Genomic DNA, 57,671 nt, shown 5'->3' with positions numbered 1-57,671 from the left:
TTATCAAGCGCTTTGACAAACTCTTCATAGTCAGCGATATAGTACCGTTCGCCGTCTGACATTCCCCTGCCAGGAAAGTCAATCCCGTATACGTCATAATGCTGGGCAGTTAGCTGTTCGGCTGGCCATTGGAAATAGCCGCTGTGCGAATTGAATCCATGAGCAAACACCATCACCGCTTTGGGCGTATCGGCTGCTTTCCAATGTTTATAGGCGACATTCAATCCTTGTTCCGAAATGAACGTATTTGTCTGTACTGGGTTAGGGGCCTGCATACGCTTCGCGGGTTTGGGTGGCTAAAAACTAATGATTCACTTGGTACTTTATCCATATAAAGCAACCATCGTGCGTAAACTAACCGATTCATTTACATCCGAAAAACAGTAACCGGGTGTAAATGAATTGGTTAATTCTATCCAGGTTTAAACTCACCTACCCAGCTTAATTAACAGCCTGGCTGGCCGCTTCCAAAATCACCTCCAGAACCTGGTTGGGTTTAGACAACATGGCTACGTGGCATGATTTCAGGATAGTTGTTTTGGCCTTTGCCCGTTGAGCCATTAAGCGTTCCAGATCGGGGTTGATGGTCTTGTCTTCCGAAGCCACAATATACCAGGAGGGTTTCTGTTTCCAGGCCACTTTACTTGCCACTCCTTTAAATACGTCTGGGGAAGTCGGCTGTTGTACCGCAAAAACCAACTCCTGTTCCTGAGCCGAAAGATCATTGGCAAAGACGTTCGATATGCCCTCTTTGGTAAGACTAATGAACCCACCTTCTGCCTGAAAAAAGGAGGCAAGCTGGGTTGGTGCCGCTTTTGCACTTAATGAGGGAACCGTTTCATCCTTTTCGGGGGCGTAGGCCGCCACATAAACCAAGGCTTTTACTTTTGGATGATCGCCGGCTTCCGTGATCACAAAGCCTCCCCAGGAGTGACCAACCAAAACGACATCACCACCGGCAATAGCGATAGCCCGTTGGGTAGCAGCAATATCATTCTCGAGTGTGGTGGTCGGGTTCTGCACAGAAATGACCTTATAGCCTCGGGCAACCAGGAGCGGGATAACTTTGCTCCATGACGATCCATCGGCCCATAAGCCATGTACAAAGATAATAGTGGGTTTTGTTGCTTCCATTTTTTTTGTCTGAGCGTTTGAAGTGGAAATAGATAAGATTACTGCCGATAATAGAAGTAGGGCTAAGCTTTTCATAAGATGCTGGTTATTAAGTGGAAGAAATAGTCTAAGCACGATCACGAACAGTTTACCAGTTGCCAAACGGTCGTTCGAACGCAGTTATCATAAGCCGACCTGATCAGACTCGTTGGTTGAGCCAACGTATGATGTCCCTGATGATTATGGCGTTATACTTATCGTTGAGCAGATCATGATAATTTCCTTCATATAGGTTGAGTTGCTTGTCCGTCGAAGAAGCATGATCCATAAAGTATTGGCTACCACTAGGCGTCGTGACTTTATCGGCGGTACCGTGAAGGATTAGCAGCGGAAGTTTAATGGATGGCATTTCCGTTTTTAAATAAGCGGCTGCTAATAAGAGTTGCTGCATTGTCCGTGCTGGCTGCTTTTCGTTTTTCAGCAGCAGGTCATTGTTCATTTTGTCCACAATAGCTTTGTCACGGGAAAAATGACCATTTTTCAACCTGATCAGCCGCGTATTCGGAATGATAGTACCCAGGAACTTTATCAGGGCCAGCGCAAAACCAGGCGCAGAAATCTGAAAGGCGAAGCTTTCTGAAATCAGCCCATTTAGCTTGGCTTGGTTACCGACCGTATAAACGGATGCAAACACCCCGCCCGCACTATGGCCTAATAAAAAAATAGCAAGGGTTGGATATACCGATCGTACAATGTCTACTAACAAATCTATATCACCGACAATATCATGATAATCAGCAATGTAGTACCGTTCACCCTCCGACATTCCCCGGCCACGAAGATCCATGGCGTAGACTTCATATCCGTTTTCAGTGAGTTGTACCGCAAATTTTTCATAATAGCCGCTGTGGGAATTCAAGCCGTGAACGATCAGGACTATACCGTTCGGTTCGTTCCTTGTAGTCCAGTTTCTGTAAAAAACAGCCTGCCCTTCGCTGTTGCGGAAAACGGATGTCGTTTGGGCTTTTCCTGAATCCATGAAACGTATTGTCAACAGCTTGAACTATCCTTTCATTGATAAAAGGACTGTAGACAATTTCGTACCATTAAATCATCAAGAGAAGAAAAAATCAGATATAAGTCTGATTGTCAGGAGATTTAATCATTTCACTAACGGAATAAAATCGGTAACAGACCTTTTACGCTCCACTATTTTTGGAGGCAATACGATCCGACTCCTAAACTTTTGGAGGTGATATTGTTGAGCAAAGCCACCCCGGCTCTATCAGTTGCGTAAATCCTCCCGCTGAATACCCAACTTAGCTAGTCTAGCTTCCAGGGTTGTCGGCTTGATGTTCAATAATTCGGCGGCCCCATTGGCACCGCGGATAAGTCCTTTCGTTTTTTTGAGAACAGAGATAAGGTATTCCCTTTCTGTCTCCCGCTGTATGCGCCTGACATCCCCGAGCGTTTCAATCTCGGCCTTGCCGGATGCTTTGTCAGCTGTCCCCAAAAGGCTATGCTTTAATTCCAGCTCAGATCGCCCGTCATTGAGGATCACCGACCGCTCCAGCACATTCTCGAGTTCACGAATGTTTCCCGGCCAGCTATACGCCTGCAATTCGGCTATCATGGCGGCCGATATACCGTTGAAATTCTTGTTGAACTCGTTGCAGAACCGGTTGGCAAAATAAACGGCCAGGGCCTGTATATCGCTTTTACGTTCACGCAGGGGCGGTAAGGTTATCGGAAACACATTAAGCCGATAATAAAGATCAAGCCGGAACCGGCCTTCGGCAACTTCACGTTCCAGATTTCGGTTCGTAGCGGCAACAATGCGCACATCGACTTTCCGGGGGGACTTGCTCCCGACCGGATCAATTTCTTTTTCCTGTAAAACCCGCAGCAACTGCACCTGCATGTCCAGCGGCATCTCTCCGATCTCGTCTAAAAATAGCGTCCCTTGATGAGCTTGTTCAAACTTTCCTTTCCTCTTTTCGATAGCGCCGGTAAATGCCCCTTTCTCATGACCAAATAGCTCGGACTCGATCAGGGAAGAAGGAATGGCCGCACAATTCACTTTGATGAAGGGACCATCTCGGCGTGCAGAGAGCGAGTGAATGGCCTGCGCGATGCTTTCTTTTCCAGTACCGCTTTCGCCAAGCAGTAACACCGACGTTTTGTACGGTGCCACCTGCGTCACCAGATCTAAGGCGGCCAGTAAAAGCGGATGATTCCCAATAATGCTTTTAAATTCAGAAACAGTGCCCTGGTAATTCCCGGCTTTCGCCTGCTGCCTATCGGCCGACAGCCGTATCGTGGATGTGGAGGATAGGTCAGACCGGACTAATTTTTCCGTAACGGTGGTCAAACTGCTTCCGAAAAGCGTCAACGCGGCCAGGTGGCTTTGCGTATACATGGCACGCCGACGGCTATAAAACGAATAGTGAACCCAGGAGCCAGTGCTTAGAGCGACCGGAAATATCAGATAGGATTCTAAACTGAACGTGTTTAACCAAATCATTTGCAGCGGGGTAACCGGGACAGCATCGGTCGTTGCTCCATTGTAATACCTAGCTACATGGGTATCTGTATTACTGTTTGCAACGATTGTGGATAAGGCGTCACTTTTTAAACCGGAGATTGTTCGTAGCTCATCTTTACCGATGAACTGATAGTCATCAAATCCGACGCGTAAATAGCCGTAATCGTCAAACCGGGAAGCCGTAAGCGGTCTGGTTCCGCATACGATGAGATCAAACGGAATAAACGGTTGTAGGGCTCGGGCCATCGTCAAAAACGTCTGCTTACCGTCCGAGTCTTCCTGGCTAATGTCCAACAGTTGTCTTTCCAGAAGTGCTTCCTGCCGTAATTTTGATTCGAGCTTATTCTTGTGGAGATACAAGGCAATATCCAATGCCACCAGCAGATCTTTCTCCCTGAATGGCTTGACGAGAAAGCCATAGGGTTCTGTTTTTTTCGCTTCTTCCAGTACCTTTTGACTTGAGTTAGCGGATAAATAAACAAAGGCGATGTTTTCAGCTTTTAGTTTTCGGGCCAGATCAATGCCCGATTCGCTTCCATTCAACCGGATGTCCAGCAGCACAAGGTCGTGTTTATCCCTTAGCAAAATGGCATAAGCTTCCTCAGCCGAAGTGGCGATTCCACTCACGGTGTAGCCGGCCTGCCTTAAGAGTAGTCGCAGCGAATTGGCTACCACAAACTCATCTTCAACAATCAGAATCTTGGTGCTCATAGCCGTTGGTTACGAAATGTTTTCGGGCAGGTTTGTCGGCGAGTAATGCCTGCTTAAGGGAATAAACCGGACGGTCACAAGCACCCCGGTATTGCTTTCAATCGTGAAGGACCCGTTCAATTGCTTCGCAAGCCCCTGCATCAGCTCAAGGCCAAGGGAGTTTGACTCCTTTGTGTCAAGACCTGCGGGCAGACCAATGCCATTATCCGATATAGTTAGTACTAAAAAATCGAGGCTGTCCTGTAGAAGCTCTATGCTCACAACCCCTTTTTGCCCACTCAGAAAAGCATGCTTTATGGTGTTGACAATACTTTCGGTGACGATCAGCCCCAGCGGAATTGCCTGAGCTACATCCAGAGATAGTGGCTCGATCGTCTGTTTAAAGGTTATCTGGCCTCCCTCATCGAAACTTTCCTGCAAGTAGCCTATCAGTTCATTGATGTATTCGGGCATGGACAGGCTGGACGTATTTTCATCCTGGTAAAGCTTTTGATGAATCAAGGCCATAGCCTGCATCCGACGAAGGCTGTCCTTTACGGCCAGTTTGGCCCTTTCATCCTGCAAATACATCGATTGTGAATAGAGTAGGCTGGTTACCATCTGAAGATTGTTTTTAACCCGATGGTGAACTTCCTTCAACAACCATTCTTTTTCTTTGAGGAGTTTTTCCTGTTCGGTAGTCAGTGTTTCCAGGAAATTATTTTTCTGATCCAGCTCCCGCTGATTCGCGACAAGTTGGCGGTTCGTTCGTTGTTTAATCAGATACCGGTTGAACAACAGCGCGATAATAATGAGCAGGAGCACCAAACCAGCCAACATTATATTTCTGGTCCGGTGTGCCTGCTCCGTCCGCAAACGCTCCAGCTGATTCTGGCTGTTCAGTAACTGAATGTTTTTATCCTTTTTCTCAGCCTCGTATTTCACCAGTAACTCTTCGGTTCGTTTCCGCTGGTCCTGACTAAACACCGAGTCGGTAAACTCGTAACTATGCCTAAGGTGTCGGATCGCATCCAGATGACGCCCCTCCATCGAATCAATTTTGAACAGATTATAATAATAATTGTCCTTGGCTACTATATCGAATGCAGATGTGTAGTCTTTTCCGCGCTCTAGATAGGCCCGGGCCTGCCTGGTTTTGCCAATTGTTCGGTAAAAGGTAGAAATTTCGAAATAGGCCGCCGGGAATTCGTCATGGATGTATTCCACCGGAAATTTTTCCGACATGGTCAGAAAGACCTGGTAGTTGCTTTCCGCGAGACTGATCTTCTTTAAATTGCTATACGTCTTTCCCAGTAGAAAGGCAAAGTGCATCCTGTCAAAATAAGAGTTGGGCGGATACTTCCGTTTTGCTTCTTCAAGAAGAGACAAGGCCTCCTTTGCTCGACCAATCTCATTCAGCGTTAGCACTTTGCCGATCATGGCTCTGTACCAAAATAACCTCGTTCCGAGCGTCCTATTTTCCAGCCCTTTATCATACCAGGTAAGGGCTTCATCCAGTTTATGCAGTCGTTCATAGACAAGTCCCCTTCGCGTATAGAAATAACTGATAAATGTAGAATCAGCTTTGGAGGCCAGGCTTGCCAGACTTTTGTTCGAATAGGCTAACGCATCGGTCAGTTCCCCTTTTCGATAAGCCAGCCAGGATAATGCATCGTAAGGGTATTGCTGATGTCGAAAGTTTAGTTGGGCCTGAAGTTTGACAATCGTGCGCAAATAGTTTTCGGCTATATTATACTTTTTGGCGACAAAATATTCAATATTTATCAGAGACAAGGTTTCAATTTCCTTCTCTTTTGCATTTGTTTTTTTAAAAATAGACAGGGCTTTTTCAAATTTCCTGAGCCTTTCCGGGTCTCCGTAAGGCAATAGTTCTCCGGCACGCAGCAATAGCCTCGCAGAAACCGGTTCGTTTCCCGACCGATCGCATAAGGTCACTAGTTCATTAAATACGTTCTGTCCCTCAGCGGCAAATCCGGATTGATCAAGCCAATGAGCCCGAAGAGCCATACTCTCCACTTGCCATTTGATAGGCGCTTTCTTACTTAGCTGTAAAGCTTCGTTGATGTATGCTGATGCCTGATCAAGATCCGCCTTCTCGTTGCCCGGCTTAAAAACGAAGTAACTGCCTGATTCCAGCAATAACCGAAGCCGTGCTTGCTGACGCTGCTTGCTAAGCAATGCTTTGGCTTCCGCTATCCTTCCGGCATCCAGCAACCTGGTTCCCATTGACGGTTTTCCATCTCCGTCACTAAATCCCTCATTGTAAGCAAGCAGAGGACTTAACTGATATACGTTGCAGGGAATACGGATGGCACTATCCATATCGATCTGTCCCTGACTAATGGTATGGATGTATTGCGCCGTAATCCGGATTAATAAACGTTGTCTGGCTACGTCGCTATACACTGAGCTATCAGGCTGCGCATTGGCAACATATCCGGGTATGGCAATGATGGCCACTAAACCTGATATAAGCTGCTCAAGACGTGTAAGACTAAACTTACATCCCATAATAAGCGTATGATTATGTCAAGGCAATCAAAAGTATCTCAATATCAATCCCTTAGTTTCAGTATCATTATAAAGTTAATGACTAAATAGATAACTAGTAATTTGCCTATTCTCAGTTTTTCAAAGCTTCTTTTCATTCAATTGTGATCGATACGACCACACAGAACAACTTGCTTCAGTAAACTTTTCACAGTTCGCCGTTTCTTCATTCGCCTATTTTAAACGACAGTAGCATTTTGGCGACTTCTGAGCTAAACCTTGGTGTACCTTACAGATCAACAGGTTCTTCTTTCTCGTCGTAAAACAGGTAATTCAGCAAATCGCAGTAGGGTTTAAGGATCAGACAGCCCCGCACAATCTCATCGGCGAAGGTTGGCTTTAAGACTTCTTTGTCGGTATAGCGGTGCATAAAAAACAACTCCTTCCGCCGGAGTAGCTCAATCTCCGGATGATCGGCCGGATATCCCTTTGGCGTCGTCTTCATCAATTCGCCGGACGCTTCCGGAAAATACGCTTTAAATTCGTCGGCTTCGATGATGGTTTTGAGCTCGTCGACGTTATAATCGACTTCCTGACGGAACTTCGCCAGATTGGCTGGGGTCGGCTGCCACATTCCCGCCCCAAGAAACGACTGATTGCCGGGCTGGATATGCACGTAATAATCGATCCGGCCGGAATGCCGCCCGCCAGGCCCGATGGCAAACGCCAGGTTCGATTTGTAAGGCGCTTTATCTTTCGAGAAGCGAATGTCGCGGTTGATCCGGAAGATACAGTCTTTCACCGAAGTATTGGCCAGCGGTTCGTACGGACTCAATCCCGTCAGGACCCGTTCGGTTACGCCACACAGTTCGGCTTTGGCCGCATCGTATCGGGATCGGTTGGCCTGGAACCACTCTCGGTTGTTATTTTGCACGAGTTCGCGCATGAAGGCCAGCGTCGGCGCGGTGAAGGCAGCTTTAGAGGCAGGTTTCGTTGTCAAAGTAATATCGCTAATCAAGCGCTGTTAAACATATAAAAGGCCCAATGGCCAACGGCCACGTGCACCCATTCAGTTCGTAAATATCCTACTTTTCGGGTTAGCAGCCGACAGAAATAGTCAGGCATTTTATCCACAGACTCCTTATGGACTCCATATTGTAGCACGGGCCTCAAAACTTACACGGTCGCTGGAAACTACTCAGCAACGGGCTTTATAGTGCCTGCCGCGACGGCTGTTTTCTTCACACCGCTAAAGCGTCGGTGACCCCTCCCCCGTCAATACATAGCGCATATTCATACTCGGAAACTTGCGTGCAATCTCCGCCAGCGACTCACTACTGAGGTAGGTCTTGTTGTTTACATGCCGATAAAACTTCTCCCGACTGTAGCCCAGTTCTTTCGCTAATCGGTACACCGTAACCTCCTGTTTGGCCAGGGCTTCCTTAAGCCACTTGCCCTCAACTTCCCGTTTTTTCTGCTTGCGTCCGGCCATAGACAAAACTAGACAAATCGCGAAAAAAGTCAAAAAAATATACGTATTTTTTGTTGTATATAAGTATTATTAGTAGTATATTTAATACATAATAAACGACCAGAAAATGACCAAAAAAGCCCTTGATTTAGGCCAGATTATCGACCAAACCAGCCCATTTTTGAGCACACCCTGCATCTATTTTCTGCTGGATTCTGAAGACAATGTGATTTACGTGGGCCAAACTAAAAATCTTAATAATCAACTAAATAAGCACAGACTGGACGGAAAAAAATTTACCCATTTCCGTTACTTTCCCTGCCAGGAATGGGACCTCGACCGCCGGGAGCAGGAGGCTATTGCCCAGCACAAACCCGTACTTAACCAGGCTCCGGTAAACCTGTCGAATTCGAATTATCTAAGCAAGTCTCTGATCTGTCTAAAGTACAATATTACGCCAGTTGCTTTCGAGCGATTACGCACTGAGTTTGGGCTGGAGCCCGTGCGTTCATTTGGTCCAACGAAGTATTACCGGCCAGCCGATGTAGATGCCTGGCTGAACCGGTTCAAAGGCCTGGTGGTTCGGGGGCGACACGTATTGCAGACCACCCCCCATTACCTGGCCGTGGGTGTCAGCGCCCGCACCAAACAGTTGCAGCTGTTTAAGGAAAGGTAAGTGAGAGCAGTAGAAGACAGGCCTAGCCTCCCCAATCAGCCTATGGCTTGCAGGTGCGCCAGAGCGGATAGCCAAATAATGCCGGTTTCTTCATCAGACGACAGACCGTCGTCTGATGAAGAAACTGATCGTTGGAACGAGGTCAATTCAGACCGAAGAGTTGCCGCTTAAATTCACGGGGGCCTATGTGTTCGATTGCCCGGAAAGCATTGCTGAAGTGCGTCAGGCTGTTGAAACCCGATTCGTAACACGCGTCCGTCACACTTTTGGCGGGGTTACTGAGTATTGCCTTCGCCCGGCGGATTCGTTCGGTCAGAATGAACTGGGCGGGCGATATCCCCAGCTCCGTTTTAAACAGTCGAAAAAAGTGCGATTTAGAAAGGCAGGCTTTGTCACTTAGCTCTTCGATGGACAAAGCGCGGGTCAGATTTTCCCGAATATACGCGACTACGTAAGCCAGGCGATTGGAGTTCAGGTGCTGGCTCGTTTGCAGGAGAAGCCCCGTGCGGGCCTGGGTTTGCGAAAGCCTGACGATCAATTCCCGAAGGGTATTCTTGATAAAAAACGGCTTGAAGGCATTATTCTCCCGAAACAGCCGAATCAGTTTGTCGATCAGCGAGCTGATTTCCGGATCATTTTGCAGCAGATAATTTTCCGTATCCAGTTGCCACTGGTCGGTAGTTTCGACCCGCGGAACCTGCTCATTGAGTTCGGCAACGGTTTCGCGGATGAAATCATCGGAAATTGTTAGCGCCAGGCAGCGCGTGGGTTCATTGATCGTGGCGTCGGGAAAATCGATTTTCATGAGCCGGTCCGATGGCAGCAGCAGCGATTCGCCCGGCTGGTAATTAAACGGCTCCATCTCCCGCAGGTGCATCACCTTTCGGCCACTCAGCATGCTGGTCATCACGGGGGCATTGAAGCGCAGCTGGATCAGGTGTGCTTGCTGAAATGTCTCATACAGATGCATCTCTGCTTCGTCGTGACTTAGCGTCAACTTGTTCTCGACCAGCGTGTCCAGCTGAGCGCCCCAGGCGCTAATCGCTTCATTTGCAATTACTTTCTTTACTTTTCCCATACGACTCAGGATGAGACGATTCTACAAGTATTTAAGAGTATAACGCAACTTTTCTTGTACAATTTTGGCAAATTTTGTAAAAAAACCTATCACCCTCACTTAAACTTATTCTAGCGATGCAAACAGCAGAAGCACCAAGCAAAATTTTGCCCCGGCCCATGTTCAAAACCCAGTATGAAAATTACATTGGTGGCAAATGGGTAGCCCCGGTCGACGGTGAGTATTTCGCGAACCACTCCCCAGTAGACGACAGCCTGATTGCCAGAGTGCCCCGTTCTAAAGCTGCCGACATTGAGCTGGCGCTGGATGCTGCGCATAAGGCCTTCACGGCCTGGTCGCGGACGTCGGCAACGGAGCGCAGCAACATGCTCCTGAAAATTGCCGAGGTTATCGAACAGAATCTGGAATTTCTGGCCCGGGTCGAAACGGTGGAAAATGGGAAAGCCGTCCGTGAAACCCTGGCGGCCGACTTGCCGCTGGTGGTCGACCACTTCCGTTATTTTGCGGGGGTCATCCGGGCCGAAGAAGGGAGTCTGGCCGAGCTGGACGCTGATACGGTATCGCTGATTGTAAAAGAACCCATCGGGGTAGTCGGGCAGATCATTCCCTGGAATTTTCCGTTGCTGATGGCGACCTGGAAACTGGCCCCGGCGCTGGCTGCGGGCTGCTGCGTGGTCATGAAACCCGCCGAACAGACACCGACATCTATTCTGGTATTGATGGAGTTGCTGGAAGGACTGATTCCGCCGGGCGTGGTCAATATCGTTAATGGGTTCGGTCCCGAAGCGGGGAAACCACTGGCGCAATCGAAACGAATTGCGAAGGTCGCCTTCACGGGCGAAACCACCACGGGCCGCCTAATTATGCAGTATGCATCCGAAAACCTGATTCCAGTTACGATGGAGTTGGGCGGTAAGTCCCCGAACGTTTTCATGGAATCGATCGCGGATGCCGACGACGAGTTCTTTGACAAGTGCGTGGAAGGGGCGGTCATGTTTGCGCTGAACCAGGGCGAAATCTGTACCTGTCCATCGCGGTTGCTGATCCACGAAAAAGCGTACGACCGGTTCATCGAACGGGTCATCGAACGCACAAAAGCCATCAAAGTTGGTCACCCGCTCGATCCGGAAACGATGATGGGCGCTCAGGCCAGCAACGATCAGTTCGAGAAAATTCTGTCGTATATCGACATTGGTAAGAAAGAAGGGGCCGAAGTACTGACCGGTGGTGGCCCGGCAAAACTGAACAGCGGGCTGGAAAATGGGTATTACATTCAGCCGACCATCTTCAAAGGCAACAACAGGATGCGCATCTTCCAGGAGGAAATCTTCGGTCCGGTGGTTTCGGTAGCGACCTTCAAAGATGCCGATGAAGCCGTTTCGATGGCTAACGACACGCTTTACGGGCTGGGCGCTGGCCTTTGGACGCGCGACGCACACGAACTGTACCAGATTCCGCGGCAGATACAGGCGGGTCGGGTTTGGGTCAACTGCTACCACAACTATCCGGCGCATGCTCCGTTCGGTGGGTATAAGAAGTCGGGCTTTGGCCGCGAGAATCACCACATGATGCTCAACCATTACCGGCAGAGCAAAAACATTCTGATTTCATACAGCAAGAAAAAACTCGGCTTCTTTTAATCAATTTTGAATGCCTGAATGATAGAATGAGTGAATAAACTATGGAACGGTTATTCACTCATTCTATCATTCAGGCATTTTATCATTCAGGCATTCAGGCATTCAATCATTTCGCTATGAACCGCATCGACCTTACTCCGGCAGCCGCCGAGGTTATTGATAAGCTCCGCGCTCAGCACGGCCCGCTGATGTTTCACCAGAGTGGCGGCTGCTGCGATGGTTCTTCGCCCATGTGTTACGCTGTCGGTGATTTTATCATCGGTTCTTCCGATGTGTGGCTGGGCCAGATCGATGGTTGTGACTTCTGGATGTCGCAGGATCAGTTCGAGTACTGGCAGCATACGCATTTAACCATCGACGTGACGCCCGGCCGGGGAGCCAGTTTCTCACTCGAAATTCCACTGGGAGTTCGGTTTCTGATCCGATCCCGGCTGTTTGAACCCGACGAAATGGAGCAGTTGCCGCCGGTTCATATCGGTCCACTGGAAGCAGCGTAACTGTTCGAACCGATGCGTTATGCGATCGGCAAAGCTGATAGCCGAGTCAGATCCGGCTAGTAGCTCACTCCGCTAACTACTTGGCAACCAGCTTGCTTTTTATCAATCAGGCCGCTATATTCGGTGAGTATTCTCTAAACCGCTATAGTCATGAACCTGTTACATCGTATTGAGCACTGGGGCGATACGCATCACCCCGCCTGGACGGATGCCCTACGGATCACGCTGGGCATTATTCTGGTTCTGAAAGGAGTCAGCTTTATCAGCGACACGGCTTATCTGAACCGACTGGTTGGTGGAGCACACTTTGGCCTTTATTCGGTCATGGCTGTTCATTACGTAGCTTTTGCCCACCTGATGGGCGGCTGTCTGATTGCGCTGGGCTGTCTTACCCGCCTGATGGCCATTCTGCAACTGCCCATTCTAATTGCCGCTGTTTTCTTCGTAAACATCCGGCAAGGCTTTTCACCGCTGAACTCCGAGCTGTGGCTGTCGCTGATCGTGCTGGTTCTGTTGCTGGTTTTTATCGTTATCGGGTCCGGACGCTTTTCAATGGACGAATATGTCAAACAACATGCCCATTAATGAGTTATCCGGGTAATCAACCAATCAACGTTATGGCTAACAAGACCCTCGAAAAAGTAGAAGAAGAGTACAAAGATCAGCGGATCACTGGCAATCAGGATAACGGAACTGGCCACGGCCAGAAAGGCAACGGACGTAGTTCAACTTCGCACAAGAGTTCGTCGAAAGGCAACCACAGTGCGGGTGGTTCGACGGGCGGTAGCAAAGGCGGACATAGCAACTAAGTTTTAATAACCTCAAAGCAACCGGCCTCCAGATGCACATCTGGAGGCCGGTTCTTTCGTCAGAAGATATATCGGATCTGGCACCAGGGAATTTCTTCCTGCATCAGCTTTTCAAACACTTCGATCATCTTGCGCTTCAACTGGTGGTTGTAGCGAATGTTCCAGCCGCCAAACTGACTGACCTTGCTTTCCTGCAGTTCGGGTACCCACAGCAACTCCTCTGCTTTTGGATTGATGGCCAGGTTCGCCTGATGCTGCCATTGGTTATGCGTCAGAAAAATTACTTCGCACTTGAGTTGATCCCGTACTTCCGGGCGCAGCGCAGCATCGAGCTGACGGAATAAATCGCGGTAATCGTTGCGCCAGGCTTTCCGGTCGCCATCGGGGCCGCTGTAAACGATCACCGGCGAAAAATTAACGTGTACTTCATAACCCGCATCGTAGAAGTCGTTGATGGCCGCAATTCGTTTCTCGATGTTATCCGTCCGTACGTCGACCAGTTTGCTGACGTGGCTGGGCATCAGCGTAAACCGAATCCGAACTTTTCGCTGCGGATCGAAGGTCAACATCGCCGGATTAACAAATTTGGTGGCAAACGTTGCCTTAGCGCGCGGATGACTGCGGTAGAAGTCAAACACCTGCCGAATACCATCAGTCAGGCTGTAATCGATGGAAATGTCGGAGTTACAACCGATGTCGTAGGTATAAAAACCCGGGTCGGTCTGGTTAGCCGCTTTCGGCCACGGCAAACTCATCGCGTGCCGATCGACCGAAGCGATGTTTTCTTCGATGTTGGTAAACAGCGTGATGGGATTTACGTTTTTATGCCGGTCGACATAGCAATAGGCGCAGCCGCCGAAACACCCATTGGCCAGGCTCGGAGCGATATAATCCGCACTACGACCGCTCCACTTGATGTCCTGTGTTTTCAGCCGCCCAAGCACCAGCACATCGGATTTGATCTTGAAATGATTCATACCCAGTTCGGGAAGACGGTTATGCTGTTTAACTTCGAGCGACTCGGCGTTGGGATACTGAGCCAGAATCGTTTCTCCTCTGCCGTTGAGCGCATCGGCGGTGTAGAGAATAAGCGACGGATTGAAATCGGGCATAAATTGGCGTTGAGTTGGGTATATAGAAAACACCTGTACGTGTCCTATAGTTCAGAATATTTCACTAATAACTACCTGTAAATCAATCGATTAGAAATAAAAAACTTTCAATTCAAATCGGCAGAATCCGTGTCTCAGCGACTTACCCCGGTAATTTCAGCTATATTCGTCCGGCTGAGCCGTCAGGAAACGAACGGCGGCTTCAGTCCCCTGTAATGCACAATTCTCCGGCTGACATTCCAACCGATCCATCGATGTCGCCTACTGCCCGACGGTTCTGGATTACGCAGGCTATTCTGCTACTGGCCAGCAGCCTGATCGTGGGGACTATTCTAATCTTACCCAAAAATCGCTACTGGCTCACTAACATCGTCGGTCGATTCTATACCCAGCGGCAAACACTGGGCAATAAGACGGATGTCCAGTTCCGTAGACAGAAAGGTTACGCGGAAGCTTATCCGCTCATATCATTGATCCAGCAGCGTTGCCAGCCCAACGATTATTTTCTAATTCCTCCGCAGCGCTATCTGATCCGGAATGCGTATCCGCAGGGTAAGGCCAGCGGCTTTGCGTGGGTTTATCCGAGTGTACTGTATTATCACCTGGGCCGATCCGTTCATCTGCTCGACATGACCGCACCGGACTCCTTACTCCAGCGGGCGACGCATACGTTCTGGGCGTATGATAACAAGCTGTTTTTGCTGACGTTTAAGCCTCACAACCGACCGCTGGTGCTCGATGAGTTCCGAAAATACGATCCTCATTTTTTTGCCTACACACCCGCGCAGGCCCGGCGCTACTACCAATCGAAGCCATGAGTTTACCCGTCGCGTTTGTGATGCTGCTCCAGTTGCTGATCGGCTTCGGTCTGACAACCCGCCTGCGGACGGTGACGAATGGCTTTAGTTTGCTTGGGCTTTCTATGCTAATGGGACTGGGTGTTAGTTCGCTGATGCCGTTTATTCTGGAATTTTCCAGCTTGCCCATTGCGCCTAAGCCCATGTTTACGGGCCTGAGTTTGCTGGCTCTCGTTTCGTTGTTCCTGCTGCGGGGTCAGGTCGATTATTTGCGGAGCGTCTTTAATCGGCGTCGGCTCTCGATACAGTTGTATGAATTGCCCTTCCTGGCTTTTTGGGCATACTTGCTGGTTATCAGCGCCTGGAAATGTGCCTGGTACCCGAACCTTCCTTTCGATACGATCGTTGGGCCGGATCTGATCGCTACGGCCGCCGTGCGCGAAAAAACCCTTGTCTCGTCGGTATTTACAGAGCATTTACCGTCGGTATCAGTATTCAGCAACCAGCCGTTTTATGCGCCATTTACGGCTATGCAGCAGATCATTTATCTCCTGGCGGCCGGAGGAATCGGACCGTTTGCTTTCGGGAAAATCTGGCTTACTGTGCTGGTCATCGCGTTTGGCTTATTTCTATATGCCGAACTCCGCGAACGGATCCATCCGATGCTGGCCGGTACGTTGCTCACCCTGCTGGCCTGCAGCCCAGAGTTGTTTGCCTACACATTTCTGGTACAAACCGACTGGGCTAATGCGGCTTTCTTTACGGCAGGTGTAGTCTTGCTGCAGCGTTACCTCGACGCCCCAAAGCGCGGCACCTTGATAGCCAGCATTCTCCTGTTCGCACTAGCCTGCTGGACACGCACCGAAACCATTTTCTTCATACCCATCGGGTCGTTGCTGATCTTTTTCCAGGCCATACGCTCATCGCCAGTAACAGCCCTGATCCGGGCGGGTAGTTTGTTGCTAGGCTGCCTGGCACCGGTTCTGTTCTGGAATTACGGGTTTCTGCGCGGATACGTGCCCTTGCCCCCTAATGCAGCGATCGCCTTCGTGCACAGCCCGGCGAATGACTATCTGGGGCATCTTATCCAGCTTTACAACGGTATGAATACGCAGGCAATCTTCAGGGCCGACTACTGGAACTATGCCGTACCCGTTTTCCTGACGCTGGCAGTGGTCAATCTTATCCTTTTCCGTAGTCGCCACAACTGGTCGATACTCATCTGGATCATGGGGATTTACCTTTTGTTCGGGTTGATTCTCCAGCACATTGAAGGGGCCAACATTCCCTACACCTTCCGGCGGGGCTTCTTCAAAATCCTGCTGCTGATGTATGTATATCTGGGCACTAGCGCCCTGTTCCGGTGGCTGTCGGACCGGATATACCGGTGGGATAAGCGAATGAAATTGGTTGCCTCACCTACTGGAACGGGGTTATAAGGAATAAGGAAGCTATCCAGGCGACGTTATCCCTGCTCCTGCTCGAACTCAATCAGAAATTCGGTCCAGCCGTCGTGGTTAGTCTTCAACGAAAACGGGAACTGGTGGTTGAGCAGGATCTCACGGGTGAGCGTCAGACCGATACCCTGCCCCTCGGGTTTGGTGCTAAAGAAAGGGTTGAACAGGTTGGCCGCTACCGTTTCCGGAATGGGTTGTCCGTTATCCCGAATCGATACGTACTGACCACTGCTCATGACCTCGACCCGATGCCCCGCATCGCAGGCTTCGAGGGCGTTTTTCACGACATTGACCAGCACCTGTTCGATCTGTTCGACGTCGATGAAGCGGATGTTCGCTTCACCTGGCCGGTACGTCAGCGCCACTCCCCGGCTTTCGGCCTGGGGCTGCAATAGCCGAACCACATTCCTCGTGATCTCGCTGATGTCCGCCGAGCGCTTCTGGGGAAGCGGCAACCGGACGATGTCGGCGAACCGGCGCATAAACAGATTCAGCCGGTCGTTGCGCTCGATGGCGACGCGGACCGCATGCTGCACGTCGGGTTCGCTCACGTACGACTGCGTGACGTCCAGAATTGAATTGACCGCTCCGATGGAGTTGTTGACTTCGTGCGCCATCATCCGGATCACTTTGCTGTAGGCTTTTTTTTCGCTGGCCAGAATCTCCGGCGTCAGCTCTTCAATGATCAGAAACGACCGCCGGAAGCCCCGGTCCATGAAGTTCGACCGGATCACTTTGTAGGTTTCCATCCCGTTCGGTTTCATCAGTCGCGATTCGCCGTCGGTCAGGTCGGCCATCTGGGCCAGCAACGAATACCCCAGGTCGGCCAGTGCTTTACCAACCACATCATCGGACTGCACCGACAGCAGCTTGCTCGCCCGTGGATTGACCGATGCAACGCGCCCGTCGAAATCGAAAATCAGAATCGCAATGGGAGCCGCTTCGATGAGCTTTTCCAGAAAAAACTGCTGTTCCACCTGCCGGGTCCGCTCCTGCCGAAGCTGATCGATCATAAGATTATACACGGTGATCAGTTCATCGACTTCCTGATTACCCGTCGGTACGAACTTGACGGTAAAATCCTTATCCCGGATGGCTTCGATGCCTGACGCGATGAATTCCGACGGCTGCTGAAACGCCCGATAAATCCGCACGGCCACATAACCCGACAGCAAAATCAGCACTTCGGACGTAATGAACAACAGTTTTTGTTCGCGTAACACCCAGCCAATCAACCCAACCAGAGCCAGGTGAACGACTGAAATATAAACCAGGTAACGCGTGCGGAGAGGAAAAGACATGGGGAAAGGGGTAAGGGCGGAGGGGGTTGGGGTAAGGGCATGGGGGAAAGGGGTAAGGGCGGAGGGGGAAGGGTTAACCATCTAAGCACCCCCTGCCCTTACCCCTCTGCCCTCACCCATATCCCCTCCGCCCTTACCCCTCCGCATCTTCATACGGAATGCCAAATTTCTCTAATCGGCGGTAGAGTGCAAAACGGGTGATGCCTAGCGCCCGCGCCACCTTCGCCACCCGGTTCTGATGAAAGGCCATAGCCCGCTGGATCATCTGGTACTCCATCTCTTCGAGGGTCATGGTGCCAACGGGTGGCAGAGCGCCAGGGGCAGCGGGCGCGGGGGTAGGCGTTGCTGGTAGGTTCCGGTCGAAGTCGTCGGGCTGTAGTTCGTCGGCGGCCGACAGGAGGACCGTGCGCTCGACCACGTTTTTCAACTGGCGGATGTTGCCAGGCAGAGCCAGGTTTTTCAGCCATTTCTGCGCTGAAGTATTTACCCGTAGGTTTGGACGATTGTAAATAGTTTTCAGATTGTCGACAAAATAGTTGACCAGCAGTGGAATATCGCCGGGCCGCTCACGCAGGGCAGGCAACCGAACCGTAATCAGGTTGATCCGGTAAAATAGATCCTCCCGAAACTGGCCTTTATGGACCATATCTTCCAGGTTGCGGTTAGTGGCGCAGATAACCCGCACATCGACCGTCCGGGTTTTGCTGCTTCCCAGCGGCTCGAACGTCCGATCCTGCAACACCCGCAGCAGCTTCACCTGACTGGCCGGGTCGAGGTCGCCGATTTCGTCCAGAAAAATCGAGCCTTTGTTCGCCAGTTCGAACCGGCCGACACGATCCGTTTTGGCGTCGGTGAAAGCGCCCCGCACGTGCCCGAAGAGTTCACTTTCGAACAACGTCGAGGAAATGCCCCCCAGATTGACTTTCACAAACGGCTGGCGTTTTCGGCGGCTGTTCTGGTGAATGGCTTCGGCGATGAGTTCCTTGCCCGTACCGCTTTCGCCTGTGATCAGTACCGGTGCATCCGTTGGAGCCACACGTCCCACGGTTGTCAGGATATCCAGCAGGCTAGGGTCTTCGCCGACGATGTTCTCGAACTGAAACTGCTGGTCGAGTTTGCGTCGACTGGGTGATGCCGAAGTCGGCTGCGCCAGGTTCAACGCCGTCCGAACCGACTGCACCAGGTGGTCGTTCTGCCAGGGCTTGGTAATAAAATCTTTCGCGCCGGCTTTCATCCCTTCCACGGCCAGATCGATACTCCCCCAGCCCGTAATCAGAATCACCGGCACGTTGGGCAGTCGTTCCCGAATCCGACGCAGCAACCGCAGGCCATCATCACCAGACGTATCGACTGAGAAGTTCATGTCCAGCAGAATAGCGTCCGGGGTTTCTTCGGTCAGTACCTCAAAGGCTTCGAACGGACCATCTGCCAGGCGCACCGTAAACCCTTCTTTCCGAAAAAGTAGCGAAAGTGATGTCTGGATGGCGGTATCGTCGTCAATGATGAGGAGCATAGGAAATAAATGAATAATGGACAATGTAAAATGAATAATGGGCAAGGTGCAATTGATTCTGTAAAATGAAAACTCTAAAGGCTACCCACTTCTGTTCATTATCAATTATTCATTTTACATTATCCATTAATCCTTACTCCTCATGCAACGCCACAGCAGGTTGGATCAGCGCGGCCTGACGGCTTGGGAATAGCGCGCAGAGGGTGACGATGGCATAAATGATGAGGGCTGCAATGACAATGGCGGTTACGTAGGTGCCGGCCTGCACATCGAACACATTCAACAGCGGAAACTGGACTGCGAAGAGCAGGCCGATCAGCAGGGCGAAAGTAGCCAGCACCCAGATTTCGCCAATAAACTGGGTGGAGATACCACTTCCGGTTGCTCCGATGGCCCGCCGTAAACCAATCTCACCCCGGCGCCGGGCGATGCTCAGGTTCAGGACACCGAACAGACCTAGCGCCACGTTGATCAGCAGAAATCCGGACACGATGGAGGCAATGATTACCGGCACCAGCACCAGGTTATGCTGGTTCTTCCGCGAATCGGTCAGGTAGTCGACTTCCACGCTCCACCCTTTCACCATCGAGGCAATCTCTTTGACAACCTTCGCTTCGAACACCGCGTCGGTACCGGGCTTCACTTTGATGAGCATCGTGTCGTTCCAGGGTTCGCTGGCCTTGACCAGTTGAAACATAGCCGGTTTATTCCCCATGAACTCCCCTTTTGCCTTGAAGTTGTCGATTACGCCAACGACTCTGAACCGGTCGCCAACCACTTTTCCGAGCGGGTTCTCGTCGCCAAATAATCCTTCCCGGGTCTGTTGGTTGATCACAATCGGTGTGTATTTGCCCACGCTGTCCGCATTTCGGTACCAGTTTCCGAGCACCACAGGGATATCGAGCGTCTTCGCAAAATCCGCATCGGTCGTATACATGTCGGCCAGCACTTTCCGCTTCCCGTATTCGATGCCATTATTCATCTGGTTGGCCGAGAAGGGAAAATTACTGCTCATGCGAGAAACCGAGGCCACTTCGGGGTAAGCCTTTAGTCGGGCCAGTATCCGTTGCAGCTTGTCGGCTACTTCGACCGTGTCCTGATTGCTCCGGAGCCCAATGGCCCAGACGTTTTCGTACGTAAAGCCAAGCGGTTGCCGGTAATTGCCGACGTTGATGACAATCAGCGTCGCGAGTCCGAACAGGACCATAAACGAAGCCCAAATCTCCACAATCAGCAGGGCGTGGGCTTTTTTCTTATTCCAGATGAGTCTAAACAGATGTTGTAGCATGGGGTATGGGGGTGAGGGCAAAGGGGGAAGGGCGGAGGGGTGAGGGCAGAGGAATATGGGTTATTTACCCTTTCCCCTATGCCCTATGCCCCTACCCCCATACCCTACGCTTTTAACGCTTCGGCGATGGTTAATTTTGACATGCGGAGGGCGGGCATTACGCCCGAAAGGAGCCCGAAAATCAGGCACACGAGCAGGCTGATCAGGAACACGTTTAGGTTGATCGTCAGGTCGGCGTAGGCAATCCAGCCGCTGGTATTGATCAGGTGAATGACAATCAGCGTCAGGATGAGCGCGATGGCGCCACCAATGAAGGTGATGAAAATGTTCTCTACGATAAACTGCCAGACCAGCGTGCGGACGGGCGCTCCGAAGGCTTTGCGGATGCCGATCTCAGACGCTCGTTCCATGATGCGGCTGACGTTGACGTTTACCAGATTGATAGCCGGCAGACCCAGCAGCATGAACAGCACAAATCCGATAATTCCGAAGAAGATCGTCTTCAGACCGGGGCCACCGTCCAGAATGGTGCCGATAAAGTTTTCGGCATACGGCTCGGCTTTTACTTCCAGTGTGGCATATTTGAATCCATCCTGCACGCCCGGCAATGGAATCCGGCTGATGTAGCTTTGAAATTCGTTCTGAACCATCGGCAGATCGGCTTTATTTTTTGCCAGTACAATGGCCACGTATCCTCCACGCATACCGCTTGCCTGGTAATTGCTCTTCGGCGCTGTATAGGGAAAATAAACATCCGAATAGGTAAACGGACGAGTAACCGGACTGCCTTTAACTACGCCAATTATCTTGTAGTTGATATTCTCAATATCGATTACCTTTCCAATCACCGACTCATTGACGTCGCCAAAATATTGTTTCTTCAGATCATCGTTGATCACCACGACGTGGTCACCGTTGGCAATATTCTGTTCGTTATACGGCTTGCCTTCCAGAAACTGGAAGTCGGTTACCCGCCAGAAATCCGCGTCGGTAAACTTGGTATTGAGCTTGATTTTCTGCGAACCGACGTACGCATTGGAGCTGTTGACAAACGTACAGATCGTCGATCGTTCGGCGGTTTTCAGGGTTTTGACATAGTCTGTCAGAAACCGGAAGCTCATTGGTCCGGAGTTACGGCTGGTCTGGCTCGAATCTTTCTGGGTCATCTGCATAATGTACAGCGACCGGTCGCGATTGGTTTCGGGATAATGGCTCCCGAATAGGTGGTCCAGAAATGACGTCAGCACCATCAGCACCGTCAGGGTGAGGCTGATGCCGAAGAGCGTGATGAAGGTATAGAACGGGTGCCGTAGCAGGACCTTCCAGGCGATTTTGATGTAGTTTGTGAGCATGGCTTTTTTTGCGGGGGTGCTTTGCGCATGGTTTGCAGGGAATAGCAGGGGTAGCAGGGACGTAGTGGGGTGCTTCGCGCGGGGTGGCAGGGATTGCTCGGATAGCTGGGATTAACTCAGTGAAACAAATCCCTGCAATCCCTGCCATCCCCTGCGCGAAGCACCCTGCCATTATAAAACCTGCGTGCCGTCGAACAGGCGGATTAGTCGGTGGGTGCGTTTAGCCATTTGTTCGTCGTGGGTGACCATCACGATGGTGGCGCCGTCGTCGTTAAGACCTTGCAGAATGTTCATAATTTCGTTGCCCATCGCGCTGTCGAGATTACCCGTCGGTTCGTCAGCCAGGATGATGTCCGGGTTGCCGACGATGGCACGGGCAATGGCGACGCGCTGTTTCTGGCCGCCCGACAGTTGTTTCGGAAAGTGCTTCATACGGTTGCTCAGGCCCACTTTCACCAGCGCATCTTTGGCGTAATCCTGCCGGGGTCGCCCGTTGGCCGACCGGTACAGCAGTGGAATCTCGACGTTGTCGATTACCGACAGATCGTTGATCAGGTGAAAGCTCTGGAAAATGAACCCGATCTTCTGATTCCTGAGTCGGGCCAGTTCTTTGTCGCGATACTGAGTAACCGGCTGGCCATCCAGTTCGACGGTTCCCTTCGAGGGTTCATCCAGTAACCCCATCACGTTCAGCAGGGTACTCTTGCCGCAACCCGAAGGCCCCATGATGGAAACGAACTCGCCTTTCCGGATATCCAGGTTGATGTTGTTCAGGGCCAGCGTCTCGATGGTGCTGGTGCGGTAAACTTTTTCGATGTTCTTGAGGTGTATCATGAGCGTGGGGCAGAGGGCATGGGGGTGAGGGGGAAGGGTGTAGGGGTTGGGGTAATGGGTTGGAACAGTGGGAAAAGGGTAACCGTCGAAGTATCCACTATCCTATGCCCTTACCACCACGCCCTCTGCTATTTTATTTTTTGGTTTGTTTCAAAATCGTATAAGGTCAATAAGCGCAGGGTGTAAAAGGCCTGCCAGTAATCGCGCAGGGCCAGGATGGCGTCGCGACGGGCGCGGTCTTTTTCCTGCGTGGCAATGCTTAAGTCGGTTACGCTCAGGTCGCTCAACTTGAACCGATCCTGGGCAATCTGATAGCGGTTCTGGCCAATCTGGTCGGCCTGGGCCGTCAGGGTTACCTGCTGGCGAAGCATTTGCAGAAGCGTCACCTGAGTAAAAATCTCCTGTTCGAAGGTCAGCTTGTCCTGCTCCACGGTCTGTTCGGTCAGCTCGCGGTTGGCCTTGGCCGTTTCGACGATGGCCTGCGCCCGACCCCAGGTCATGATCGGAAGCGTGAACTGCAGCGACACATACTCGCGGTTCTGCGGTTTCACGTAAATATCAACCAGCCGCGGTCCCTGATTCGACAGACCATAACCCGCCGTCAGGGTTGCGTTCAGGCCGTTGTTTTTGCGGGCTTTATCCAGGTCCCGGTTCGCTTCCAGCATGCGTCGTTGGAAGCCGATGGCCGCCGATCGGTTGGCAGTAGCCTCATCGAGCGCCCGCTTCACGTCGACGGTCAGCATCGGCAACTGATTGGGAATAGTCAGATCCAGCGAACGTTCATCCCGCGACCCGATGAAGGTTTTGAGCTTGAGCGATGCTACCGCTGCCGTTTGCTGCGCCGACGCCAGGTCTTTTTCGGCGTTCAGCAGTCCCATTTGCAGTTGCAGCAGATCGTTCTGCGAAATCTTGCCCAGATTCAGCCGGTGCCGCGCGATCCGGTAAAGCGTGTCGTTGTTCATGCGGTTTGTTTCCGCAATCTGCAGATTCACCTGCGCTACCAGCAGATCGAAATACAGCGTAGTAGCCGACAGCGATACCTGTTCGAGCGACTCGATCAGTTGCTGATTCCCCTCGGCGTACAGCAGCGGCTGAATCTTGCGGTCCCAGCGCATGGTATTGAACTGAAACAGCGGCTGAGTCAGCCCGATACCAAACGGAACCCCATTGTAGAGCGTATTGTCCTGAATAAAATTATCGAACCGCTGAATCTGCTTCTGAATAAAAATGGTGCCGCCCGTAGGCGCAATGGTCTGGCTCAGCGACAGGTTCAGCGTCGAGTTGTTGTACGAAACCGGCTCAAACTGGATATTCCCGTCGGGCTGAACGACCTGGATATACGAACGGGTGAAGTTCGGCAGGGTTCCGTCGAGGCTGAGCTGCGGCTTGAACTGCGCCAGAAACGACCGATACGACCAGACATTCGTGCGCTGCTGCGTATTGGCGCGCTTGGCCGCCACCGACTGCGCCTGAGCCAGTTGCAGCACCTCATTCAGCGTAACCGTCTGCGACTGCCCGACCGTCTGCCCGACGATACCCATTAAACTGAAAATGAACATGTAGAAGCGGATCATGGTCAGCGGTTCGTTTTGGGTTCGATGGTCAGTTCTTCCAGGTGTTCGTACTCGCTCAGGTCGGTGATGATGACCTGTTCGCCCACCTGTACCCCGCTCTTAATCTCGACATAATCGAAGTTGGACAAGCCAATTTCGACGTCACGCCGACGCGCCACGTTGCTTCCTTTGCCCAGCACGTACACAAACTGCTTCCGCTTCCCTTTGAACGCCGGCCCATTGGCCACCCGAACGGCTTTGGCAGCCCGGTCAGTGATGACAAATACGTCGGCTTTCATGTTGGGGCGCAGGGAAGCGTGGCGGCTGTTGTCCAGTTGAATCACAAACTGAACGACGCCGTTTTTTACGGCCGGCTTCACCTGGGTGATCTGGCCGCGCAGGTTGGTTTCATTCACTTTCACGATGACGGGCAAGCCCACCTTCACCTGTTCGGCGTACACATCTGAGCAGGAGCCTTCGACCCGGAAACTCGCCAGGTCGGCTAATTTGGCCAGCATCTCGCCCTCGTTTACGGCCGAACCGATGTTTTCATTGACCCAGGTCAGCACACCCGGCCGGTCGGCAACGATGTCGGCCTGCTTCAGTTTGTGCTGAAGTTCTTTCTGGTTCTTTTCTTCGATCTGCGCCTGTAGCGTGGTTTCGCGCAGGCTGGCTCCCATGGACTGCCGGTTATAATTCAGGTCGTTTTCCAACTGCTTTTTTTCCAGTTCGGCCACGCGCAGCGTGTTTTCGGCGCGGGTAACCTCTTCGGCCGTGCTTCCGCCTACTTTCTGCAAATGCCGGGTTCCTTCCAGATCGGCCCGCAGCCGGTTGATGTTGAGCGATTTGATCTGGTCGTTGACTTCTGCGTCGTAAAGGCTTTTATCCAGCTTCATCCGCAACTGGTCGATGCCGTTTCGTTTCAGCGCCAGTTGGTCGTCGAGCTTCTCCAGTTCAATTTCGGTCAGGGATTTATCCAGGTCGAGAATCGGCTGACCCGGTTTCACGGCCGTTCCGGGGGTGAGCAGCACGCGCCGGATGCTGGCCCGAATCGGGCTGGTGATGATCTGTTCGAAAGCGGGAATGACTTCTCCCGTGGCATTCAGTGAGTTCTCGACCGGGCCGATCTCCGCCGTTGCCGTCCGAATTCGCGCGGCTTCAACCGACGTTTTGAGGGCGTTGCGCGCCCAGGTCAACGCCACCGCCAGCGCAACAACCAGCGACACGCCGATGATCAGGCTTTTGTTGCGGCTTCGGGTTGCCACTTCGGGGGCAAGTTCTCTATCCATGTTTGTGTGTAGCGTTTCATGGATAAAGAGCCAAATAGCGTACCAACTGATAAACTGCTATTGATCAATACATTACCAAATTAGTACCCATTAAAAACTGTGCGAAATCGCACACGTCGTGACGATTTCGCACAGATCAGAGAGTGATTAGCGACCAGGTTTGGTTTCTGACAGGATTGACATCCGGGCCAACGCTTCGGATTGACATGATTTTATATAGGAAGAATCCCGTAAATCCTGTTAATCCTGTCAAAAACAAAAAAAGCTTTTCGTACTTTTTGCCCTTCATTCGTAGCCGACGGCTATTTCCTCCGAAAAAGATGATTGTACGCCTTACTATTTTCCTTCAGTTTCTTGCCCTTGTTTCCCTCGCCCAACCGAATCTGGTACCTTATGTCCATCCGCTGATCGGTACCGAAAAAATGGGGCATACGTTTCCCGGCGCGACCGTGCCATTCGGAGCCGTTCAACTCAGTCCGGACTCGGATACGCTATCGTACGAGTTCAATGGGAAGTACAACGGCGACGTGTACAAATACTGCGCGGGTTATAAATACGAAGACAAAACCATTGTCGGGTTCAGCCATACGCACTTCAGCGGCACCGGACACTCGGACCTGGGCGATTTTCTGATCATGCCCACGCAGGGCGCTTTACAGCTCAATCCGGGCGTGGCCTCGAACCCAAAGAGCGGGTACCGGTCCGCGTTTTCGCACGCCAACGAGGTGGCCGAAGCGGGTTATTATAAGGTCAGGCTCGATGATCACAACATCCTGGCCGAATTGACCGCTTCGAACCGGGTCGGCTTTCATCAGTACACCTTTCCGAAATCGGACCAGTCGCACATCATTCTGGATCTGGCGCACGGCATTTATAATTACGACGATAAGGTGGTCTGGACCTACGTGCGGGTCGTGAACGATACCCTGATCACCGGCTATCGGCAGACCAATGGCTGGGCCCGCACCCGAACCGTGTACTTCGCGCTGTCGTTCTCGAAACCGTTCAAAGCGTATGGGCAAAAGAGCCTGGATAAACCACAGGTATACAAAGGCTTCTGGCGGAAATTCGACCAGACGCGCAACTTTCCTGAACTGGCAGGCAAGCGCATGCGGATGTATTTCGATTTCGACACGCAGGAGGGCGAGAAAGTAAAGCTCAAGATGGCGATCTCGCCGGTGAGTCAGGAAAACGCCCTGGCCAACATGCAGGCCGAAATTCCGCACTGGAACTTCGACCAGGTCAAAGCCCGGGCGCAAGCCGACTGGAACCGGGAACTGGCTAAAATCCAGATCGACGCATCGGACAACGACAAGATCAATTTCTATACTTCACTGTATCACACCTTTGTCAATCCAACGACTTATATGGACGTCAATGGCCAGTACAAAGGGCTCGACCAGGGCGTTCATCAGGCTAGCGGGTTTACTAACTACACTACGTTTTCGCTCTGGGACACCTACCGGGCGCTGCACCCGTTCTTCAACCTCATCCAGCCATCGCGGAACAACGACATGGTGCAGTCGATGATGAAGCATTATGAGCAGAGCACGCTGAAAATGCTGCCGGTCTGGTCGCACTACGCCAACGACAACTGGTGCATGAGCGGCTACCACAGCGTGTCGGTGCTGGCCGATGCCATCATCAAAGGCGTTTACAAGGGCGATGCGCAGAAGGCACTCGACGCCTGCATTGCTACGGCCAACCACCGCGATTACGAAGGCATCGGCGAATACATCGACAAAGGGTACATTGCCGCCACCAGCAACGGCACGTCGGTGTCGAACACGCTCGAATATGCCTACGACGACTGGTGTATTGCGCAACTGGCGAAAAAGCTCGGTCGGCAGGATGTAGCCGAAACCTTCCGCAAACGCGCCGAAAACTGGCAAAACGTTTTCGACAAATCCATTGGGTTCATGCGCCCGCGCCTGGCCGACGGTTCCTACAAAAAAGAGTTCGACGTCTACAGCACCCACGGCCAGGGATTTATCGAAGGCAACTCCTGGAATTTCAGTTTCTTCGTCCCGCAGGACCCCGCCACGCTGATTCAGTACATGGGTGGCCCGAAGAAATTTGCGGCCCGGCTCGACACGCTTTTTGCGATGAACCTGCCGGATAAGTTTTTTGCCGAAACGGAAGACATCACCCGCGAAGGCATCATCGGGGGCTATATCCACGGCAACGAGCCCGCCCACCACGTGGCGTATCTGTACAACTGGACGGGTCAGCCGTGGAAAACCCAGGAGCGTATCCGGATGATCCTGAACATGCAGTACAAACCTACACCCGACGGACTGGGTGGCAACGACGACTGCGGCCAGATGAGTGCCTGGTACATGTTTTCGGCGATGGGTTTTTATCCGGTAGCACCGGGCTCGGAAGACTACGCGCTCGGTAGTCCTTCGGTCAAAAGTGCCCGCCTGCAACTCGAAAACGGCCAGACGTTCAGCATTGAAGCCATCAATCAGGGCGATAAAAATGTGTACGTGCAAAAGGTGCTGCTGAACGGCAAGCCGCTGGACAAGCCCGTCATTACACATTCCGACATCCTGAAAGGCGGCAAGCTCACGTTCTACATGTCGGCAAAACCAGCGAAGAAATAAAGATTTGGTGCCGGAATACTGTATCGCGGACTTTAGTCCGCTTTTTATTCAAGCAGCGGACTAAAGTCCGCGATACAGTATTCCGGCAACCATAAGAAGCTCTTCACCTATTTTTTATTAAGAATTTATCTAAATAAACATTGCTCCTTATCGATCTGGTTTTACCTTTGCCCTTAGTTATAATTATTCTAAATAAATGAGGGTACTCTACACTACTTTAACGCTTACGGGCAGTCTTCTGCTATTATTAAGTTTACAGGCGCTTGCCCAGACTCATGGGATCATCAGCGGTGTCGTTAAAACCAACGATGGCAATCCGGCCTCCTTCGTAAATGTCAGCTTAAAAGAAGTTCGGAAAGGGACCGTCACGGCTGAGGATGGATCGTACCAACTGCGGGGAATCAACCCCGGTACCTACACCTTACAGGTTACCTTCGTCGGTCTGCGCACCCAGGAACAAAGCGTTACCGTGAAAGCCGGACAGACGACCCGAACCGATTTTTCGCTGCTCGAAAATACATCTCAGTTGAGCGAGGTCGAAGTAACGGGCAACAGCCAGAGCGTCACGCTGGGCAAAGCCGGTATCGCTCCGCTGGACCTACCCCAAATGACGGGCGTAGTGAGTAACGTGGTCATCGCCAATCAGCAGGCTTCCCGGCTGGGCGATGTGCTGAAAAATGTCAGTGGGGTTTCGCTGACTCAGCAACGGGGTGGTGTCGCCGAAACGTTTTCGGCCAGAGGGTACAGCATCGGTATTGCGGGAGCGGGCGGCAGCATCTTCAAAAATGGGGTCGTTTCCAACACCATGGGCTTTCCCGAAGCCAGTACGCTGGAGTCGATCGAGGTGCTGAAAGGAAGTTCGGCGCTGCTCTACGGTAATGTGTCGGGGGGGCTGATTATCAACATGGTAACCAAGAAACCGAAGTTCGATTTCGGTGGCGAAGTGTCGATGCGCGTGGGTAGCTTCGGGCTGTACAAACCCATTGTCGATGTATATGGCCCGCTGGCGAAGAACCTGGCTTTCCGGGTGGTCGGTACCTACGAAAACGCCAAAAGCTACCGGGATGTAGTGAAAACCGACCGGCTTTACGTCAACCCGTCGCTGTTATATAAATTAGGACAGAAAACGACCATCCTGCTACAGGGCGATTACCTAAAATCGAATCTGACACCCGACAATGGCGTCGGTTCGCTCAACCAGAACCAGGACGCCATCCTTCCGGACGTTCCCCGCTCGCGCTTTATCAACACGCCCTGGGCGTACAACAACGTTGAGCAAAAATCGGGCTCGGTCAACATCGACCACTCGTTCAACTCCAACTGGAAACTGACCGTGATCGGTTCGGCCCAGGGAACCAACGTAACGGCCTACGGGGCAAGTGTTCCGAACAACACCGTGTCGGCTACGGGCGACTGGTCGCGGACGCTGAGCCGGACCCTGACCAGCGAAAACGATTACACGGGCCAGGTAAACCTGAACGGGCGGTTCAATACCGGCCCCATCGGTCACCAGGTGCTGGTCGGGAGCGATGTGGTTGGAATCGTCAGCAACAGCACTTCATTTACCGTTGATTACGGTGCGGGCAAAACCGCCTACGACAAAATCAATATCCTGAACCCGAATCTCTACGAAGCGCGCACTGACATTCCGGGTGCTACCGGAACGGCCAGAACCACCTCACCATCCGTCCGAAACGGGATTTATGTGCAGGACCTGATCAGTCTGACCAACACAATCAAACTGTTAGCGGGTGTTCGCTGGTCGCAGCAAAAAACCGTGCAGACCACCATTCTGAATTTACTGACACAGGTCGAAACCCGTGGAGCCGCCGAAACCAAGATGGATGCCGCTTTTTCGCCTAAAGTGGCGCTGATGTACCAGCCTACCAAAAACACGTCGATCTTCGGTAGCTACTCGAACAACTTTACCATCAACACGGGCCTCGATATTTACGGCCAGATCCTGAAGCCATCGATTGTCGACCAGTTCGAAGTGGGAGTGAAAAACGAGCTGTTCAACGGCCGCATTACCGCCAACGTGGGCGCGTATCACATTGTCAACAGCGATTTTGCGCAGATGGCTCCGTTCAAGGCCGATGGCACGCCCAATGCCGACGCCAACGTAAAAGAGTTTACGGGGCAGACTACCAGCGACGGTCTGGAAATCGACCTGACCGGCAACCTGTCGAAAAACGTTTATTTCATTACAGGGTACGGGTACAACTACATGCGGTATACCAAAACCTCGCTGGTGAAGGGATCGCCGATCGAAGGGGAGCGGCTGACCAACAACCCGGCCCATACGGCAAACGCCACGATTTTCTACACCTTCGATCTGCCGCAACTCCGGGGTCTGAAACTGGGCGCGTCGGCTTTCTACACCGGCAACCGCTACGGTGGTAACAACAACCAGTATGGCCAGACACCAGCCTTCAGCCGCCTGATTCCGCTGACCGGCTTTACCACCATCGACCTGTCGGCTGGTTACGGCTTCCGGAATATCTCGATTCTGGCGAAAGTGTCGAACATCACCAACGAGCTGAATTACCTGATCCACGACCGGTATAGCATCATGCCGATTCCGCCCCGGCAATTTGTGACAACGGTATCGTACCGGTTCTAGGTTTTCGACAGGATTGACAGGATTCGTTTACTGAAACATAAATCCTGTCAATCCTGTCGAAAAACCTGTTAATCAGCATCTACCACCACGACCGCTTTTCCGATAATCCGCCGTTCCATCATGTCCGTTAGGGCCTGGGGTGCTTCGGCCAGTGAGTAGCGCTTCGAGATGTAAGGAGCCAGCTTTCCCTGCATGACCCAGGTGGCAATCTCCTGCATGTTCTGCCGATTCAGCGTCGGTTCTCTCTGGGTAAACATTCCCCAGAAAACGCCCACCAGCGCGCTCCCCTTGAGCAGCGCCAGGTTTAGCGGGATTTTGGGTATTTCACCTCCGGCAAATCCAACGACCAGGTACCGGCCTCGCCAGGCCAGCGAGCGAATGGCAGGCTCGGCCCATCGGTCACCCACCGGATCATAAACCACATCGACACCCTTGCCTTGTGTGATTTCCTTAAGGCGTTCGCGCAGGTCCTGGCTGGTGTAATTGATCAGTCGGGTTGCGCCTTTCTCCTGACAGACGGCCAGTTTTTCGTCGGTCGATGCGGCTGCAATGACGGTTGCGCCGAGGAGTTTTCCCAGCTCGACGGCCGCCAGCCCTACCCCACCGGCGGCCCCTAGTACCAGCAGCGTTTCGCCAGGGTTTAGTTGAGCACGGTCTTTCAGGGCATGATACGACGTTCCATAGGCGTAGAGCGTCGAAGCGCCCGTCACGAAATCCATCCCATTGGGAAGAAGAATGGTCGCCCGGGCGTCGGCAACGCGCTCTTCGGCCAGGCCACCATGGGTACCGTAGGTAAACACCCGATCGCCCGGTTTAACGTGGGTTACCCCCTCGCCCACTGCTTTCACCACCCCCGACGACTCGCTGCCCGGCGAGAAAGGCAGCGGAGGTTTGAACTGGTACATATTCCGGATGGTGAGCGTGTCCGGAAAGTTCAGGCTGGTGGCTTTCACCTGAATCAGCACTTCGCCGGGGCCGGGCGTAAGCGATGGGACATCTTCGAGCGTAAGCGTATCGGGTAAGCCGTAGGTCCGGCAAAGAATGGCTTTCATGGATAACAATGGGTTTGTATCGCGGATTTCAATTCGCTCTGGAGAAAAACTGGCCCCAAGTTAACCCCTCGGCAATCGGTTCCGAAGCTCAGCTACAACGGATTCGTACGAAGCCCCGATCGGGATAGCCCGATTCCCCACCGTTACGTCCTGCCGGCTCAATTTCTCGATCTTATCGACCGCCACACAAAACGACCGGTGTATGCGAAAAAACTGCTCCGGCGGCAAATTGCTCAACAAGTCGGTCATGGTTTGTCGGCTGAGCAACTTGCGGTTCGGCAGTACCAGCGACAGGTAATTTCCTTCCGCTTCGATGTACAGAATCTCATCGATCCGTACTTTCTCTTCTTCGTAACCGGTCTTCACGAAAAGATATTCCTCCCGTTTTTCCGAACGCAACGTCTGCATTTCCATCGCTTTGGTGCAGGCTTTGAGGAAGCGGGCCAGCGAAAATGGTTTCAGCAGATAATCGACGGCGTCCAGCTCAAATCCCTGCACTGCGAAATCAGAATAAGCCGTCGTGAAAATAACCATAGGGTCTTTGGGCAGGCATTTGACGACCTCCACACCCGAAATATCGGGCATTTTGATGTCCAGAAAGAGCACATCGACGCGGTTGGTCTGCAGATAGGCAATGGCGTCGAAGGCATCGGTAAAACTGGCTCTCAGGTCGAGAAACGGCACTTTAGCCGCGTGAAGCCGGATCACGTCCAGGGCCTGAGGTTCATCGTCGACAGCAACGGCGGTTAGATTCATGGCTATGGGTCAAGTCAGTGTTTATCGGATCATACTGAACCGGAGCAGGCTGGTCAGCAGGCTATCCTCCCCGGTTTCGATTGTAAACGAAGCGCCCGTTACGTCAGCAAAATCCGATTGTGATTGTACCGTAAATGTAAACGTCCCGGTCTGTTGTTCAAGTGTCTGCGATTGAATCCGGCTAAAAACGATGGGCACAAGCCAGAGCAGTAATAAACTGAAGATCAAATATTTCATTGGAATGTATTGGTTTGTATGGAGGATGAACTGCGCGGGGCACTACCAGTAAGTCAGGGTCAGCGACACGAAATAATCCTGCTCCGACTGTTGAATAAGCAATTGATGACGACCTGGATAAATCAGTTCCAGTCGCTTGCGAACGTTGTCAAGTCCGATGCCCGGCTGCGATTCTTCCGGATCATGCGCGGTTTTCGGATGGCGGGAGTTGTGTACTTTAAAATACAGTTGTGTCGCGTCCAGCGTCAGTGTGATGTAAATCCAGGACGGATGCCGAAAACTAATGCCGTGCTTGAAGGCATTCTCCACGAACGGCGTCAGGAGCATGGGCGCCAGGTAGATCGGCCGGTCCGGTTCCTGAATCATCACCCGAATTTCGATTGGCTGGGTCTCATCGAGCCGCATGCGCTGAATCTGAATGTAATTATGCAGGTATTCGATTTCTTTATCGAGGGGAATGCGATCGCGGTGATTTTCCTGCAGCATAAACCGCATCATATCCCCCAGTTTCTGGATTCCGTCGGCGGTCTTTTCGCTGTTTTCTTTCAGCGCCGTGGCGTAGAGGCTGTTGAGCGCGTTGAACAGAAAATGCGGATTGATCTGCGCCCGCAGCCCCGCCAATTCGGCCGATTGCGTCGAGACCTGGGTCTGCAGTGCCACGTTCTCTTTAGCGACTCCTCTGCGAACGTAGGCAATAGCCAGAGCCCCTACCCAGACAAGACAGGTAAATGGCACAACCGGGTCGAAGGGGCGGTAATGAAAGTTGGTAACGGCTCCCCACAAAACCAGGGTCGCTACGAATCCGGTTAACAGAAAGGTCGTGACCCGGCTGATCAGCAAAGGTTCAGCCCTACGGGATGTCCTGAACACCGGCAAGATAAAGGTGTGGGCATAGGCTTGCAGAAATACCAGTTGGATGACAAGCCCCATCACCAGCGGCAAGTCGCGGGTACCGCTTCGCCATAAGGTGGGAGGCAAATTCACTGCCATAGCCAGACTCCCCAGGATAGCGACTAAACCGGTATACGGTAAATAACTAAGTGCCTGCTGACGATCGGATAGTTCGGCGGCCAGGTTTCGGTGCAGGTAATTGAACAGGTGTGCGAGCAGTTCATACGCTATCAGGAATATACCCAGGCCAACGGCATCGGCCAAAACCGTTCGTTTGCTAAATACCGAAAACACTTTCAGTCCGATGATCTTACCCAACTCATCGTGCTGATAGCGCAGCTGAAGCTTAAAATAGTGATACACGAAAGCGCTCGCCAGTAGCAACAGGCCCGTCAGCAGCAAAATCAACCCAGCCTTGCGGTCTACGATCAGGGTAGTGCGAAAGGGGTAATCCAGCCGACGGAGGGTATACCAGGCCATCAGCATCAGGCAGACACCCGCAATCAGCGGAACGTTGTTGTTGACCGTATGGTCGTAGCCGGCCAGGTTGCGCCCGATGAGGGCCGAGGATACCCCGTTCTTTTCGGCCGTATCGATCATAGTATCGAAGCGGTTCACGTCAAGGACCAGTCGTCTGGTTACGTAAATAATCGCGGCACCGGCGATAAGAACCTGTTCGTAGCGTCGTATAAGTTGCTCGTTCAGCATAGATCTATTGACTTGTTGACCAAAGCTAGACCAGGCGGGCGGGCACGTGGAGAAAATGGGTTGAATAGGTTGAAAAATGGGATGAACCTGGCCAGTACTTGCTTCGGAGCATACGCACGCGTCTACTGATAAATAGGACTATGCCGATATTATAGATATTGTAGATAAAATCATCAATCAAATCAATTTGGTTTATGGCGCCCGAAGCTTTAATATTGTCCTGAAACGGAAGCGATTCCTTCTAACATAACCACTGTTCTATTCCTATGGATACCTACTCGGGTGACATCAGCAAGTGCCCATTCTACAGCGGGACTCAGAAAAATGAGCCAGCCGCAAAAATTAGCGTGGCGGGTAACGGCACGCAAAATCGCGACTGGTGGCCTGATCAGTTGAAAGTTCATCTGCTTCGTCAGCACTCGGGGCTCTCCAATCCGATGGGTGAGACCTTCAACTACGCCGAAGAATTTAAAAGCCTCGATCTGGAAGCCGTCAAAAAAGACCTGCATGCGCTGATGACCGATTCGCAGGATTGGTGGCCGGCCGATTTTGGTCATTACGGTCCTCTGTTCATTCGGATGGCCTGGCACAGCGCTGGTACCTACCGTATTACCGACGGTCGGGGTGGTGCAGGAACTGGCCAGCAGCGGTTCGCTCCGCTAAATAGCTGGCCTGATAATGTTAGCCTCGACAAGGCGCGTCGGCTGTTATGGCCCATCAAACAGAAATATGGCCGCAAGATTTCCTGGGCCGATCTGCTGATTCTGACAGGCAACGTGGCCCTGGAATCGATGGGTTTCAGGACGTTCGGCTTTGCCGGAGGGCGTGAAGACGCCTGGGAGCCCGAGCTGGACGTTTATTGGGGCTCGGAAGACAAGTGGCTGGGCAGCGACAAACGCTATGCGCGTGGTTCGGATGGCGTAGCCGAAGATCATGGCATATTGGTGTCGGATGAAGACCCCAATGGTAAACTTCATGAGCGTAACCTCGAACAACCGCTGGCGGCCGCCAACATGGGGCTGATCTACGTTAATCCGGAAGGACCAGACGGTAATCCTGATCCGATTGCTTCGGCTAAAGACATCCGCGATACGTTTGGCCGGATGGCTATGAACGATGAAGAGACGGTAGCGCTGATTGCCGGCGGTCATAGCTTTGGCAAAACCCACGGCGCTGCTTCGTCGGAACACGTGGGTTCTGATCCCGAAGCGTCCGACCTCGAACTGCAGGGCTTCGGCTGGGCCAACTCCTTTGGAGCCGGAAAAGGGCCCGACACCATCACCAGCGGTCTGGAAGTAACCTGGACAACCACGCCTACGCAGTGGAGCAATAACTACTTCGAGAACCTGTTCAAGTTTGACTGGGAACTGACCAAAAGCCCCGGTGGCGCCCACCAGTGGGTCGCGAAAGACGCGGATACTATCATTCCGGATGCGTACGACCCGTCGAAGAGCCACCGGCCAACTATGCTGACGACCGACCTGGCGTTGCGGCTGGACCCTGCTTATGAGAAAATCTCGCGTCATTTTCTGGAAAATCCGGATGCGTTCGCCGATGCGTTTGCCCGCGCCTGGTTCAAGCTGACACACCGCGACATGGGTCCCCGCGCCCGCTACCTGGGCACGGATGTTCCGCAGGAAGAACTGATCTGGCAAGACCCCATTCCGACGGTGGATCATGCCCTGATCGACAAGAGCGACGTGGCTGCGCTGAAAGCTAATATTCTGGCGTCGGGGCTGAGTATTCCCGAACTGGTATCGACGGCCTGGGCGTCGGCGTCTACCTTCCGGGGTTCCGATAAGCGGGGTGGTGCCAATGGGGCCCGCATCCGCCTGACTCCGCAGAAAGACTGGGAAGCCAACAATCCGGCTCAACTGGCGAAAGTGCTGGGTACGCTGGAGAGCATCCAGGAAGAATTCAACAGTACACAAACCGGCGGCAAGAAAGTATCCCTGGCCGACCTGATCGTACTGGCGGGGGGTGCGGCCATCGAGAAAGCAGCTCAGGCAGCCGGCGTCGAGGTTACGGTTCCGTTCAAGCCCGGCCGGATGGATGCTTCGGCCGAGCAAACCGATGTCGAGTCGTTTAGTGTACTGGAGCCAGTTGCCGATGGGTTCCGCAACTATCTGAAGAAAAAATACACCGTATCGACCGAAGCCCTGCTGATCGACAAAGCGCAGCTGCTGACGCTGACGGCCCCTGAGTTGACGGTACTGGTTGGGGGTATGCGTGCGCTGAATGCCAACTTCGACGGATCGAAACTCGGTATCTTCACCGACCGGCCGGAGGTGCTAACCAACGACTTCTTCGTCAATCTGCTCGACATGAGAACGAGCTGGAAGGCTATCGCCGATCATAAGGAAGTCTTCGAAGGACGCGACCGGTCGACCGGCGAGCTGAAGTGGACCGCCACCCGCGCTGATCTTGTGTTTGGCTCGAATGCTGAGCTGCGCGTCATTGCCGAAGTATATGCCAGCGCCGATGCAAACGGAAAATTCGTCAATGATTTCGTAGCAGCCTGGAGCAAGGTCATGAACCTGGACCGCTTCGATCTGGCCTGATCCGTTCCACCGTTATCTGTAAATATGAAGCCGACCTGATCTCAGGTCGGCTTCATATTTTGCGTTTGTAGAGATACGGCTACATTGAGGGCTTAGCCTTCGTGTCTCCTATGTATCAGCAACTAACCGTCAAGCTATCCAGGTCGGCAAACAATCCGTGCCATCCAGGCTACCCCTGCCACCCCATGCTATTCCGATCGCAACGATTTGACCGGATTCATCAACGCGGCTTTGATGGCCTGAAAGCTGACCGTCAGTAGGGTCACCAGCAGAGCACCAGCACCAGAAATCGCAAAAATCCACCAGGAAAGCTCCGTTCGGTAGGTGTATCGTTGAAGCCAGCCGGACAGAAAATAATAGGCCAGGGTGGCGGCCAGAACAAAGGCGATGGTAACCAATCCCAAAAAATCGCGGGAAAGCAAACTCCACAAATTCAGCACCGACGCTCCCAGCACTTTGCGGATACCAATCTCTTTGGTCCGCTGCTCGGCTACGTACGACGCCAGTCCGAATAGCCCCAGACAGCTAATAAAAATAGCCAGGGCCGCAAAAAAACCGGCCAGTTGCCCAATACGCTCTTCGACGGCAAACTTAAGGGCGTATTCCTGATCAGCAAATTTGTACTCGAAAGGTGCTGAGGGAATCAGTTTTTTGAAGACCGCTTCAATTTTAGGCAGGGCTTCGCTGGCACTGACGGCTGGCTGGATTCTAATGTGAATCCAGTTGGGACGACCATGCGCCCGAATCATAAAAACCGTCGGGAAGATCGGCTCATAGGGCGACTCCATCACGACATCTTTTATTACGCCCAGAATTCTGAAATTCAGAATCGGCTGATCCTGAAATGTCCAGCTAACGGCTTCGCCAATGGGCTGTTTCAACCCCATGTACTTCACTGCCGCTTCGTTGATGACGATACCCGACGAATCGGATGCCAGCTCGCGCGAAAAATCACGTCCTTGCCTGAACTGCCAGCCGACCGTTTTTCCATACTCCGGCGTTACGACCAGTGTACCAAAACTATTATCCAACGAGGGTTTCTTTCCTTTCCAGTTGAATCCACTGTTGCCCGACCAAACCTCGGTAACTTTCCCCATCGATTCGGCCATTTCGGCTACGGCGCCCGTTCGCTGGAGTTCGCTGCGGAGTAACTCATGTTTACCATAAAAATCCCCTGATTTCATTTCCATCATCAACAGGCCATCACGCGTATACCCCACCGGCCGATTTTTGGCGTACTGAATCTGCCGAAACACGATAATGGTGCCGATAATCAGCGTAACGGAAACCGTGAACTGCAACACAACCAATGCTTTACGAGGCATCGATGCGAATCGCCCAACCCGAAATGTACCTTTTAATACGTTGACAGGCTGGAAACCAGACAGATATAAAGCGGGGTAACTACCGGCTACAAAACCCGTAAAACTGATAAACAGTAAGCTAGCGATCCAGAACCATTGGTTGGTCCAGGGAACTGTCATTTGTTTGGCGGCTACGTTGTTGAACCAGGGCAGGGCAACCGAGGTCAGCAAAAGTGCCAGCACAAACGCCAGGATAACCACTAAAAAAGACTCGCTGAAGAACTGACTCACCAACTGGCTCCGCACCGAGCCAACGGCTTTCCGGACACCCACTTCCCGGGCCCGTTTTTCAGAGCGGGCCGTTGACAGATTCATGAAATTGATACAGGCCAGCAGCAAGACAAACGCGCCAATGATACTGATGAGCCAAACCATCTGCATCGGTCCTCCGTCGATGGTGCCGCGTTTGTAATTGTGCAGGTGCCAGTCGCGCATAGGAAGCAGAAAAACCTCTGGCGTTCGTTTGGCTTCTTCCGGAAAACTGGCTAGATTTTTCATCTCCGCAGGCTTAATATCGACCAGTACTTTCTCAAAATCGGCATCGGGCGCTAATTCAGCATATATTTTCAGAAAATGATTCTGCCAGTCGGCCGCGGCCTTCTCTTTAATCCACGGATTGTCGATGATCCACAAGTCGAAAGGTGCCAGGAATTTGACGTCGTTGAACTGGGTGTTCAATGGTAAGTCCTCATAGACACCCGTTACTTTCACATCCAGTTTGTTATTGATTTTCATCAATTGATTGACGGGGTCGACATTCCCAAACAAGGCCCTGGCCGTAGACTCAGAAAGCAGGATGGCGTGCGGATCATTCAAGCCCATCCGAGACCCATAAACCATTTTCAGCGTCAGCATGTCGGGGCCATCAGGCTCCATAAATAATCCTTTTCGGGAAATTTTCGTGTTGCCGGCCGACAGCACGTTATCGATATCCCACGAAGTAGCCACAATATGCTTAAAGTCAGTTTTGTAGTTGGCTTTAAGTTCCGTGATCAGCGGGTACTGCACCGATGAACTCACTCCTACGCCGTGTTCACCGTATTCGCGCGTGCGGACCTGAACAATTCGGTCGTAATGCTCATGATAGGTATTGAAGGACAATTCATCATACACCCAGAGCCCAATCAGCAGGGCTACGGCCATACCTACAGCCAGCCCGCCGATGTTGATAAAAGATGAAACCTTGTGACGGGTCAGGTTCCGCCAGGCGATTTTTAAATAATTCCGTAACATAGTCGTATTTGTTGGTTGAGGGTACTGTGAGGGTTTTCGGTTGATAAACTCAGGTCGTACGTAAGCCAGTACATCCAGCCAGTAGCGCCACCAGGCACGGGTCTCCCCTATCTGCCGTACCCGTAGTGCATACCGCTCATGCAAATCCCCCAGCACTTCCTCCACCAGGTGAGGAGCGCAGAACCAGGTCAGCAGACGATCGGCGAAGCGGGGCGGGGTAGTAGACATAGGGCAAGGGGGTAAGGGCATGGGGTTGGCTAGGGGTTGGGGCTAGGCTTACCCCAGGCCCTAACCCCTACGCCCTGTGCTATTCCGATCGTAAGCTTTTGACCGGGTTGACCAGCGCGGCTTTGATGGCTTGGTAGCTAACGGTCGCCAACGCTATAGCGAGGGCTAAAACCCCTGCAACGGTAAATACCCACCACTCAACGGAGACGTGATAGGCAAATTCATTTAACCATTGATTGGTAGCCCACCAGGCTAACGGAAAGGCAATGCCGTTGGCAATCAACACCAACTTCAGGAAATCTCGGGATAGTAAGGCCGTCAGATTGAAGACACTGGCACCCAACACTTTCCGAACGCCAATTTCCTTGACGCGCTGCTCGGCTGCGTAAGTAGCCAAGCCGAACAGTCCCATACAGGCAATGAAAATGGTAGCCATTGCAACCCAGATAAGCAGGGTTTCACGACGCCGATCTTCGAGGTAGAAGCGGGCCAGTTGCTCGTCCAGAAAGTGATATTCCAACAAATGTGTCGGATCGATTTTGGTTAGCACCTCATTCATTTTCGCCAGTGTTGCCGGAATGTCCCGGCCTTCCACGCGCGAGGTAAAATAGTCGATCGTATGAACTGGATTATGCTCATAAGCCAGCACCATCGGCGCTATTTTCTCGCGCAACGACTGAAAATGAAAATCTTTAACAATACCAACTACTCGCGCATGAAACGTTTGGCGATTCATGAGCGGAAAGTAACTTCCGTTCATCGCCCGTTCAGGAATCTCTACCAGCTGCCCCGATACATTGGTAATATTCAGAAGTTTAGCCGCCGTTTCGTTCAAAATTATAGACGTCGAATCGCTTGCATTCACGAAGTTGCGGCCTTTCAGCACCTGTACCTCGAATGTCTTAGCAAAGTTTTCATCGACACCCAGCAGATACGACACCTTATGGTCTTCCGAACTACCCTCCTGCCGAATATGAATAGTCGGAATGATTTTCCACTCACCGGGTACTCGCGACGTTGTCGATACGTTTTTCACCGTCGGTATTTTACTAAATTCCGCTTTGATGGTTTCCGATCCGCTTCTGATTTTAGCGGAGTTGATATCAACGACCAGCAGGAGTTCCTTGTTGAAACCCAAGTCTTTGTTGTTGGTGAACCGGATCTGCTGAAACAACACGATGGTCGCAATGATCATGACCACCGAAATCGTAAACTGAAAAACAACCAATCCTTTGCGTAGCGACAAATCGCCTTTGTTCTGGAGTTTAAGATTTTTCAGCAGCGCCAACAGGCTGAATTTTGACAGCAGGAACGATGGATAACTGCCTGCCACTAAACCAACCGTTACGAGGGCGATCAGCGCGTAAAGCCAGATTCGGTAATCGGCCTTGAAACCCAGTGACAGTTCTTTTCCCGTAAATTCGTTGAAAGCCGGAAGGAGTAGGTTCACAATGCCAATGGCCAGCAGAAAAGAAATGGTGGTGACAACCATCGATTCGGTCAGGAATTGCTTGACGAGATGGATTTGAAACGCACCATTGGCCTTCCGTACTCCAATTTCTTTCGACCGGTTCGACGCTCTGGCCGTCGTCAGGTTCATGTAGTTGATGCAGGCAATCAGTAGCACGAAAAGCGCTACCACGGCAAAAACTTTGATGTACAACAACACCCCTTTACCCATCTCAGCGACATTCGCGTTTCGGGCGCCATCCACAATGTGTTCCGAATACAGGTGCATATCGGCCAGAGGTTGCAGACTATAGCTTATCGACGTACCTACCTCCAGTTTGGCATTCGCGTTGAGTAACTGGGTAATTTTTCTGGCGGTCACGTCTGGATTGGCCTGTTCTTTCAGCAGGAAAAAGGTCATGAAATTCTGAGATGCCCATTCAGAAATCCATCGGGCAAAATCATCGTCGTGACGGATCGTTGCTTCGGAAATGAGCGTATTGAAATCAAAGCTCGAATTGCGGGGGTGATTTTTCAGAACAGCCGTTATCGTCAGCGGTTTATCCATATATTCCAGCTTCAGGGTTTTACCGGCCACCTGAGTCGTATGAAACAAGCGCTGGGCAAACTCCTCGACAATAACAATGGAGTTAGGCTCTTTCAGGGCCGTGCGGCTGTTGCCATCTACAGTCTCGAAATCAAACAGTTCCATGATACCGTTATTCGCGAATGCGATGGTTTCCTGAAACGTATTTTTGTTTGCGGGATTTGTCAGATTAGCCCGCCCGGTTCGGATGATTCGAGCGGTATTCTCGATTTCAGCGATCTGTTTTCTCGACTCTTCCGACACTTTGTAGCTCGATGCGGCAATGGTGAGGTCTTCCGTCGAACTCTTTTTATGCTGGATTGCCCGGTAAATCCGGCTCGACTGACGATGTTGCTGATCGAACGTCAACTCGTCGAACAGATAAAGTCCAATCAGTAAAAAGCACGTAACACCAAACGTCAGACCCGCTACATTCAGCGTCGTGTAGAGCCTGTTCCGACTCAGCGTTCGGAAGGTGATTTTGAGATAATTCCGCAGCATAGTCGTATTTGTTGGTTGAGGGTATTCGTCGGGTCGTCTTCGAACAAATTCAGGCCGCACATACGCCAGCACATCCAGCCAGTAGCGTCGTCGGGCACGGGCCTCCCCCACCTGCCGTACTCGTAGTGCATACCGCTCATGGAGATCCCCCAGCACCTCCTCCACTAAATGGGGAGCGCAGAACCAGGTCAGCAGACGGTCGGCGAAGCGGGGCGGGGTAGTGGGCATAGGGCATGGGGCTAAGGGCAGGGGGTTGGCTTGGGGCCAGGCTTACCCTAGGCCCTAACCCCTACGCCCTAACCCCTACGCCCTAGGCTATTCATTCCGATCGTAAGCTTTTGACCGGGTTCATCAAAGCCGCTTTGACGCTCTGGAAACTGACCGTCAGCAGAGTGATGAGCAGAGCACCCATGCCGGTAGCTCCGAAAATCCACCAGGAAAGGTCGGTATGATAGTCGTAGTTCTGAAGCCAGTTGCCCAGTAGGTAATAAGCGACCGGGCTGGCCAGACTAAACGCGATGATTACCAGCGTGACAAAGTCTTTCGAGAGTAAGCTCCATACGTTGAGGACAGATGCGCCGAGCACTTTGCGCACACCGATTTCCTTGGTGCGCTGCTCAGCCACATACGACGCTAAACCAAACAGGCCCAGACAACTGATGAAGATAGCCAGCACGGCAAAGAAGCTGGCCAGCGTACCGATCCGCTCTTCGGTCGCAAATTTGAGCGCGTATTCCTGATCGGCAAATTTGTAATCATAAATGGCCGCTGGCGCGTATTTTTTGAAGATATCGCCAATTTTACCGACCGCTTCACTGGCGCTCATAGCCGGGTTGATACGAATATTGACAAAATTGCTGGGGAAACGGCTGATGTAAAAAAGCGTTTGCTGGGCAGGTTTGTAAGGTGAATCCATGACCATATCCTTGATAACGCCCACGATGGTATACCGCAAATCGCCTTCACGGATGATTTTTCCAACTGGCGATCTGGTCAACCCCATGAATTTTACAGCCGCTTCGTTGATAACCATAGCGGACGAGTCGGTACTGAATTTTCGGGAGAAATCGCGCCCTTCCTTAAACTGCCAGCCTACTGTCTTTCCAAAATCGTGGGTTACGCCGATGACCGCAAAGTCGGGTTGCTGGGCCGGGTCTTTGCCGTCCCAGTCGAAGCCACCGTTAAAGTTCCAGATAGCCGTCAGGGGGCTTTCTGACTCCGCTATTTCAGCCACCGCTCCCGACTGGATCAACTCCGCGCGGAACGTTTCAAAATGATCGTGAATATCGGGCGTAGTGGTTTGTATATACAGCAGTCCGCTTCGGTCATAGCCAATTGGTCGGTTTTTGGCGTATTGAATCTGTCGGAACACGATGATGGTTCCGATGATCAGCGTTACCGAAACCGTGAACTGCACCACTACCAGCACCTGTCGGGGCAGCGACGCAAAACGCCCCACCTTAAAGGTGCCTTTCAGAACTTTTACCGGCTGAAAAGACGACAGATACAAAGCGGGATAACTACCGGCGACCAGGCCGGTCAGCAGCGTAAAGCCAAGACCCAGCAGCCAGAAAAGGGGCGTTGACCAAAGGATAGCCATTTGCTTGGCCGCTACTTCATTGAATACCGGCAGAACGAGCTGCACCAGAACCAGCGCAATTCCAAACGCCATAAAAACAACCAGTAAGGATTCGCTCAGGAACTGGCTGATCAGTTGGGCACGCACCGATCCAATCGCTTTGCGGATACCGACTTCTTTAGCGCGTTTCTCGCTCCGGGCCGTACTTAGGTTCATGAAATTGATGCAGGCCAGCAGCAGTACAAACACGCCGATGATGCCGAACAGCCAGACAAACTGAATTTGCCCCCCCACATTTACCCCGTTTTTAAACTCCGAATACAGGTGCCAATTGCGCATCGGCTGCAGAAAAATCTCGGGTTTAAATTTGGCTAGTCCGGGATCGACATTCGCTAGCTTCGCATCTTTTATGGTTGCCGAAACCTGGTCCATATCGGCCTTGTCGGCAAGCTGCACAAAAAGCTGAAACGAGTTATTGTCCCACTTCTGCTGCGATTTTTTTACCCAGTCCCGAACGGCCACATTTACCTGCCAGGGAACTAGGTATTCCAGATTACTAAACTGTGTGTTGTAGGGTAAATCCTGGTAAACTCCCGTTACTTTAACGGCCGTCTGATTATCGATTTTCACGAGTTGACCCAACGGATCGCTATTTCCAAAAAGGGCATTGGCGGCCGATTCGGATAACAGAATCGAATACGGTTCATTGAGTCCCGCCCGGGTCCCCTTGACCATGTTCAGCGACAATAGATCGGGGGCCTGCGGTTCTATATAATTCCCTGTTCGCCGGGATTTTTTATCTCCGAATGACAGGATATGGCCCTCGGTCCAGGAGGATAACACCACCCATTTAAAACCGGCTGCATACGTCGTCCGGAGCACGTTGGCCAGCGGGATGGGGATCGTGGGGGCAGTCGAGACAGAGCCATTGATAGTCTGATTCTGCATCACCTGCGCAATACGGTCGTAGTTTTTGTGGTATTTATTGAACGACAATTCATCGTAAATCCATAGTCCGATGAGCATGGCCACCGCCATACCAATAGACAGCCCCCCAATGTTAATGAAGGAATACGCTTTCTGCCGGGACAGGTTTCGAAAAGCGATTTTCACATAATTCCGTAGCATAGTCGTATGGGTTGGGTTAGGATACTGCTTGGGTTGTCGGTCGATAAACTCAGGGCGCACGTAGGCCAGCACATCCAGCCAGTAACGTCGTCGGGCACGGGCCTCCCCCACTTGCCGTACTCGTAGTGCATACCGCTCATGGAGATCCCCCAGCACTTCCTCCACTAAATGAGGGGCACAGAACCAGGTCAGCAGACGGTCGGCGAAGCGGGGCGGAGTAGTGGGCATAGGACAAGGGGCTAAGGGCATGGGGTTGGGGCTAGGCTTACCCCAGGCCCTACCCCCTACGCCCTAGGCTATTCATTCCGATCGTAAGCTTTTGACCGGGTTCATTAAAGCCGCTTTGATACTTCGGTAACCGACAGTCAGCAAGGCAATGGTAAGCGCCATCAGCCCCGATAGCCCAAACATCCACCACTCGACATCGATGCGATAAGCGAAATCCTGCAACCATTGATGCATAGCATACCAGGCAATAGGCGAAGCAATCAGGACGGCAATTAGCACCAGTTTGACAAAATCTTTGACCAGTAACTGAACGATGCCCGGCACCGACGCGCCCATGACTTTGCGGATGCCAATTTCTTTGGTCCGCTGTTCGATTACGAAAGCCGAAAGCGCAAACAACCCCAGGCTGGCAATGATAACGGCCAGCAGGGCAAAGGCCGAAAATAAGTGCTGGGTACGTTGCTCACCGGCGTAGAAGGCCGCAAACTGATCGTCCAGAAAATGGTATTCCAGCGGCCCATTCGGGTTGAAGGCCTCCCATTGGCGTTTTAGATCGGCCAGAAAGCCCGCTACGTCCGAGGTGTTGATTTTAATGACGATTCCGCCGGCACTCCTGCCCATCATCAGCATGATGGGAGCTACTTTCTGCTTGACCGACACGTAGTTGAAATCCTTGACCACACCAATGATTTTGAACTCGTGATTGCCCGACCGGACCACCGATTTACCGATCGGATTGGTCCCTTTCCAGCCTAGTTCTCGCACGGCCGATTCGTTGATGAGCACCCCGGAAAGGGAATCCGTCGGGAAGTCTCTTGAGAAATTCCGCCCCTGTACGACCTGTATCCCTAGCGTGCGGAGGTAATCATAGTCGACGTGGTAAATATTGGCGTGAATTTCCGCACCGTTCGACGTTTCGTTTTTAGGATAAATCTGCGTTCCGTCCATCATGATGCCGCCCGGCACATACCTCGACAGGCTGGCCGATATGACATGACTATTCTGCAAAAGCTGTTCTTTAAACGCCAGTTGGCTATCGCCCAGCAGTCGGGTATCGGGCAGTGCAATTACCTGATCTTTATCGTACCCCAGTTTCTTGTTCTGCATGTACTGCAACTGCCTGTATACCACCATCGTAGCAATGAGCAGGATGGTCGAAATCGAAAACTGGAACACAATCAACCCGTTGTGCAACGGTTTTTTCTGCGAGCTTTTACCAAAAAATGATCCTTTTAAGGTTTTGATAATACTGAACGACGACAGAAAAAAAGCGGGATAAATACCGGCTATAATCCCGGACAGTACGCTGACCAGAAAAATCGTGAGGATAGCCCGATAGTCCAGAAAAAAAGCGAAGCCAATCTGTTTGTCGGCAACCTGATTGAAGTAAGGCAACAATAAGAAAACCAGCCCGTACGAACACACCATCGCCAACAACGTCAGCAGGACCGATTCGGTAAGGAACTGGAACACCAGCTGGTTTTTCACCGATCCCATTACTTTGCGAACCCCTACCTCTCTGGACCGTTTTGCCGCTTGCGCCGTCGACAGGTTTGTGAAATTGATGCAGGCTAATAATAGAATAAACAGCGCCAGAACGGAGAAAATATACACGTACTTTATGTCGCCGTTCGGCTCCATTTCATACTTGGTATTGGAGTACAAATGGATGTCTGTGAGCGGCTGTAGTAAAAAGCGGAATGTCTCTACGGATTTCTGGGCTTCGGCCAGACTGACACCCATGTCACGCTGCACTTCGGGAACGACATATTGGGCAACCAGTTGCGGAAATTTAGCTTCCAGTTTTTTCGGATCTGCTTTATCGGCCAACTCCAGATAGGTAAAGAAACCGAGATTGCTCCAGGTCGGATGGGCGATGTGCCGCGTCGATAGACTCAGAAAAGCATCCGTATGAAAATGCGAATTATCGGGTACTTTATCGATAATCCCCGTAACCGTATAGGTTTCCCGTTGCGTACCTACCGCCAGCGCTTTTCCCATCGGGTCTTCATCACCAAAATATTTAGTAGCAAACTCTTTTGAGACGACTACGCTATTAGGTGCCACCAGAGCCGTTGCCACATTGCCTTTCAGGAAGGGAATGGAGAATAGTTGAAGGAAATTTGAATCCGCAAAAGCAAGGTGTGCTTCTTTGAACTGATTGGTTTTGTACTGGACATAGTCGCTGACAGGAGCTAGCCTGGTCGACGCTTTTACTTCGGGAAAAGCCCGCTGAATGCCTTCGCCAACGCCCGCATCGACATTGGGGTATACGGCTACGTCACCATTGCCGACCATCGAAAGCTGTACCCGATAGAGGTTACCGGCGTGAACGGGGTATTTATCATAGCTCAATTCGTTGTACACGAATACGGCGATAAGCATAAAACTAGTCAACCCAATGGCTAACCCTAGAATATTGATGGCGGTAAAGGCTTTGTTCAGCATCAAATTCCGCCAGGCGATTTTGACATAGTTTCGTAGCATATCGGTAACTTCTGGGTTTGGATAATCTTCGGAATATCGCTGGTGCGGCATTCCGACTGTTGGTTGTCGGTTTATAAACTCAGGGCGCACATAGGCCAGCACGTCCAGCCAGTAGCGCCGTCGGGCACGGGCCGCCCCCACTTGCCTGACCCGTAGTGTATACCGCTCATGCAGATCCCCCAGCACTTCCTCCACCAAATGGGGAGCGCAGAACCAGGTCAGCAGGCGGTCAGCGAAGCGGGGTGGGTTGTTTGGCATAGGGCAAGGGGGTAAGGACAGGGAGTTGGGGGCGGGTCGCGGGTAATCCTACCCTAGGCCCCTAGCCCTATGCCCTACGCTATTTAGCTCCATTCCAGTCGAATGTTGGGAATAATCCGGTCCCACAGCCGATTGCGCACGGCCCGCACCTCGCTCAGTACCCGGCCGCCCAGGGCCGTAACCGTAAACAGCCGCTTTCGGCGACCGCCCCGTTCGGCCGTGGCCTCGCCCAACTGCGACGTCAGGTAGCCTTTCTGCTCCAGCCGTTGCAAAGCCGCGTGGACCGCTCCCGTACTGACCGAATTACCGGTTTCCTGCTCCAGCTCTTCAGCAATCATCACTGAATACGCTTTGGGCGAAAGAGCTGCTACGGCTAGTAAAACTACCTCTTCAAACTCACCTAAATCACTGCGTCGCATAACCCGAACGAGAGTTAATGAAAGCCAAATGGGATATCCTCCATTTCGGTATATCAAATGCTTTGCCAAATCTGTAAAACAGGGTGATCGGCGCAGAAACAGAGGTTAATCACAAAAAATGCGTACATCCATTGTCCGTTTATGGACAATGGATGTACGCATCTGGACAGTGGAGCGATAAAAGCTATTCGAGCTTGTTTACTGTCTTCTTACAAAGAGGACGGATTTAATAAGCTCTTTTGGCACTCTCACGTAGGTGAAATCACAGAAACAGTAGTCCTGTTGGGGTTACCTCTCAATGACGAACTTTGTCGCCACCGTGCCCGTTTGAGCCGTTGGCCGGAACAGGCTGTAGTTTGGCGTCGGCATGTTCGTCGGGCTTCTGGTCTTTTTTCGCGTTTTTCTTCAGCTCTTCCAGCCCTTTCTTTCCGTAAGCTAACCGGGTAATAGCCACGTACAGCACCGGCACGACGAAAATAGCCAGCGACGTAGCAGCCAACATGCCACCCAATACCGTCCGGCCGATGGTAGCCCGTGCGACGCCCCCTGCCCCACTCGCGAGGGCCAGCGGGAACACTCCCAGGATAAACGCCAGCGACGTCATCAGGATCGGACGCAGCCGCAACCGAACCGCTTCGATGGTCGATTCGAGCAGGTCCTCGCCTTTATCGACCCGTTCTTTGGCAAATTCCACGATCAGGATGGCGTTCTTGGCCGCCAGACCGATCAGCGTAATCAGACCGATCTGCGCATAGACGTTGTTGGTCAGGTACGGAAACAACAGCAGGGCAATAATGGCCCCCATTGCCCCAATTGGTACCGACAGAAGGACCGAGAACGGCACTGACCAGCTTTCGTACAGAGCCGCCAGAAATAAGAATACGAACCCGACCGACAGCAGGAAAATATACAACGAGCTGTTGCCCGCGTTGATCTCCTCGCGGCTCAGTCCGCCAAAGTCATAGGAATACCCGGCGGGGAGCACTTTGGCTGCCACTTCCCTCAGGGCATCGTTGGCCTGGCTGCTGCTGTACCCTTCCCGTGCTATCCCGTTCAGCTCGACCGTACGGAACAGGTTGAAGTGCGAAATGAGCGGAGCGTTTTCGATGATGCTGGTTTTAATGACCGCGCTGATCGGCACCAGTTGTCCACCCTGGTTACGCACATAATATTGATTTAGATTCGTTAGATCGGTCCGGTACATCGTATCGGCCTGCGCTACCACCCGGAACTTACGCCCGTAGATAATGAAGTCGTTGACATACTGACTACCCAGATACGTCTGCATGGTGGTATATACCGAGCTAACCGGAATACCCAGCTTTTTACATTTATCCCGGTCGACATCGACCCGGTAGGCGGGTGTTTTCGCCGTGAAATACGTGAAAGCCCGACCGATTTCCGGACGTTTGTTGGCTTCGGCCAGGAAATTCTGCACCACGTTGTCGAATGCCCGTACGTCGTCGTTGGTTTCGCGCTGCTGAATTTCAAACGTAAACCCGGAGCTCTGCCCCAGGCCCGGTATTGCGGGCGGCTGCAGCACCTGCGGCCGGGCGTCGTTCAGGCCGGCCAGCGCTTTCTGCAATTTCGCTACCAGCGAGTCGGCCTGAAGTTTCCGATCTTTCCGTTCGTCCCAGGGTTTCAACTGCATAAATACGGTACCACTGTTCGATTTCGATGCGAACGTCACGGCATTCAAACCGCCCAAAGCCGCGAAGTGATTGACATAAGGCTGCTCTTTCAGAATATTCATGATTCTGTTGAGCACCACCAGACTGCGTGAGGTCGAAGCGGCTTCCGGAATCTCGTACGTAACAATCAACCGGCCTTCGTCTTCGGTCGGAATAAAGCCCGTCGGCTTTGCACGGAACATAAACACGGTTCCAACGTACACAACGATCAACCCAACGATCACCAGCGGGGTGGCTTTGATCAGCCGCTGCACCGCATTGGAGTAGGAGTTGGTGACCCGCTCGAACCAGGTGTTGAACTTATAGAAAAATTTGTTTAGCCCCGTCGCTTTTTCATCGATGTGCATCGGACGCAGCAGCAGCGTACACAGCGCGGGCGTCAGCGACAGCGCCACAAAAGCCGAGATCAGTACCGACACGGCAATGGTGATGGCGAACTGCTGATAGAGCCGCCCCACGATACCCGGAATAAACCCGACCGGCACGAACACAGCCGCCAGAATCAGCGCAATGGCAATAACCGGGGCCGAAATCTCACGCATGGCTTCTCGGGTGGCATCTTTCGGCGACATGCCCTTATCGATGTTTACCTGGACGGCTTCCACCACCACGATGGCATCATCGACCACGATCCCGATGGCGAGTACGAACGCAAAGAGTGTCAGAGTATTGACGGTAAACCCGAGCGGCACGAACAGCGCGAACGTACCGACGATCGATACCGGAATAGCCAGCAGGGTAATGAGCGTAGCCCGCCAGCTTTGCAGGAACAGAAACACCACCAATACCACCAGGCCAAGAGCTTCCAGCAACGTTTCGACTACTTCCGAAATCGACACCTGAATTACCGATACCGACTCGAACGGCACGACGTATTCGATGTCTTTCGGGAAAGTTTTCTTGAGGTTATCCATGGCCGCATACACGCCCTTGGCCGTTTCGAGGGCGTTACTGCCCGGCAGCTGATAGACCAGCAGGTACGATGCCCGTTTGCCATCGACAAACGAGTTGCTGGCGTACGAGAACTTACCCAGCTGAATTCGAGCAACGTCTTCCAGATAAACCAGCGACCCCTTGCTCGGATCACTGCGAACGACGATTTTCCGGAATTCATCTTCCTTGCTGAGCCGGCTGTTGGTGAAGACCGAATACTCGAAGGCCTGCGTCGAAGGCTGGGGCGAAGCACCCACCGACCCACCGGCCACCTGCAGGTTTTGCTCCTGGAGGGCTCCTACCACGTCATCCGGCGTCATACCCAGCTGAGTCAGCTTGTCGGGTTTGAGCCAGATTCGCATACTGAAGTCATCGGCCCGGCTGAAAATATCCCCTACCCCCGGCACCCGCAGCAGTGCGTCGCGGATGTAGATGTTGGTATAGTTGTCCAGGAACGAAACATTGTGCGTGCCGTTCGGCGAATACATCGCCACCAGCATAAAAATCGATGGGTTCCGCTTCCGAACCACAACCCCCAGACGGGTCACTTCCTGCGGAATCTGCGGCTGCGCGATACCCACGCGGTTCTGAACGTCCAGCGCGGCAATGTTGACGTCCGTGCCGACCTTGAACGTCACGTTCATGGTCATCCGGCCGTCGTTGGTGGCGTTGGTCTGCACGTAGTCCATCCCCGGCGTACCATTCACCTGGGTTTCGATGGGTGTGGCCACCGTCTGCTCGACGGTCTGGGCATCAGCGCCTGTATACGTTCCCGTTACCTGCACAACCGGCGGGGTAATGTCGGGGTATTGGCTGACCGGCAGGCTCAACAGGGCCAGCACCCCCAGCGCCACAATTACGATGGACGCGACGATAGCCGTTACAGGCCGATTGATGAATATTTCTGCGAACATAATTTCAGAGAATGTAAGACCGAATACGCGACCGACTGAATGCCCCACGTCGGGGCGTGCTCATCCGCTCGTTTACGCTTTCGACCGTTATTTTGCAGCTGTTTGTCTATTGCTCGAATCCGGTTTTGGCCCACCGGGCTGGCCGGGTTCAGCAACCCGTACTTTCGCACCGTCTCGAATTTTCTGCGTTCCTTCCGTTACGACCATCTCCCCTTCGTTCAGCCCATTTTTTACAATGACCTTGTCGTTGATCCGCGCGCCCAGAGTAACTTTCTTCTGGCTGACCTTACTGCTATCGCCCACGACGAACACGAAGTATTCGCTCATCTGCTCAGTTACGGCCTGGTAGGGTATCAGCAGTTGCGGCTGTCCCGTACTGTTTTTCACCCGAACGTTGCCGTTCAGGCCGGGTTTCAGTTGCTTGTCCGGATTAGGAAAAGCGATCCGAACACGCAGGGTACCGGTTTGCGGATCGACCGCCCGGTCGACGATCTGGATGGAACCGGGGTATTTATACACCTGACCGCTGGGCAAGACCAGCCGGAACGTCGAATCCTGCGTTACGTTCTTTTTGTTCTGAAGCCCAATAAACCGTGAGATCTGCGATTCATCGACCTGAACATCGGCGGCAATCGGGTTATCTTCCGAAATGGTATTCAGAGCGGCCGAACCCGGTGCGACGGCCGCGCCCAGCCGGACCTGCGAAATCCCGATCGTACCGTCCAGTGGCGCGTAAATGGTTGTATACTTCAGGTTGGTTGCTACCTGCTGAATGGAGGCTTCCGAAGCCGCTACCTGCATTCTGGCTGCTTCCAGGGTTGCGTTGGCATTGTCGACCAGTTGTTTGGCCACGGCGTCCTGCTGCGCCAGGGTGTTGTACCGGTCGGCGTCTTTCTGCGCCCGGTTAAGGTTCGCTTTCTGGACGTTCAGGTTCGCCACAGCCTGGTCGTAGCTGGCCCGGTACTGCTGCGGGTCGATCGAGTACAGCTTCTGTCCTTTGCTGACCCGCTGGCCATCCTGAAAGAAAATACCCGTGATGTTGCCGGCTACCTGCGGCTGGATCTCTACTTCGCGCAGGGCGGTTACGGTTGCCGGAAATTCGTCGTAGTACGTTGCGCTGCCTTTTTCGGCTCTTACGGCCGTAACAGCAGCTGGGGGAGGTGGCCCCTGTTGCTGCTGGGCATCTTTCTTGCCGCAGGCGACCAGGAAAACACTTAAAGCGATACTGCTTACCACTGAATTTATATATAGCTTCATAATAGCAAAAATCTCGTTTGTTTGGCTAACAGAGTCGGCCCTAAAGGTTAAAATCGAATGTTCCCCAGCGCCCGCTGTACATCTACTTTACTGATCAGCGCCTGATATAGTGCATTTGATACATTCAGTCGCGCGGTTCTCAAATCGGCTTCGGCAATGGTAACGTCTAGGTAGGTTTTGATTCCCGAGCGGTACTGTAGATTGATGATTCGATACACATCCTCGGCCAGTTGCTGATTTTCCAGCAAAGCCAGGTAATTGGCCAGATTGCCTTTATACGTAGCCAGCGCCTGTGCATATTCAGCATCGATCGCACTGTTGAGGGCTACCAGATCCCAGCGGAGCCGCTGTACCTGCAACTCCGCAATCTTGGTTTGCTGGATTCGTCGACCGCCCTGAAAAATGGGTAACGCCACCGATAAGCCAATGACCGAGTTGGGAAACGATTGCCCGTAGAGCTGCGTAAATACATTGTTCTGATACAGCAGGTTATAGTTTCCGAACGCCGACACCGACGGCAGATAAGCCCAGCGGTTATAGCGAACATTGGCATCCAGCAGACGGCCCTGGGTTTGTAAAAGCTGATACTCGATCCGGCTTTGTGGATTCACCAACAGCAGCGTATCCATGGCCACATCGGTGGTCAGTTGCAGTGAATCGTAGCCGACCGCTAATTGACTATTGGGTGGATACCCCATCAATTGCTTGAGTGTCTGATACTTCGACCCCACCAAATCGCGGTATTGCTTGCGCTGGGCCAGGGAGTTGTTCAGGGCAATCTTCGCCCGTTGCGCATCGGTTTTATCGACGATGCCCCCCTGATACTGGTTGGTTGCGTCCTGCAGGCTTCGCTGCAGCCGGGCGATATCTTCGCCCAGAATATCTACCTGGCGCTGGGTCAGAATCAGGTCGTAAAACGCTTTGCTGACATTGACAACGACCTCGATTTTGTTCTGAACCGTAGTCTGAGCTGCCTGAACGCGGTACGCGTCGGCGGTCCGGCTGGCCAGTAGCACATCGCGGTTGAAAATGCTCTGCGTTACCGAAAGCGAAGCCGTGGAGGTGTTTTGAGCGCCGAGTGCTACGGGTCTCTTTTCGCCCGTGGTGGCGTCGGGAATCAGCGTAACGGGCAGTTTGAGGTAGTGCAGCAGGTTGTACGATCCGCTCACCTGTGGATACCAGGCCGCCAATGCACTCTGCACGGTGCGTTCGGCAATTTCCTGATCGATAGCCGATTGCCGGACAATGGGCTGGTGGGTTAACGCGTAATTGATGCAATCAGTAAGAAACGCTTGTTTCGAAAGCGAATCCGTTGTTTTCTGCGCAAAAAGACCGGGCGACAGAAACCAGCCAATCGCGAACAGTAAGCCGATAAATAGTTTGTTCATAGATCACGTATACAATAAATCTATCCTGGGAGGATAGTCAACGGCGTGTACTATCTCAAACCCGTTCTGATGTCGTTTTTGTTCGCTGATTAATAAGAAATTAACGGGGCTTAAACGCCTACTTAAGTACTTTTCAGGCACGTTCATCCGTAAAATAACTCGGTGGGCGCAGCAAAGAAGACCGGATTTTTACACGTGCTCAGCTTTTTAGCAAGTTCCTTACTGAGTAATGCTACGCTCTCGATTCAGCCAAAGGTATAAACGGATTCGGCACGGGTTCGGTTTAGAACCCGTACGTTTGTGTTTGTCAAACCCACCCAAAGACCGTAATTTCGGGCCTTTATCGTAGCGATTAAGCGACATGGCTGACCTGACCACAGAATCTGAAGCACCGATCTCCGGCGAAAACAACTCGGCGGACCGGGCGCTCAACTTTATTGAACAAATAGTCGAAGAAGATCGCGCCAATGGCAAAAACGGGGGTCGCGTTCACACTCGTTTTCCGCCCGAGCCCAATGGCTACCTGCATATCGGGCATGCAAAATCCATTTGCCTCAACTTCGGGCTGGCGGATAAATACGGCGGTCAGACCAATCTGCGGTTCGATGACACAAACCCGGTTACGGAAGATACCGAGTACGTCGACTCGATCAAGAACGACGTACGCTGGCTGGGCTTCGACTGGGAGAACGAATTCTACGCATCGGATTACTTCGAGCAGTTGTATCAATTCGCCGAAACGCTGATTCAGAAAGGTTTAGCCTACGTAGACGACTCGTCTTCGGAAGCGATTGCCGAGCAGAAAGGCACGCCCACCGAACCCGGTCGCACGAACCAATATCGTGACCGCAGCGTCGATGAAAACCTCGATCTGTTCCGGCGTATGAGAGCCCGGGAATTTCCCGACGGCGCGAAAGTGCTGCGGGCAAAAGGTGACATGGCTTCGCCAAACATGCACATGCGCGACCCGATCATGTACCGCATCAAGCACGCCCATCACCACCGCACAGGCGACACCTGGTGCATTTACCCGATGTACGATTTCGCGCACGGGCAGTCGGACTCGATCGAACACATCACGCATTCGCTTTGTACGCTGGAATTTGAGGTACACCGACCGCTGTATGAGTGGTTTATTGAAAAACTGGCCATTTTCCCGTCCCGACAAATTGAGTTTGCCCGGCTAAACCTGACCTACACGGTCATGAGTAAACGGAAACTCAAGCAACTGGTTGAAGAAGGCCACGTCAATGGCTGGGACGATCCTCGGATGCCAACCATCGCGGGTCTTCGTCGGCGCGGCTATACCCCCGCCAGCATCCGCGAATTTGCCGACCGCATCGGAATTGCCAAGCGTGACAACCTGATCGACGTGGGGTTGCTGGAGTTCTGCATCCGCGAAGAACTGAACAAAACGACTCACCGCGTGATGGCCGTACTCGACGAAAAACCGCTGAAACTCGTCATTACGAACTACGAAGTGGGCCGGGAGGAAATCATGACTATCGAAAACAACCCCGAAGACCCCAGCGCGGGCGAACGGAACGTGCCGTTCAGTCGGGAAGTGTATATCGAGCGCGACGATTTTCTGGAAAACCCGCCGAAGAAATTCTTCCGGCTGTCTCCGGGCGGTATGGTTCGGCTGAAAGGCGCGTACATTATCAAATGCGATGAAGTCGTGAAAGACAACGCGGGCGAAATCATCGAACTACGTTGCTCCTACATTCCCGAAAGCCGCAGCGGTTCCGACACGTCGGGAATCAACGTGAAAGGTACGATTCACTGGGTATCGGTTCCCCACGCCGTTGAAGCCGAAGTGCGGCTCTACGACCGGCTGTTCTCCGTCGAAAACCCGGCCGCCGATGAGCGCGAGTTTCGGGAGCTGCTGAATCCCAACTCGCTCGAAGTGGTCCGCGCGTTTGCCGAACCGGCGCTGGTCGAAGCGGCCCGTTCCGGTGCGCAAACGAACTTCCAGTTCATGCGCAAGGGCTACTTTATCCTCGACCCCGACTCAACTCCCGACAAGCCCGTTTTCAACCGAACGGTGACGCTGAAAGATACATTTGCGAAAGAGGTGAAGAAGGGGTAGGTTGACAAAATAGTTTACTGACTGGTGACATTTCATACTAATCAATGTCATCAGTCAGTAAACTAGTATCAGCATGCCTACTCTCTTTCGGTTATTCGGTTTTCGTTTTTTCTACCGAATGTACGATTTGATGAATGAGCCATGCCATATACACGCTGGCGATGACGGGGTTAAATTATGTAAATACTGGATTCGGGAAGATGGCAGTTTTCTATTGGCTGATTCTGTTAAGATCAAAGTTGCTGAGCGAAAGAAAATAGAGAAGGCAATACGTGAACACATACGTTTAATTATGATCACTTATGAAAGCGACTGTCAGACCAGCGGCATCAAGCCTAACTACTACAACCAAGCGAAGTAATAGAGGCCGTCATCGGCCAAAACTCGCGGATTTGCCAACGTTTACCGAGGTGAAAGTCGACGCCGACACAATCGGGTTTAGCCTGAGTGATGGACGCACCATTACCATTCCATTAGCTTGGTCTGCGTTGTTGAGTTCAGCCTCTTTCAGCCAACGTAACAATTTCACGATCAGCGCTTATAACGTGTTTTGGGACGACATCGACGAAGTTATTGGTGTTGAAAACGTGCTCTTTGGCAAAGAGTTGTATTTGTAACCAGCCAATCCATTTTTAACCAGACCGCTATACCAACAGCTAAGATTATTCCAGGGGATCTTTATTATCTTTACGAAAAGTCCTTGAACATCATATGAGTATAGTACAGGTTTTGGTGTCGGATGTAGCGGCACAGAAATATAATCAGCTCTCTGCTGAGCAGAAGCAGGCACTTTCTGCTTTGATCACTGATAGCCTCAATGATACAACTGACCTACTGGACGTGATGGATTACATTAGCTTCAAAGCAACTAAACGTGGCTTGACTGAAGACAAATTGAATGAATTGTTAGCTGACTGATGCCCCCCGCCATAGTTTTTGACACCAACGGTTTAGTAAGTGCGGCTTTATTGGCACAGTC

43 protein-coding genes (2 of these 43 running past the window's edge) are annotated in these 57,671 nt (G+C 52.2%); 15 read left to right on the top strand and 28 right to left on the bottom strand.

Annotated elements, in window-relative coordinates; translation table 11 throughout:
* The 7 genes from ACYVC2_RS09150 to ACYVC2_RS09120 form a co-directional block, all read right to left on the bottom strand.
* A protein-coding gene (locus tag ACYVC2_RS09150; protein WP_461102002.1) for a lysophospholipase crosses the window boundary here: on the bottom strand, positions 1–275 show its 5' end (the start). The gene continues 568 nt to the left of window position 1, outside the view; the window shows 275 of its 843 coding nt (coding positions 1–275); the start codon lies at positions 273–275; its stop codon lies off the left edge, out of view.
* A 166-nt stretch (positions 276–441) separates the two neighbouring features.
* Positions 442–1,209 carry an alpha/beta fold hydrolase gene (locus ACYVC2_RS09145; protein WP_461102001.1) on the bottom strand — a complete coding sequence of 256 codons (768 nt, stop codon included), beginning with the start codon at positions 1,207–1,209 and terminating at the stop codon, positions 442–444.
* 103 nt (positions 1,210–1,312) lie between these two features.
* Positions 1,313–2,152: a lysophospholipase gene (locus ACYVC2_RS09140; protein WP_461102000.1), complete on the bottom strand. Its 840-nt coding sequence runs from the start codon at positions 2,150–2,152 to the stop codon at positions 1,313–1,315.
* Between the two features lie 246 nt (positions 2,153–2,398).
* Positions 2,399–4,369, bottom strand: coding sequence for a sigma 54-interacting transcriptional regulator (locus ACYVC2_RS09135; RefSeq protein WP_461101999.1), 1,971 nt, complete (start codon positions 4,367–4,369; stop codon positions 2,399–2,401).
* 9 nt (positions 4,370–4,378) lie between these two features.
* On the bottom strand, positions 4,379–6,880 hold the full coding sequence (locus ACYVC2_RS09130; protein ID WP_461101998.1) for a histidine kinase dimerization/phosphoacceptor domain -containing protein: 2,502 nt from the start codon (positions 6,878–6,880) through the stop codon (positions 4,379–4,381).
* A 268-nt stretch (positions 6,881–7,148) separates the two neighbouring features.
* The gene (locus ACYVC2_RS09125) at positions 7,149–7,859 is read right to left on the bottom strand and encodes a DUF2461 domain-containing protein (protein ID WP_461101997.1); all 711 of its coding nucleotides are present in this window, start codon (positions 7,857–7,859) and stop codon (positions 7,149–7,151) included.
* A gap of 249 nt (positions 7,860–8,108) precedes the next feature.
* Complete coding sequence (locus tag ACYVC2_RS09120; RefSeq protein WP_461101996.1) at positions 8,109–8,351, bottom strand: helix-turn-helix domain-containing protein; 243 nt, start codon at positions 8,349–8,351, stop codon at positions 8,109–8,111.
* Between the two features lie 106 nt (positions 8,352–8,457).
* Between ACYVC2_RS09120 and ACYVC2_RS09115 the strand changes: the two genes are divergently transcribed.
* Entirely contained in the window at positions 8,458–9,006 is a 549-nt protein-coding gene (locus tag ACYVC2_RS09115; RefSeq protein WP_461101995.1) for a GIY-YIG nuclease family protein, read from the top strand.
* A gap of 142 nt (positions 9,007–9,148) precedes the next feature.
* Here ACYVC2_RS09115 and ACYVC2_RS09110 read toward each other — a convergent pair whose 3' ends face one another.
* Positions 9,149–10,084, bottom strand: coding sequence for an AraC family transcriptional regulator (locus ACYVC2_RS09110; RefSeq protein ID WP_461101994.1), 936 nt, complete (start codon positions 10,082–10,084; stop codon positions 9,149–9,151).
* 116 nt (positions 10,085–10,200) lie between these two features.
* Between ACYVC2_RS09110 and ACYVC2_RS09105 the strand changes: the two genes are divergently transcribed.
* The 4 genes from ACYVC2_RS09105 to ACYVC2_RS09090 all read left to right on the top strand — a co-directional run bounded on the left by ACYVC2_RS09105 (position 10,201) and on the right by ACYVC2_RS09090 (position 13,030).
* Positions 10,201–11,724, top strand: a complete 1,524-nt coding sequence (locus ACYVC2_RS09105) for an aldehyde dehydrogenase family protein (RefSeq protein ID WP_461101993.1) — start codon at positions 10,201–10,203, stop codon at positions 11,722–11,724.
* A gap of 116 nt (positions 11,725–11,840) precedes the next feature.
* Positions 11,841–12,221, top strand: coding sequence for a DUF779 domain-containing protein (locus tag ACYVC2_RS09100; protein ID WP_461102333.1), 381 nt, complete (start codon positions 11,841–11,843; stop codon positions 12,219–12,221).
* Between the two features lie 150 nt (positions 12,222–12,371).
* Complete coding sequence (locus ACYVC2_RS09095) at positions 12,372–12,806, top strand: DoxX family protein (protein ID WP_461101992.1); 435 nt, start codon at positions 12,372–12,374, stop codon at positions 12,804–12,806.
* Positions 12,807–12,838: 32 nt separating this feature from the next.
* Entirely contained in the window at positions 12,839–13,030 is a 192-nt protein-coding gene (locus tag ACYVC2_RS09090) for a hypothetical protein (RefSeq protein ID WP_461101991.1), read from the top strand.
* A 59-nt stretch (positions 13,031–13,089) separates the two neighbouring features.
* On the opposite strand, the gene ACYVC2_RS09085 is transcribed toward ACYVC2_RS09090, so the two are convergent.
* Positions 13,090–14,142 carry a spore photoproduct lyase family protein gene (locus ACYVC2_RS09085; RefSeq protein WP_461101990.1) on the bottom strand — a complete coding sequence of 351 codons (1,053 nt, stop codon included), beginning with the start codon at positions 14,140–14,142 and terminating at the stop codon, positions 13,090–13,092.
* A 215-nt stretch (positions 14,143–14,357) separates the two neighbouring features.
* Between ACYVC2_RS09085 and ACYVC2_RS09080 the strand changes: the two genes are divergently transcribed.
* Positions 14,358–14,960 (top strand): hypothetical protein, encoded by a 603-nt coding sequence (locus tag ACYVC2_RS09080; RefSeq protein WP_461101989.1) that lies wholly within the window; start codon positions 14,358–14,360, stop codon positions 14,958–14,960.
* Complete coding sequence (locus tag ACYVC2_RS09075) at positions 14,957–16,378, top strand: hypothetical protein (protein WP_461101988.1); 1,422 nt, start codon at positions 14,957–14,959, stop codon at positions 16,376–16,378. The genes ACYVC2_RS09080 and ACYVC2_RS09075 overlap by 4 nt, the downstream gene beginning before the upstream one ends.
* Before the next feature lie 26 nt (positions 16,379–16,404).
* Here the strand turns inward: ACYVC2_RS09075 and ACYVC2_RS09070 are convergent, their stop codons facing one another.
* From ACYVC2_RS09070 to ACYVC2_RS09040, 7 genes are all read right to left on the bottom strand, one after another.
* Positions 16,405–17,697, bottom strand: coding sequence for a sensor histidine kinase (locus ACYVC2_RS09070; RefSeq protein WP_461101987.1), 1,293 nt, complete (start codon positions 17,695–17,697; stop codon positions 16,405–16,407).
* Between the two features lie 133 nt (positions 17,698–17,830).
* Positions 17,831–19,210: a sigma-54-dependent transcriptional regulator gene (locus tag ACYVC2_RS09065; protein WP_461101986.1), complete on the bottom strand. Its 1,380-nt coding sequence runs from the start codon at positions 19,208–19,210 to the stop codon at positions 17,831–17,833.
* Between the two features lie 133 nt (positions 19,211–19,343).
* Positions 19,344–20,498: an ABC transporter permease gene (locus tag ACYVC2_RS09060; protein ID WP_461101985.1), complete on the bottom strand. Its 1,155-nt coding sequence runs from the start codon at positions 20,496–20,498 to the stop codon at positions 19,344–19,346.
* A gap of 104 nt (positions 20,499–20,602) precedes the next feature.
* On the bottom strand, positions 20,603–21,850 hold the full coding sequence (locus tag ACYVC2_RS09055; RefSeq protein WP_461101984.1) for an ABC transporter permease: 1,248 nt from the start codon (positions 21,848–21,850) through the stop codon (positions 20,603–20,605).
* Between the two features lie 171 nt (positions 21,851–22,021).
* Complete coding sequence (locus tag ACYVC2_RS09050) at positions 22,022–22,684, bottom strand: ABC transporter ATP-binding protein (protein ID WP_461101983.1); 663 nt, start codon at positions 22,682–22,684, stop codon at positions 22,022–22,024.
* Between the two features lie 128 nt (positions 22,685–22,812).
* Positions 22,813–24,258 (bottom strand): TolC family protein, encoded by a 1,446-nt coding sequence (locus ACYVC2_RS09045; RefSeq protein ID WP_461101982.1) that lies wholly within the window; start codon positions 24,256–24,258, stop codon positions 22,813–22,815.
* Between the two features lie 2 nt (positions 24,259–24,260).
* The gene (locus tag ACYVC2_RS09040; protein WP_461101981.1) at positions 24,261–25,526 is read right to left on the bottom strand and encodes an efflux RND transporter periplasmic adaptor subunit; all 1,266 of its coding nucleotides are present in this window, start codon (positions 25,524–25,526) and stop codon (positions 24,261–24,263) included.
* 320 nt (positions 25,527–25,846) lie between these two features.
* Here ACYVC2_RS09040 and ACYVC2_RS09035 point away from each other — a divergent pair, with 320 nt between their 5' ends.
* Complete coding sequence (locus tag ACYVC2_RS09035) at positions 25,847–28,132, top strand: GH92 family glycosyl hydrolase (protein WP_461101980.1); 2,286 nt, start codon at positions 25,847–25,849, stop codon at positions 28,130–28,132.
* 196 nt (positions 28,133–28,328) lie between these two features.
* On the top strand, positions 28,329–30,755 hold the full coding sequence (locus ACYVC2_RS09030; RefSeq protein ID WP_461101979.1) for a TonB-dependent siderophore receptor: 2,427 nt from the start codon (positions 28,329–28,331) through the stop codon (positions 30,753–30,755).
* A 68-nt stretch (positions 30,756–30,823) separates the two neighbouring features.
* Here the strand turns inward: ACYVC2_RS09030 and ACYVC2_RS09025 are convergent, their stop codons facing one another.
* The 4 genes from ACYVC2_RS09025 to ACYVC2_RS09010 are packed head-to-tail and all read right to left on the bottom strand — an operon-like array spanning position 30,824 to position 34,399.
* On the bottom strand, positions 30,824–31,807 hold the full coding sequence (locus tag ACYVC2_RS09025; protein WP_461101978.1) for an NADPH:quinone oxidoreductase family protein: 984 nt from the start codon (positions 31,805–31,807) through the stop codon (positions 30,824–30,826).
* Between the two features lie 60 nt (positions 31,808–31,867).
* A complete protein-coding gene (locus tag ACYVC2_RS09020; protein WP_461101977.1) occupies positions 31,868–32,563 on the bottom strand; it encodes a LytR/AlgR family response regulator transcription factor in 696 nt (231 codons plus the stop codon).
* Positions 32,564–32,584: 21 nt separating this feature from the next.
* On the bottom strand, positions 32,585–32,800 hold the full coding sequence (locus ACYVC2_RS09015) for a hypothetical protein (protein WP_461101976.1): 216 nt from the start codon (positions 32,798–32,800) through the stop codon (positions 32,585–32,587).
* 42 nt (positions 32,801–32,842) lie between these two features.
* Positions 32,843–34,399 carry a sensor histidine kinase gene (locus ACYVC2_RS09010; RefSeq protein WP_461101975.1) on the bottom strand — a complete coding sequence of 519 codons (1,557 nt, stop codon included), beginning with the start codon at positions 34,397–34,399 and terminating at the stop codon, positions 32,843–32,845.
* Positions 34,400–34,665: 266 nt separating this feature from the next.
* Here ACYVC2_RS09010 and katG point away from each other — a divergent pair, with 266 nt between their 5' ends.
* Positions 34,666–36,960, top strand: a complete 2,295-nt coding sequence (katG, locus tag ACYVC2_RS09005) for a catalase/peroxidase HPI (RefSeq protein ID WP_461101974.1) — start codon at positions 34,666–34,668, stop codon at positions 36,958–36,960.
* A gap of 188 nt (positions 36,961–37,148) precedes the next feature.
* On the opposite strand, the gene ACYVC2_RS09000 is transcribed toward katG, so the two are convergent.
* The 8 genes from ACYVC2_RS09000 to ACYVC2_RS08965 form a co-directional block, all read right to left on the bottom strand.
* Positions 37,149–39,785, bottom strand: coding sequence for a permease prefix domain 2-containing transporter (locus ACYVC2_RS09000; RefSeq protein WP_461101973.1), 2,637 nt, complete (start codon positions 39,783–39,785; stop codon positions 37,149–37,151).
* A gap of 79 nt (positions 39,786–39,864) precedes the next feature.
* Entirely contained in the window at positions 39,865–42,549 is a 2,685-nt protein-coding gene (locus ACYVC2_RS08995; RefSeq protein ID WP_461101972.1) for a permease prefix domain 2-containing transporter, read from the bottom strand.
* Between the two features lie 91 nt (positions 42,550–42,640).
* On the bottom strand, positions 42,641–45,256 hold the full coding sequence (locus ACYVC2_RS08990; RefSeq protein WP_461101971.1) for an ABC transporter permease: 2,616 nt from the start codon (positions 45,254–45,256) through the stop codon (positions 42,641–42,643).
* A gap of 72 nt (positions 45,257–45,328) precedes the next feature.
* Complete coding sequence (locus ACYVC2_RS08985) at positions 45,329–48,001, bottom strand: ABC transporter permease (RefSeq protein WP_461101970.1); 2,673 nt, start codon at positions 47,999–48,001, stop codon at positions 45,329–45,331.
* A gap of 83 nt (positions 48,002–48,084) precedes the next feature.
* Positions 48,085–48,420: a PadR family transcriptional regulator gene (locus ACYVC2_RS08980; protein WP_461101969.1), complete on the bottom strand. Its 336-nt coding sequence runs from the start codon at positions 48,418–48,420 to the stop codon at positions 48,085–48,087.
* Positions 48,421–48,715: 295 nt separating this feature from the next.
* Positions 48,716–51,958 carry an efflux RND transporter permease subunit gene (locus tag ACYVC2_RS08975; protein ID WP_461101968.1) on the bottom strand — a complete coding sequence of 1,081 codons (3,243 nt, stop codon included), beginning with the start codon at positions 51,956–51,958 and terminating at the stop codon, positions 48,716–48,718.
* A gap of 87 nt (positions 51,959–52,045) precedes the next feature.
* Positions 52,046–53,215: an efflux RND transporter periplasmic adaptor subunit gene (locus ACYVC2_RS08970; protein ID WP_461101967.1), complete on the bottom strand. Its 1,170-nt coding sequence runs from the start codon at positions 53,213–53,215 to the stop codon at positions 52,046–52,048.
* Between the two features lie 47 nt (positions 53,216–53,262).
* Positions 53,263–54,603 carry a TolC family protein gene (locus tag ACYVC2_RS08965; protein WP_461101966.1) on the bottom strand — a complete coding sequence of 447 codons (1,341 nt, stop codon included), beginning with the start codon at positions 54,601–54,603 and terminating at the stop codon, positions 53,263–53,265.
* A gap of 361 nt (positions 54,604–54,964) precedes the next feature.
* Between ACYVC2_RS08965 and ACYVC2_RS08960 the strand changes: the two genes are divergently transcribed.
* The 5 genes from ACYVC2_RS08960 to ACYVC2_RS08940 form a co-directional block, all read left to right on the top strand.
* Positions 54,965–56,692 carry a glutamine--tRNA ligase/YqeY domain fusion protein gene (locus ACYVC2_RS08960; RefSeq protein ID WP_461101965.1) on the top strand — a complete coding sequence of 576 codons (1,728 nt, stop codon included), beginning with the start codon at positions 54,965–54,967 and terminating at the stop codon, positions 56,690–56,692.
* A gap of 73 nt (positions 56,693–56,765) precedes the next feature.
* A complete protein-coding gene (locus ACYVC2_RS08955; protein WP_461101964.1) occupies positions 56,766–57,053 on the top strand; it encodes a DUF4160 domain-containing protein in 288 nt (95 codons plus the stop codon).
* Positions 56,995–57,309: a DUF2442 domain-containing protein gene (locus tag ACYVC2_RS08950; RefSeq protein ID WP_461101963.1), complete on the top strand. Its 315-nt coding sequence runs from the start codon at positions 56,995–56,997 to the stop codon at positions 57,307–57,309. The genes ACYVC2_RS08955 and ACYVC2_RS08950 overlap by 59 nt, the downstream gene beginning before the upstream one ends.
* A 94-nt stretch (positions 57,310–57,403) precedes the next feature.
* On the top strand, positions 57,404–57,610 hold the full coding sequence (locus ACYVC2_RS08945; RefSeq protein WP_461101962.1) for a hypothetical protein: 207 nt from the start codon (positions 57,404–57,406) through the stop codon (positions 57,608–57,610).
* On the top strand, positions 57,610–57,671 hold the beginning of the coding sequence (locus tag ACYVC2_RS08940) for a putative toxin-antitoxin system toxin component, PIN family (RefSeq protein ID WP_461101961.1). Its footprint extends 352 nt past the window's final position; only the first 62 of its 414 coding nucleotides appear in the window; the start codon lies at positions 57,610–57,612; its stop codon lies beyond the right edge, outside the window. Before ACYVC2_RS08945 ends, ACYVC2_RS08940 begins: the two co-directional genes overlap by 1 nt.

The organism is Spirosoma koreense (genome assembly GCF_054777875.1).
The sequence above is the reverse complement of the archived record's forward strand: the minus strand, read 5'-3'. Positions and strand labels throughout refer to the sequence as shown.

What these genes read in the sequence shown, in the direction of transcription:
- ACYVC2_RS09145 (WP_461102001.1), bottom strand. Translation starts at nt 1,209, where the DNA reads ATGAAAAGCTTAGCCCTACTTCTATTATCGGCAGTAATCTTATCTATT.
- ACYVC2_RS09140 (WP_461102000.1), bottom strand. Translation starts at nt 2,152, where the DNA reads ATGGATTCAGGAAAAGCCCAAACGACATCCGTTTTCCGCAACAGCGAA.
- ACYVC2_RS09135 (WP_461101999.1), bottom strand. Translation starts at nt 4,369, where the DNA reads ATGAGCACCAAGATTCTGATTGTTGAAGATGAGTTTGTGGTAGCCAAT.
- ACYVC2_RS09130 (WP_461101998.1), bottom strand. Translation starts at nt 6,880, where the DNA reads ATGGGATGTAAGTTTAGTCTTACACGTCTTGAGCAGCTTATATCAGGT.
- ACYVC2_RS09120 (WP_461101996.1), bottom strand. Translation starts at nt 8,351, where the DNA reads ATGGCCGGACGCAAGCAGAAAAAACGGGAAGTTGAGGGCAAGTGGCTT.
- ACYVC2_RS09115 (WP_461101995.1), top strand. Translation starts at nt 8,458, where the DNA reads ATGACCAAAAAAGCCCTTGATTTAGGCCAGATTATCGACCAAACCAGC.
- ACYVC2_RS09110 (WP_461101994.1), bottom strand. Translation starts at nt 10,084, where the DNA reads ATGGGAAAAGTAAAGAAAGTAATTGCAAATGAAGCGATTAGCGCCTGG.
- ACYVC2_RS09105 (WP_461101993.1), top strand. Translation starts at nt 10,201, where the DNA reads ATGCAAACAGCAGAAGCACCAAGCAAAATTTTGCCCCGGCCCATGTTC.
- ACYVC2_RS09100 (WP_461102333.1), top strand. Translation starts at nt 11,841, where the DNA reads ATGAACCGCATCGACCTTACTCCGGCAGCCGCCGAGGTTATTGATAAG.
- ACYVC2_RS09095 (WP_461101992.1), top strand. Translation starts at nt 12,372, where the DNA reads ATGAACCTGTTACATCGTATTGAGCACTGGGGCGATACGCATCACCCC.
- ACYVC2_RS09090 (WP_461101991.1), top strand. Translation starts at nt 12,839, where the DNA reads ATGGCTAACAAGACCCTCGAAAAAGTAGAAGAAGAGTACAAAGATCAG.
- ACYVC2_RS09085 (WP_461101990.1), bottom strand. Translation starts at nt 14,142, where the DNA reads ATGCCCGATTTCAATCCGTCGCTTATTCTCTACACCGCCGATGCGCTC.
- ACYVC2_RS09080 (WP_461101989.1), top strand. Translation starts at nt 14,358, where the DNA reads ATGCACAATTCTCCGGCTGACATTCCAACCGATCCATCGATGTCGCCT.
- ACYVC2_RS09075 (WP_461101988.1), top strand. Translation starts at nt 14,957, where the DNA reads ATGAGTTTACCCGTCGCGTTTGTGATGCTGCTCCAGTTGCTGATCGGC.
- ACYVC2_RS09070 (WP_461101987.1), bottom strand. Translation starts at nt 17,697, where the DNA reads ATGTCTTTTCCTCTCCGCACGCGTTACCTGGTTTATATTTCAGTCGTT.
- ACYVC2_RS09065 (WP_461101986.1), bottom strand. Translation starts at nt 19,210, where the DNA reads ATGCTCCTCATCATTGACGACGATACCGCCATCCAGACATCACTTTCG.
- ACYVC2_RS09060 (WP_461101985.1), bottom strand. Translation starts at nt 20,498, where the DNA reads ATGCTACAACATCTGTTTAGACTCATCTGGAATAAGAAAAAAGCCCAC.
- ACYVC2_RS09055 (WP_461101984.1), bottom strand. Translation starts at nt 21,850, where the DNA reads ATGCTCACAAACTACATCAAAATCGCCTGGAAGGTCCTGCTACGGCAC.
- ACYVC2_RS09050 (WP_461101983.1), bottom strand. Translation starts at nt 22,684, where the DNA reads ATGATACACCTCAAGAACATCGAAAAAGTTTACCGCACCAGCACCATC.
- ACYVC2_RS09045 (WP_461101982.1), bottom strand. Translation starts at nt 24,258, where the DNA reads ATGATCCGCTTCTACATGTTCATTTTCAGTTTAATGGGTATCGTCGGG.
- ACYVC2_RS09040 (WP_461101981.1), bottom strand. Translation starts at nt 25,526, where the DNA reads ATGGATAGAGAACTTGCCCCCGAAGTGGCAACCCGAAGCCGCAACAAA.
- ACYVC2_RS09035 (WP_461101980.1), top strand. Translation starts at nt 25,847, where the DNA reads ATGATTGTACGCCTTACTATTTTCCTTCAGTTTCTTGCCCTTGTTTCC.
- ACYVC2_RS09030 (WP_461101979.1), top strand. Translation starts at nt 28,329, where the DNA reads ATGAGGGTACTCTACACTACTTTAACGCTTACGGGCAGTCTTCTGCTA.
- ACYVC2_RS09025 (WP_461101978.1), bottom strand. Translation starts at nt 31,807, where the DNA reads ATGAAAGCCATTCTTTGCCGGACCTACGGCTTACCCGATACGCTTACG.
- ACYVC2_RS09020 (WP_461101977.1), bottom strand. Translation starts at nt 32,563, where the DNA reads ATGAATCTAACCGCCGTTGCTGTCGACGATGAACCTCAGGCCCTGGAC.
- ACYVC2_RS09015 (WP_461101976.1), bottom strand. Translation starts at nt 32,800, where the DNA reads ATGAAATATTTGATCTTCAGTTTATTACTGCTCTGGCTTGTGCCCATC.
- ACYVC2_RS09010 (WP_461101975.1), bottom strand. Translation starts at nt 34,399, where the DNA reads ATGCTGAACGAGCAACTTATACGACGCTACGAACAGGTTCTTATCGCC.
- katG (WP_461101974.1), top strand. Translation starts at nt 34,666, where the DNA reads ATGGATACCTACTCGGGTGACATCAGCAAGTGCCCATTCTACAGCGGG.
- ACYVC2_RS09000 (WP_461101973.1), bottom strand. Translation starts at nt 39,785, where the DNA reads ATGTCTACTACCCCGCCCCGCTTCGCCGATCGTCTGCTGACCTGGTTC.
- ACYVC2_RS08995 (WP_461101972.1), bottom strand. Translation starts at nt 42,549, where the DNA reads ATGCCCACTACCCCGCCCCGCTTCGCCGACCGTCTGCTGACCTGGTTC.
- ACYVC2_RS08990 (WP_461101971.1), bottom strand. Translation starts at nt 45,256, where the DNA reads ATGCCCACTACTCCGCCCCGCTTCGCCGACCGTCTGCTGACCTGGTTC.
- ACYVC2_RS08985 (WP_461101970.1), bottom strand. Translation starts at nt 48,001, where the DNA reads ATGCCAAACAACCCACCCCGCTTCGCTGACCGCCTGCTGACCTGGTTC.
- ACYVC2_RS08980 (WP_461101969.1), bottom strand. Translation starts at nt 48,420, where the DNA reads ATGCGACGCAGTGATTTAGGTGAGTTTGAAGAGGTAGTTTTACTAGCC.
- ACYVC2_RS08975 (WP_461101968.1), bottom strand. Translation starts at nt 51,958, where the DNA reads ATGTTCGCAGAAATATTCATCAATCGGCCTGTAACGGCTATCGTCGCG.
- ACYVC2_RS08970 (WP_461101967.1), bottom strand. Translation starts at nt 53,215, where the DNA reads ATGAAGCTATATATAAATTCAGTGGTAAGCAGTATCGCTTTAAGTGTT.
- ACYVC2_RS08965 (WP_461101966.1), bottom strand. Translation starts at nt 54,603, where the DNA reads ATGAACAAACTATTTATCGGCTTACTGTTCGCGATTGGCTGGTTTCTG.
- ACYVC2_RS08960 (WP_461101965.1), top strand. Translation starts at nt 54,965, where the DNA reads ATGGCTGACCTGACCACAGAATCTGAAGCACCGATCTCCGGCGAAAAC.
- ACYVC2_RS08955 (WP_461101964.1), top strand. Translation starts at nt 56,766, where the DNA reads ATGCCTACTCTCTTTCGGTTATTCGGTTTTCGTTTTTTCTACCGAATG.
- ACYVC2_RS08950 (WP_461101963.1), top strand. Translation starts at nt 56,995, where the DNA reads ATGAAAGCGACTGTCAGACCAGCGGCATCAAGCCTAACTACTACAACC.
- ACYVC2_RS08945 (WP_461101962.1), top strand. Translation starts at nt 57,404, where the DNA reads ATGAGTATAGTACAGGTTTTGGTGTCGGATGTAGCGGCACAGAAATAT.